The 57,671-nt window shown below is 72.2% G+C and carries 47 protein-coding genes (1 of these 47 only partly in view); 20 read left to right on the forward strand and 27 right to left on the reverse strand.

Features of this window, described 5'->3' with window-relative positions; all coding sequences use genetic code 11:
• Positions 1 to 81 precede the first annotated feature (81 nt).
• Positions 82 to 498 carry an SgcJ/EcaC family oxidoreductase gene (locus ACIBFB_RS09855; RefSeq protein WP_397228253.1) on the reverse strand — a complete coding sequence of 139 codons (417 nt, stop codon included), beginning with the start codon at positions 496 to 498 and terminating at the stop codon, positions 82 to 84.
• 198 nt (positions 499 to 696) lie between these two features.
• On the opposite strand from ACIBFB_RS09855, the gene ACIBFB_RS09860 reads away from it, so the two are divergent.
• Positions 697 to 1,614 (forward strand): alpha/beta hydrolase, encoded by a 918-nt coding sequence (locus ACIBFB_RS09860; RefSeq protein WP_397228255.1) that lies wholly within the window; start codon positions 697 to 699, stop codon positions 1,612 to 1,614.
• Between the two features lie 82 nt (positions 1,615 to 1,696).
• Here ACIBFB_RS09860 and ACIBFB_RS09865 read toward each other — a convergent pair whose 3' ends face one another.
• Entirely contained in the window at positions 1,697 to 2,440 is a 744-nt protein-coding gene (locus tag ACIBFB_RS09865) for an SDR family oxidoreductase (RefSeq protein ID WP_397228257.1), read from the reverse strand.
• A gap of 81 nt (positions 2,441 to 2,521) precedes the next feature.
• Here ACIBFB_RS09865 and ACIBFB_RS09870 point away from each other — a divergent pair, with 81 nt between their 5' ends.
• Positions 2,522 to 2,995, forward strand: coding sequence for an RrF2 family transcriptional regulator (locus tag ACIBFB_RS09870; protein ID WP_397228259.1), 474 nt, complete (start codon positions 2,522 to 2,524; stop codon positions 2,993 to 2,995).
• Positions 2,996 to 3,068: 73 nt separating this feature from the next.
• Here ACIBFB_RS09870 and ACIBFB_RS09875 read toward each other — a convergent pair whose 3' ends face one another.
• Positions 3,069 to 3,692 (reverse strand): TetR/AcrR family transcriptional regulator, encoded by a 624-nt coding sequence (locus ACIBFB_RS09875; RefSeq protein WP_397228261.1) that lies wholly within the window; start codon positions 3,690 to 3,692, stop codon positions 3,069 to 3,071.
• 69 nt (positions 3,693 to 3,761) lie between these two features.
• Between ACIBFB_RS09875 and ACIBFB_RS09880 the strand changes: the two genes are divergently transcribed.
• Positions 3,762 to 4,169: a RidA family protein gene (locus ACIBFB_RS09880; protein WP_397228263.1), complete on the forward strand. Its 408-nt coding sequence runs from the start codon at positions 3,762 to 3,764 to the stop codon at positions 4,167 to 4,169.
• 13 nt (positions 4,170 to 4,182) lie between these two features.
• On the opposite strand, the gene ACIBFB_RS09885 is transcribed toward ACIBFB_RS09880, so the two are convergent.
• Positions 4,183 to 4,908, reverse strand: a complete 726-nt coding sequence (locus tag ACIBFB_RS09885; protein WP_397228265.1) for a (2Fe-2S)-binding protein — start codon at positions 4,906 to 4,908, stop codon at positions 4,183 to 4,185.
• 96 nt (positions 4,909 to 5,004) lie between these two features.
• Between ACIBFB_RS09885 and ACIBFB_RS09890 the strand changes: the two genes are divergently transcribed.
• The 3 genes from ACIBFB_RS09890 to ACIBFB_RS09900 are packed head-to-tail and all read left to right on the forward strand — an operon-like array spanning position 5,005 to position 8,134.
• Complete coding sequence (locus ACIBFB_RS09890; protein ID WP_397228267.1) at positions 5,005 to 6,411, forward strand: sensor histidine kinase; 1,407 nt, start codon at positions 5,005 to 5,007, stop codon at positions 6,409 to 6,411.
• Positions 6,399 to 7,109 carry a response regulator gene (locus ACIBFB_RS09895; RefSeq protein ID WP_397228465.1) on the forward strand — a complete coding sequence of 237 codons (711 nt, stop codon included), beginning with the start codon at positions 6,399 to 6,401 and terminating at the stop codon, positions 7,107 to 7,109. Before ACIBFB_RS09890 ends, ACIBFB_RS09895 begins: the two co-directional genes overlap by 13 nt.
• Before the next feature lie 47 nt (positions 7,110 to 7,156).
• Entirely contained in the window at positions 7,157 to 8,134 is a 978-nt protein-coding gene (locus tag ACIBFB_RS09900; RefSeq protein ID WP_397228269.1) for a DUF4097 family beta strand repeat-containing protein, read from the forward strand.
• Between the two features lies 1 nt (position 8,135).
• Here ACIBFB_RS09900 and ACIBFB_RS09905 read toward each other — a convergent pair whose 3' ends face one another.
• The 3 genes from ACIBFB_RS09905 to ACIBFB_RS09915 all read right to left on the reverse strand — a co-directional run bounded on the left by ACIBFB_RS09905 (position 8,136) and on the right by ACIBFB_RS09915 (position 9,526).
• A complete protein-coding gene (locus tag ACIBFB_RS09905) occupies positions 8,136 to 8,516 on the reverse strand; it encodes a hypothetical protein (protein WP_397228271.1) in 381 nt (126 codons plus the stop codon).
• A 222-nt stretch (positions 8,517 to 8,738) separates the two neighbouring features.
• On the reverse strand, positions 8,739 to 9,326 hold the full coding sequence (locus ACIBFB_RS09910; protein WP_397228273.1) for a Uma2 family endonuclease: 588 nt from the start codon (positions 9,324 to 9,326) through the stop codon (positions 8,739 to 8,741).
• An 11-nt stretch (positions 9,327 to 9,337) separates the two neighbouring features.
• Positions 9,338 to 9,526, reverse strand: a complete 189-nt coding sequence (locus ACIBFB_RS09915; protein WP_397228275.1) for a hypothetical protein — start codon at positions 9,524 to 9,526, stop codon at positions 9,338 to 9,340.
• 148 nt (positions 9,527 to 9,674) lie between these two features.
• On the opposite strand from ACIBFB_RS09915, the gene ACIBFB_RS09920 reads away from it, so the two are divergent.
• On the forward strand, positions 9,675 to 10,682 hold the full coding sequence (locus tag ACIBFB_RS09920; RefSeq protein ID WP_397228277.1) for a Gfo/Idh/MocA family protein: 1,008 nt from the start codon (positions 9,675 to 9,677) through the stop codon (positions 10,680 to 10,682).
• A gap of 7 nt (positions 10,683 to 10,689) precedes the next feature.
• Here ACIBFB_RS09920 and ACIBFB_RS09925 read toward each other — a convergent pair whose 3' ends face one another.
• From ACIBFB_RS09925 to ACIBFB_RS09935, 3 genes are all read right to left on the reverse strand, one after another.
• Complete coding sequence (locus ACIBFB_RS09925) at positions 10,690 to 11,571, reverse strand: GNAT family N-acetyltransferase (RefSeq protein WP_397228279.1); 882 nt, start codon at positions 11,569 to 11,571, stop codon at positions 10,690 to 10,692.
• A gap of 97 nt (positions 11,572 to 11,668) precedes the next feature.
• Entirely contained in the window at positions 11,669 to 12,625 is a 957-nt protein-coding gene (locus ACIBFB_RS09930; RefSeq protein ID WP_397228281.1) for a helix-turn-helix transcriptional regulator, read from the reverse strand.
• A 130-nt stretch (positions 12,626 to 12,755) separates the two neighbouring features.
• Positions 12,756 to 13,160 carry a RidA family protein gene (locus tag ACIBFB_RS09935; RefSeq protein ID WP_397228283.1) on the reverse strand — a complete coding sequence of 135 codons (405 nt, stop codon included), beginning with the start codon at positions 13,158 to 13,160 and terminating at the stop codon, positions 12,756 to 12,758.
• Between the two features lie 274 nt (positions 13,161 to 13,434).
• Between ACIBFB_RS09935 and ACIBFB_RS09940 the strand changes: the two genes are divergently transcribed.
• The 4 genes from ACIBFB_RS09940 to ACIBFB_RS09955 all read left to right on the forward strand — a co-directional run bounded on the left by ACIBFB_RS09940 (position 13,435) and on the right by ACIBFB_RS09955 (position 16,141).
• The gene (locus tag ACIBFB_RS09940) at positions 13,435 to 14,460 is read left to right on the forward strand and encodes an ATP-binding cassette domain-containing protein (protein WP_397228285.1); all 1,026 of its coding nucleotides are present in this window, start codon (positions 13,435 to 13,437) and stop codon (positions 14,458 to 14,460) included.
• A complete protein-coding gene (locus ACIBFB_RS09945; RefSeq protein ID WP_397228287.1) occupies positions 14,457 to 15,296 on the forward strand; it encodes an ABC transporter permease in 840 nt (279 codons plus the stop codon). Before ACIBFB_RS09940 ends, ACIBFB_RS09945 begins: the two co-directional genes overlap by 4 nt.
• 68 nt (positions 15,297 to 15,364) lie before the next feature.
• A complete protein-coding gene (locus tag ACIBFB_RS09950) occupies positions 15,365 to 15,565 on the forward strand; it encodes a helix-turn-helix domain-containing protein (RefSeq protein WP_397228289.1) in 201 nt (66 codons plus the stop codon).
• A 9-nt stretch (positions 15,566 to 15,574) separates the two neighbouring features.
• Complete coding sequence (locus ACIBFB_RS09955; RefSeq protein ID WP_397228291.1) at positions 15,575 to 16,141, forward strand: Clp protease N-terminal domain-containing protein; 567 nt, start codon at positions 15,575 to 15,577, stop codon at positions 16,139 to 16,141.
• 31 nt (positions 16,142 to 16,172) lie between these two features.
• Here the strand turns inward: ACIBFB_RS09955 and ddaH are convergent, their stop codons facing one another.
• Positions 16,173 to 16,952, reverse strand: a complete 780-nt coding sequence (gene ddaH / locus ACIBFB_RS09960; protein ID WP_397228293.1) for a dimethylargininase — start codon at positions 16,950 to 16,952, stop codon at positions 16,173 to 16,175.
• Between the two features lie 129 nt (positions 16,953 to 17,081).
• Between ddaH and ACIBFB_RS09965 the strand changes: the two genes are divergently transcribed.
• The 3 genes from ACIBFB_RS09965 (at position 17,082) to ACIBFB_RS09975 (ending at position 20,475) form a co-directional block, all read left to right on the forward strand.
• Entirely contained in the window at positions 17,082 to 18,197 is a 1,116-nt protein-coding gene (locus tag ACIBFB_RS09965; protein ID WP_397228295.1) for an NAD(P)/FAD-dependent oxidoreductase, read from the forward strand.
• Between the two features lie 116 nt (positions 18,198 to 18,313).
• On the forward strand, positions 18,314 to 19,168 hold the full coding sequence (locus tag ACIBFB_RS09970; protein ID WP_397228297.1) for a siderophore-interacting protein: 855 nt from the start codon (positions 18,314 to 18,316) through the stop codon (positions 19,166 to 19,168).
• A 95-nt stretch (positions 19,169 to 19,263) separates the two neighbouring features.
• A complete protein-coding gene (locus tag ACIBFB_RS09975) occupies positions 19,264 to 20,475 on the forward strand; it encodes a cation:proton antiporter (RefSeq protein WP_397228299.1) in 1,212 nt (403 codons plus the stop codon).
• Positions 20,476 to 20,640: 165 nt separating this feature from the next.
• On the opposite strand, the gene ACIBFB_RS09980 is transcribed toward ACIBFB_RS09975, so the two are convergent.
• A complete protein-coding gene (locus tag ACIBFB_RS09980; protein WP_397228301.1) occupies positions 20,641 to 21,081 on the reverse strand; it encodes a MarR family winged helix-turn-helix transcriptional regulator in 441 nt (146 codons plus the stop codon).
• Positions 21,082 to 21,160: 79 nt separating this feature from the next.
• Here ACIBFB_RS09980 and ACIBFB_RS09985 point away from each other — a divergent pair, with 79 nt between their 5' ends.
• From ACIBFB_RS09985 to ACIBFB_RS09995, 3 genes are all read left to right on the forward strand, one after another.
• Positions 21,161 to 21,940 carry an oxidoreductase gene (locus ACIBFB_RS09985; protein ID WP_397228303.1) on the forward strand — a complete coding sequence of 260 codons (780 nt, stop codon included), beginning with the start codon at positions 21,161 to 21,163 and terminating at the stop codon, positions 21,938 to 21,940.
• A 51-nt stretch (positions 21,941 to 21,991) separates the two neighbouring features.
• On the forward strand, positions 21,992 to 22,471 hold the full coding sequence (locus ACIBFB_RS09990; RefSeq protein ID WP_397228305.1) for an SRPBCC family protein: 480 nt from the start codon (positions 21,992 to 21,994) through the stop codon (positions 22,469 to 22,471).
• 89 nt (positions 22,472 to 22,560) lie between these two features.
• Positions 22,561 to 23,451, forward strand: coding sequence for an MBL fold metallo-hydrolase (locus ACIBFB_RS09995; RefSeq protein WP_397228307.1), 891 nt, complete (start codon positions 22,561 to 22,563; stop codon positions 23,449 to 23,451).
• On the opposite strand, the gene ACIBFB_RS10000 is transcribed toward ACIBFB_RS09995, so the two are convergent.
• Entirely contained in the window at positions 23,402 to 24,787 is a 1,386-nt protein-coding gene (locus tag ACIBFB_RS10000; RefSeq protein ID WP_397228309.1) for a serine hydrolase domain-containing protein, read from the reverse strand. The genes ACIBFB_RS09995 and ACIBFB_RS10000 overlap by 50 nt on opposite strands.
• Before the next feature lie 474 nt (positions 24,788 to 25,261).
• On the opposite strand from ACIBFB_RS10000, the gene ACIBFB_RS10005 reads away from it, so the two are divergent.
• Together ACIBFB_RS10005 and ACIBFB_RS10010 are read left to right on the forward strand one after the other, a co-directional pair.
• Entirely contained in the window at positions 25,262 to 27,205 is a 1,944-nt protein-coding gene (locus ACIBFB_RS10005) for an ABC transporter ATP-binding protein (RefSeq protein WP_397228311.1), read from the forward strand.
• Between the two features lie 52 nt (positions 27,206 to 27,257).
• Complete coding sequence (locus ACIBFB_RS10010) at positions 27,258 to 27,533, forward strand: YiaA/YiaB family inner membrane protein (RefSeq protein WP_397228313.1); 276 nt, start codon at positions 27,258 to 27,260, stop codon at positions 27,531 to 27,533.
• A gap of 56 nt (positions 27,534 to 27,589) precedes the next feature.
• On the opposite strand, the gene bioB is transcribed toward ACIBFB_RS10010, so the two are convergent.
• The 11 genes from bioB to eccD form a co-directional block, all read right to left on the reverse strand.
• Positions 27,590 to 28,651, reverse strand: coding sequence for a biotin synthase BioB (bioB, locus tag ACIBFB_RS10015; RefSeq protein ID WP_397228315.1), 1,062 nt, complete (start codon positions 28,649 to 28,651; stop codon positions 27,590 to 27,592).
• 182 nt (positions 28,652 to 28,833) lie between these two features.
• A complete protein-coding gene (locus ACIBFB_RS10020; RefSeq protein WP_397228317.1) occupies positions 28,834 to 32,142 on the reverse strand; it encodes a right-handed parallel beta-helix repeat-containing protein in 3,309 nt (1,102 codons plus the stop codon).
• Between the two features lie 99 nt (positions 32,143 to 32,241).
• The gene (locus ACIBFB_RS10025; protein WP_397228319.1) at positions 32,242 to 33,822 is read right to left on the reverse strand and encodes a hypothetical protein; all 1,581 of its coding nucleotides are present in this window, start codon (positions 33,820 to 33,822) and stop codon (positions 32,242 to 32,244) included.
• A gap of 49 nt (positions 33,823 to 33,871) precedes the next feature.
• Positions 33,872 to 34,237: a hypothetical protein gene (locus ACIBFB_RS10030; protein ID WP_397228321.1), complete on the reverse strand. Its 366-nt coding sequence runs from the start codon at positions 34,235 to 34,237 to the stop codon at positions 33,872 to 33,874.
• A gap of 52 nt (positions 34,238 to 34,289) precedes the next feature.
• Complete coding sequence (locus ACIBFB_RS10035; RefSeq protein WP_397228467.1) at positions 34,290 to 34,622, reverse strand: YbaB/EbfC family nucleoid-associated protein; 333 nt, start codon at positions 34,620 to 34,622, stop codon at positions 34,290 to 34,292.
• Positions 34,513 to 37,356, reverse strand: a complete 2,844-nt coding sequence (locus tag ACIBFB_RS10040; protein ID WP_397228323.1) for a hypothetical protein — start codon at positions 37,354 to 37,356, stop codon at positions 34,513 to 34,515. Before ACIBFB_RS10040 ends, ACIBFB_RS10035 begins: the two co-directional genes overlap by 110 nt.
• Before the next feature lie 61 nt (positions 37,357 to 37,417).
• The gene (locus ACIBFB_RS10045; protein WP_397228325.1) at positions 37,418 to 39,901 is read right to left on the reverse strand and encodes a hypothetical protein; all 2,484 of its coding nucleotides are present in this window, start codon (positions 39,899 to 39,901) and stop codon (positions 37,418 to 37,420) included.
• A 155-nt stretch (positions 39,902 to 40,056) separates the two neighbouring features.
• Positions 40,057 to 40,353, reverse strand: a complete 297-nt coding sequence (locus tag ACIBFB_RS10050; protein ID WP_397228327.1) for a WXG100 family type VII secretion target — start codon at positions 40,351 to 40,353, stop codon at positions 40,057 to 40,059.
• Positions 40,354 to 40,387: 34 nt separating this feature from the next.
• Positions 40,388 to 40,717 carry a hypothetical protein gene (locus ACIBFB_RS10055; RefSeq protein WP_397228329.1) on the reverse strand — a complete coding sequence of 110 codons (330 nt, stop codon included), beginning with the start codon at positions 40,715 to 40,717 and terminating at the stop codon, positions 40,388 to 40,390.
• Positions 40,718 to 40,784: 67 nt separating this feature from the next.
• On the reverse strand, positions 40,785 to 42,230 hold the full coding sequence (eccB, locus tag ACIBFB_RS10060; protein ID WP_397228331.1) for a type VII secretion protein EccB: 1,446 nt from the start codon (positions 42,228 to 42,230) through the stop codon (positions 40,785 to 40,787).
• 1 nt (position 42,231) lies between these two features.
• Positions 42,232 to 43,632 carry a type VII secretion integral membrane protein EccD gene (eccD, locus tag ACIBFB_RS10065; RefSeq protein WP_397228333.1) on the reverse strand — a complete coding sequence of 467 codons (1,401 nt, stop codon included), beginning with the start codon at positions 43,630 to 43,632 and terminating at the stop codon, positions 42,232 to 42,234.
• A 216-nt stretch (positions 43,633 to 43,848) separates the two neighbouring features.
• Here eccD and eccCa point away from each other — a divergent pair, with 216 nt between their 5' ends.
• Complete coding sequence (gene eccCa / locus ACIBFB_RS10070) at positions 43,849 to 47,823, forward strand: type VII secretion protein EccCa (protein ID WP_397228335.1); 3,975 nt, start codon at positions 43,849 to 43,851, stop codon at positions 47,821 to 47,823.
• A gap of 65 nt (positions 47,824 to 47,888) precedes the next feature.
• On the opposite strand, the gene ACIBFB_RS10075 is transcribed toward eccCa, so the two are convergent.
• From ACIBFB_RS10075 to ACIBFB_RS10085, 3 genes are all read right to left on the reverse strand, one after another.
• Complete coding sequence (locus ACIBFB_RS10075; protein ID WP_397228337.1) at positions 47,889 to 49,163, reverse strand: S8 family serine peptidase; 1,275 nt, start codon at positions 49,161 to 49,163, stop codon at positions 47,889 to 47,891.
• 49 nt (positions 49,164 to 49,212) lie between these two features.
• Entirely contained in the window at positions 49,213 to 49,992 is a 780-nt protein-coding gene (locus tag ACIBFB_RS10080) for a hypothetical protein (protein WP_397228339.1), read from the reverse strand.
• 87 nt (positions 49,993 to 50,079) lie between these two features.
• Positions 50,080 to 57,671: the 3' end of an ADP-ribosyltransferase gene (locus ACIBFB_RS10085; RefSeq protein ID WP_397228341.1), read on the reverse strand. The gene runs 22,528 nt beyond the window's last position; the window shows 7,592 of its 30,120 coding nt (coding positions 22,529-30,120); the start codon falls outside the window, past its right edge; the stop codon is at positions 50,080 to 50,082.

Raw genomic sequence — 57,671 nt, forward strand, 5'->3', positions numbered from 1 at the left:
CCCCGGGCCCGGCGCCCGGCGGGGGGGGGGGCGGGGGCGGGGGGGGGGGGCGGGGGGGGGGGGCCCCCCCCCGCCCGGGGGTCACGCGTGGACCTGGGTGTTCTGGGCCGCGGTCAGGGTCCAGCGGCCGTCCTCCTCGGACATGACGTACAGGGGCGTGCCCTCGGGTTCGTCGGGGGCGGGGTCGCCGTCGCGGGTGAGGTAGCGCTGGCGGACCTTGACCGCGGCGACGTCGGGGCGGATGAACTGGACGTGTTCCACCTCGTAGCGGGGGAGCAGGTCCCGCATGGCGCCAGGGAGCACCTTGCGGGTGAACTCGGCGATCTCCTGGCGGCCGAACAGCCGCCTGCCGTGTGCCGTGGTCCAGATGGCGTCCTCGCGGAAGAGGGCGACGAAGGCGTCCACGTCCTCCTCGCGCTGTGCGCGTTCGACCTCGGCGACCACCGCCGCGATCGCCTCGGTCTCCGGCCGCAGGTCCTGGTCGTGTGTGTCGTTCATGGAACACATCCTGATACCTCAACCAATATTGATGTCAAGGCCGGGGCTCACTTTCCTCCCCGGGTCCGGCGCGCAGCGCTCTGGCGGTGAGGTCGGCCGGGCGCGCCCGCGTCGTCTCGCGCGGCGGGCCGCCCCGTGGTCTCGCCGCCGCGGGTCGGCGATAGCGTGGGTCGGGACCCGGGTGATGAGGAGGGGCGCGTGCGATTCGCGCTGGACGCACTGTTCGCCGACGTGTCCGCGGAGCAGGTCGATGAGGCCCGTGGCTTCTACGAGTCGAGGACGGCGGGCCGCGGGCCCGGCACGCTGGAGGAGCTCAGGGAGGCACGAGCGAAGAGGCCCGCGCCGCGTGCCGCCGATCCGCCTGCCGTCGAGGAGACGGTCCGAGCCGCGCGGAGGCGCGTGCCCGTCAGGGTCTTCACTCCTGTCGACGGCCCTCCACGGGGCGTCTACCTGGACATCCACGGCGGCGGCTTCTACATGGACTCCGCGGCGCGAGGAGACGAACGCAACCGGGAGCTCGCGGACACCCTGCGCCTCGCGGTCGTCAGCGTCGACTACCGACTGGCCCCTGAGCACCCCTGGCCAGCGGCTCCCGACGACTGTGAGGCGGCGGCGCTCTGGCTCGTCGAAGAAGCCGATGCCCGTTTCGGAACGTCCCGACTCGCGATCGGCGGGAGTTCCGCGGGAGCCACACTCGCCTTGGCGACACTGCTCCGGCTGAGGGACAGGGGCGCCGTCGGCCGCTTCACCGGTGCCGCGCTCCAGTTCGGCGCCTACGACCTGAGCGCACGGACCCCGGCCGGTCGCCGCATCGCGGACGAGTACTTCATCCAGGCGTACGCCGGCCATGTGGAGGACCGCACCCTTCCCGACATCTCTCCCGCCTACGGCGCCCTGCACGGGCTTCCTCCGACGCTGCTGATCGTCGGAGGCACGGACGTGCTGCTGGAGGACAACCTGGCGATGGCGGGTCGGTTGTCGGCGGCCGGCAACGACGTCGAACTCCGGGTCTACCCCGAATCACCCCATGGCTTCACGGGCCACCCCACGGCCGTGGCCAGGGCGGCGCTCAGCGGCGTCGACTCCTGGCTGCGGGACCGGATGAGGCGGTCGTAGGGACGGGCCGCGGTCCTGGAGGTGGTTCACAGGGGACGCGGCCTCGCGCGCCGCCGGTCCCCTGCGCCCCGGCGGCGCGGAACTACGCCTGATCGGCGAGCCAGGCCTCGAAGGTGGTCGGCGCGATGCGGGCGTCCTCGCCGGGAAGCAGGACGTTTCCGGCCATCTCCGTTCCGAACAGCCCCGACCACGTCGGAACGAGCGTGACCTCGCGGCCGCGCGCCCGGTGGGTGCGCCGTGCCATGTCGACCAGGTCCTGGGGAGCGGGTCCGGCCAGGTCGGGGTGGCGCTCCCGGGGTTGGCCCGCGGCGACCTCGGCCAGGACGTCGGCCACGTCGGCGGGGGCGACCGGCTGTACGAGCAGCGGGGGCAGCGCGGCGACGCCGTCCTGCTCGGTCCAGCCGGCGACCATGGCGGCGAAGTCGTGGAACTGGGTGGCCGGGACGATCGTCCACGGCACCGCGCCCCCGGCCACCAGGCGCTCCTGTTCGCGCTTGGCCGCGTAGTGCGGATTGCCCTCGACCCGGTGGATGCCCACGATCGACAGCAGTACGTGGTGGCGCACGCCCGCCCGCTCCTCCGCGGCGAGCAGGTTGCGCGTGACGGCGCCCAGGTAGTCCACGGCCCGCGACCGGTCGTTGAGCGTGGTGTTGGTGGCGTCGACGACCGCGTCGACGCCGACGAGGGTCCGGTCGAGGCCGTCCTCGGCGAGTAGGTCCACACCGAGGGAGCGGCTCAGGCCCACGACCTCGTGGCCGTCCCGCTTCAGGGCGGTGGCGGTGAGCGAGCCGATGTGGCCCGTTGCTCCGGCGACGGCGATCCGCATGGTGATCACTCCTCCTGTTGGCTGCCCCGAAGATTATCTCGGATAAAAAAGATCCGCAATATCTTCAATATGCTGGAGGGCATGAAGCTGCCTGTGAGTACCGAGTGGGTGTTGCACTGCGCCGCGTCGCTGGCGCAGCTCGAACCGGGGGAGACCGCGTCCGCGACCCGCCTCGCCGAGTTCTTCGACGTCCCCGCCGCCTACCTCGCCAAACAGCTCCAGGCGCTGGTGCGGGCGGGTGTGCTGGCCGCGACCACGGGACCGCGCGGCGGCTTCCAGCTCGCCGGGCCCGCCGCGGAGATCAGCCTGCTCCAGATCGTCGAGGCGGTCGACGGCGCCTCCTCGCCCTACGTGTGCCGTGAGATCCGCCAGCGGGGGCGCGGGGCGCTGCCGCCCGAGGACTGCCAGGACCGGTGCGTCCTGGCGCGGAGGATGGACGAGGCGCACGATGCCTGGCGCTCGAGCCTGGAGGGGGTGTCGCTCGCCGACATCCTCGGCGACATCCCCCAGGCCGCGCACGCCCGCACGCGCGCGCGTCTGCTCGGGCGGCGCTGACCTCCGGCGGCGCGCCGGAGCGACCGGCCGTGCGGGGGACGCGCGCCCGACGCGGTCGCGGGAGAGCGGCACGCTACGCGCCGGGGGCCTCCAGCCGTCTCCAGCCGCTCCCGACCGACCGGCGGCACCGGTCGGGGTCGTCGCCCGTGCTGACGTAGAGCGCGGTCAGCAGGGTGACGCCGTTGGCGAGGGTGTGGCGCGGCAGGGGACCGTTGGCGACCAGCGAGGCCAGCCCGTGCGCGACGGTCCAACTCTGGACCGCCAGTTCGCGCGGTGTGGTTCCCGCGCGGAACCGTCCGGCGCCGCGGCCCCGGTCGGCGGCGCGGTCCAGGTACTCCAGGGTCGCGTTCGCGGCCCGCAGGTCGGCCAGGTCGAAGCTCGCGTCGAACATGACCCGGTACAGGTCGGGGTGGTCCAGGGCGTTGCCGAGGTAGACGGCGACCAGGGCGGTCAGGTCCTCGACGGGGTCGTCTGTGGTGGCCAGCGTCGCGTACCTGGCGGCGAGGCGGGTGAAGCCCTCCTGGCGCAGCGCCTCCCACATGCCGTCCATGCCGCCGAAGTGGGTGTAGACGGCCATGGTCGACACGCCGGTCCCCGCCACCAGCGACCGCAGGGTGATGGGCTCGCGGGTGCGGAGCATGTGCGCGGCCCGCTCGATGAGCAGGGTGCGGACCGCGGGGTCCTTCGTTCTCGCCATGGCTCCAGGATACATAGCATAGCGATGCTATATTTATGGCGAAGCCCGACACGAGGACAAGGAGTCAGCATGATCGCCCTGATGGACCCCGAAGGACTGCCCAAGGTCGACCTCTACCGGCAGGTGTCCGTCGCCACCGGATCGAAGCTGGTGTTCGTCGCCGGGCAGATCGCCCGCGACGCCGACGGCAACAAGGTCGGCGAGGGAGACTTCGCCGCCCAGGTCGAGCAGTGCTACCTCAACCTCGGCACCGCCCTGGCCGAGGCCGGCTCCACCTTCGACGACGTGGCGAAACTGACCCTGTACGTGGTCGACTGGACCGACGACAAGATGCCCCTGTTCGTGGAGGGCGCCGCCCGGGCCGCGCGGAAGCTGGGCGTCAGCGTGCAGGCGCCGCTGACCGGAGTGGGCGTCACCGCGCTGGCCGAGCCCGACGTCATGGTCGAGATCGAGGCCACCGCGGTCATCGACGGCTGACCGGGCAGCCCGGTCAGGGGCGCAGCGCGCAGTCGCCGCACATCCCGTGGCCGGGCAGCCGGTAGTACAGGCAGCACGTCGTGCGCCGGAACACCGCCAGCCCCTGGTCGTCCACGCCCGTGTAGCCGCCGGTCCCGGCCAGCGCGGGGCGCTCCAGGAGCGTGCACGCCAACGCCTCGGCGGCCGGGCGCACGCCGGGTCGGTCCGCGCCCAGGGCCCGGACCGACCCGGCCAGGGCGGCGGCCGTGTTGCCGCGCAGCAGCCCCGGCGCCACCGTCCCGATCCGGCGCAGCACGCCCGCCACGCGCTCCATGACGCCGGTGACGACGGTCTCCTCCACCCAGTCCGCCACCGCCTCCTCCGGGGCGGTGGCGGCGTACTCCTGGGCCGTGCGCAGGACGACCGGGCCCTCGCGCCCGGGGTCGTAGTGGAACCGCGCGGCGTCCAGCAGCGCGCCGTGGCACAGGCCCGCGGCCACCACCGGAGACAGCAGGCGTGTGGCCAGACCCTGGTGGAAGATGGAGGCCGCCACGCGCCACTCCACGTCCTCGGGGTCCTGGTGGGACATCGCCGCGAGCTGGGCCCGGACCCGGTCGACCTCCCGCGCGATCGGCGTCCGGGCCGCGCCGCCCCCGTCCAGGGCGTCCCACCCCCGCGCGGGCGGCTCCTCCTCCAGTCGGAACAGCATGTTGATCCGTCCCACGTCGGCCAGGACCGGCCGCACCCGAACGCGTGCCACGCCTTCCCCTTCCCTTGACGGTGGTGCTGGTACCACCATGACTCCACGTGCTGATCGCCTCGCCGCGCGGGTCCCGGGAAAACTAGGTTGGTTCCCGTGACCGGCCACGACATCCCCACCGGCGCCGCCGACGGCGGGCCCCTGCCCTCCGCCCTGGCGAACCTGTCCCGGGTCGCCGAGGCCTACGGCGACACCTGGCGGGTCCGGCTGGTGGCCGTCCTGCACCTGATGACGTCCCTCACGCTGTCCCTGCTCTACCTGCTGCCGGGCCTGCTGCTCGTGATGTCGGCCACCTGGATCGGACTCACCCTCATCCTGCCCTGGGTGCCCGACTTCGTTCCGGCCGGGCGGCACCCCACCGGTGTCTCCCGGATCATCGCGGACGCGCTGTTCCTCCTCGCGCTGCCGGTCTCGGCCACCCTCCTGGCCCGGTTGGCCTGCCGTGTGCAGCGTGACCGTCTGGGCTCGGTGTTCGGGATCGTGGAGACCCAACCGCCCGACCCCCTGGACCCGGGCGGCCGCCTGGGACGGGGGTGGCGGTTCCTGTTCGGGCGCGACGCCTGGACGCACGTGGCGCGCAGCGTCGTCGCCGGCGTGCACGCCCTGCTGTCGGGCGCCCTGGCCGTGGCCCTGGTGGTGTGCGGCGGAGCCGGTGCGATGGGCGCGCTCCTGGGAGTGATGTACGCGCTGGTCCTCGGCGATCCGGGCGCGGTGGCCGGACTGCTGGTCGTGATCGTCGTCGGGCCGCTCGCGGCCCTGCTCGGACTGCGCCTGGCCCCCTACCTCGTGGCGACCGAGGTCATGCTCCACCGCGGCCTGCACTTCGACGCGCCCGAGGTCCGTGTCCGGCGCCGTCTGCTGCACGTCCAGGACAGCCGTCTGCGCATGGTCGACGCGGCCGAGGCCGAGCGGCGCCGCATCGAACGGGACCTGCACGACGGCGCCCAGCAGCGGCTGCTCGCGCTGTCCATGACGCTGACCCGCGCCCGTACGCAGTGGGCGCGCGACCCCGACCGCGCCCTGGCACTGGTCGCCGAGGCGCAGCGGGAGTCCAAGGAGGTCATGGAGGACCTGCGGCAGGTGGCCCGGGGTCTGCACCCGCGTGTGCTCACCGACCACGGTCTGCCCTCGGCGCTTCCGGTGGCGGCCGGCCGTTCACCGGTCCCGGTCGAGGTCGACGTGGAGTTGGACGGGCGGCCCTCCGCCCGGGCCGAGGGAGTGGCCTACCACGTCGTGTGCGAGGCGCTGACGAACGTCGCCAAGCACTCCTCGGCCACCCGGGCCACGGTCTCCGCCCGCCGCGTGGGGCGCCCGACCGCCCGAGGCGGCGGCCTGGTGCGGATCACCGTCTCCGACGACGGCTCCGGCGGCGCCGACCCCGAGGCCGGGACCGGTCTGTACGGGCTGTGGGACCGGGTGGACGCCGTCGACGGAACCCTGACCGTCCACAGCCCGACCGGTCAGGGAACCACCCTGACCGCCGACATCCCCTGGGAGGCGTGAACGTGCACGGCACGTCCAGTACGGGCGGGTCCCCGACGGGCCCGCGGGTCATCATCGCCGAGGACTCGGTGCTGCTGCGCAGCGGCATGGTCCGGCTGCTGGAGGACGCGGGGGTGGAGGTGGTCGACCAGGTGGGCGACGCCGACGCCCTGCTGGCCTCGGTGGACGCCCATCCCGACGTCGACCTGTGCCTGGTGGACATCCGTATGCCGCCCACCTACTCCGAGGAGGGCATCGAGGCGGGTGTGCGCATCCGCCGCACCCACCCGGAGGTGGCCGTCCTGCTGCTGTCGCAGCACGTGGTCAGCCGGTACGCGGCCGACCTGCTGGGCGGCGGCGCCGCCAAGGTCGGCTACCTGCTCAAGGACCGGGTCGCCGACATCGAGGAGTTCCTGACCGTGCTGCGGCGGGTGGCCGACGGGGGAGCGGCGATCGACCCCGAGGTGGTCTCCCAACTGCTCAGCCGTCGCCGCGACAGCGCCCTGGAGCGGCTCACCCCCCGGGAGACCGAAGTGCTGGAGGTCATGGCGGAGGGGCTCAACAACGCGGGGATCGCGGCGCGGCTGACCGTGACCGAGCGCGCGGTCGAGAAGCACATCCGCTCGATCTTCACCAAGCTCGACCTGGGCCAGGACGACCATGACCACCGCAGGGTCCAGGCGGTTCTGCGGTACCTGCGCGGCGCCGAACGGGCCTGACGCGGGCGACGAGGGGAGGGCCGCGGCCCTCCGGGAAGGGAATCGACGTGACTTTCAAGGCGCGGGGCCTGTACGCCTCGTCGAGCAAGGAGCCCGGCGGGTTCCGCGCGGGCCCGTGGATGCTGTTGGGCGCCGTGCTCGTGGTGGTGCTGATCGGCGTCACCGTGGTGTCGGTGCTGGGCAACGTGACCGTGGACCGCGACCGGCGCAGCGACACCGTCGGGGCGGCGGCGTTCCTGCGGATCGACAACGACACCGAGGGCGACGTGACCGTCAGCGCGGGGCCGGGGGACGAGGTGGTCCTGGAGCGGACGACGCGCTCGGGGCCGTTCCGGGAGCCGGAGGACGACGTCGAGCAGGAGGACGGCGGCACCTTCGTCGAGGCCGAGTGCGAGGGACTGTGGTTCCTGGGCGGCGACTGCGCGGTGGACTACGACGTGACCGTGCCCGAGGGGACCGAGGTGGCGGTCAGCACCGTCAGCGGCCGGATCCGGGTGGAGAACGTCGACGGCCGGCTGGACCTGTCGAGCACCAGCGGCGACGTGGTGGTGAGCGGCAATGTCGGCGACGTGGCGGCCTCCTCGACCTCCGGTGGCGTGGAGTTGTCCGGGGTGGAGGGATCGGTCGAGGCCGAGACCACCTCGGGAGGCGTCCTGGCCTCCGGGGCGGGGGAGTCGCTGAGCGCGCAGTCGGTCTCCGGGGCCGTCGACGTGTCGGGTTTCACCGCGCGGTCGGTGGAGGCGGCCTCCACCAGCGGCACGGTCGTCGTGGGCGGGGGCTTCGCCTCGGCGGAGGTGTCGACCACCTCGGGATCGGTCGAGGTCGCCACCGAGGACGCGTTCGACCGGTTGTCGGTGGACTCGACCAGCGGCGCGGTCCGGGTGCGCGTCCCGGACGGCGTCTACGCGGTGACCGGGGAGTCGACGTCGGGAGGGCGGGACATCGGTGTGGACACCTCCTCCGACGCCGAGGCGCGCATCGACGTCAACACGGTCAGCGGGTCGGTGAGCGTCCAGGCGGGGTGAGTCAGCGTTCGAAGCGCAGCGCCGCCCAGTCCGAGTCGATCCGGACCTGGGCGGTGCCGCGCCATCCGGCCTCGTGCAGCGGCTCCCACCCCTGGTCCGCGGTCAGGTCGGTGATGATGGTGCCGCCGCGTTGGGGAAAGCACATCCACAGCCGGGTGCGCGGCCCGGCCAGGTCGAGCGCCTCGGGGCCCTCGCGCCGGACGGTGCCGCGGTCCAGCGCGAACAGGTGGATGTCGTCGTAGTCGGCGCCCTCGACGGGACCCAGGTCGATGTGGACGTCCTGCGGCGGCTCCAGCAGGCGCAGGTAGCGTTCGGGCGCGTTGAGGACGAGCAGCCGGTCCCCGGGCAGCACCCCCAGCCTCTGGGCGAGCGTGTCCGACATTCCCCCTCCGTTCGGTCTCCCGCGCGAGCGGCCCCGCGACCCTCCCGTCACCGTACGGTTCCGGCGCGCCGATTCCGAGCGGCATCCCCCGGTCGACCGCGACATGACCGGGTTTTTAGGATTCCTGTAGGGCGGGCGGTGCGACGCGCTGGGGTGCGGTCGGGTCCGGGCAGGGCGTCGCCCCCGCGTCGGCTGGACGCGGGGACGGTGGGATGTCCGGTGTCAGCGGGCGAACTGCTTGAGTTCGTCAGTGTCCAGGGTGACCCCGGTGCCGGGGACGGCAACCTGTTCGCCGTAGGGGTGGGCGTTGCATTCCAGGTACTCACCGCCCAGGGGGCGGGAGTAGACGACCACGGCGTTCATCGTGCGGTCGACGCACACGTACGCCGGGATGCCGCTTTCTGCGTAGGCTGCGGGCTTTTCCACGCGGTCGCGGGCCTTGGTGTCCGAATCCCACGAGGTCACCTCGACGACGGCGAGAACACCGTCGGGGTCGGGATAGTCCTTGTGGCCTTTGAAGTTTCCTCGAGGTACCAGGACCCCGTCGGGCAGGGCCTGCCCCTTGCGGTAGGTCTCGACCTTCAGTCCCTGGCCTTGGAGTAGGTCGCAGTCAGCGCGCTGGATCAGGCACTGGCGGAACATCCACGCCATGATCTGGCTGTGGTCGCTGTCGGTCACCCGGTGAAGCCAGACCCTTCCGTGGATGAACTCGAGGATGGTGCCGTCGTCTTCGTATGCCTGTGCGGCCAGCCGTGCGAAGAGGTCGGGGTCTATAGAGGGTGGCGGGGGACGGTGTTCGGCGACGGTCATGGGTTCCCCTCCTAGGCGGCTTTGGCGGTGAGGGGTTGGACGGTGATGCCGACGCGGATGCGGCCTTCCGCGTGGGCGTCCAAGAGGAATTCGAGGACGCGCGCGGTGGACAGTCCGACCTGTTCGGAGAGGGCGCTCGCGCGTGTCCGGGCCTGGCGGCCGACGAAGGGGCTCTTCGAACTGCGGGTGCTGGCGGGCACGGCGGCTCCCCGGGGTTGCTGTGGAGCCATGGTAGGCATGCCCGTGCTCGTGGGCAAAGCTGACCTCGTGTGTGCATTGCAGGAAGTACTGGCAACGAGCGGCGTCCCCGGGTCGACCGCGGCACGGCCCGGTTCCTAGGATTCCGGTATGGCAGACGGTGCAACGCGCTGGGGCGTGATCGGAACCGGTGGGATCGCCCACTCCTTCCTCGAGGCGCTGCGGGCCACGCCGACGGCGCGGGTCACGGCGGTGGCCTCGCGTTCGGCGGAGCGGGCCGGGGAGTTCGCGGCGATGTGGGGGATCCCCCGGAGCCACGGGAGCTACGAGGAGCTGGCCCGCGACGCGGACGTGGACGTGGTGTACGTGGCCACCCCGCATCCGTGGCACCATCCGCACACGCTGATGTGTCTGAACGCGGGCAAGCACGTGCTGGTGGAGAAGCCGATGGCGCTCAACGCCCTGCAGGTGGCGGAGATGGCAGCGGCGGCGCGGGACCACGGCCGCTTCCTGATGGAGGCGATGTGGACGCGCTACCTGCCCGCCTACCGGTGGGCGCGGGAGCTGGTGGCCGACGGCGCGGTCGGGCCGCTGCGCTCGCTGTCGGCGGAGTTCGGGATCAACGTGCCCTTCGACCCCGACCACCGGCTGTTCAACGCCGACCTGGGCGGTGGCGCGCTGCTCGACCTGGGCGTGTACCCGCTGGCGTTGGCCGGTGACTTCCTGGGGGAGCTCACGGTGGTGGGGGCGACCCGGCGGTTGTCGCCCGACCGGATGGTGGACACGCACACGACCGTCCTGGTCCAGGGGCGCGACGGGGCGTCGGGGACGCTGGGCTGCGCGTCCCGGTCGACGCTGCCCAACCGCGCGGTGCTGGTGGGCGCCGAGGGATGGCTGGAGATGGAGCGCGCGTGGGCGCCGACCGAGGTGGTGCTGCACCGCGACGGCCGCGAGCCGGAGGCCTTCCACCGGCCCTACCGCGGCAACGGGTACGTGCACGAGGCCGAGGAGGTGGCGCGGTGTGTGGCCGAGGGCCTGTCCGAGAGCCCGGACATGCCGTGGTCGGAGAGCCTGCGCCTGGCCCGGGTCATGGACCTGGTCCGGGACGTCGGCGTCCTGGCGCACGACACGGCCGACGGCGCACCGGCCGGGCGGTGAGGGCGGCTCAGAGCAGCCCCGAGGCGCCCGCTCCGGTGGGGGTGGCGGACTCCGGTGTGCGCGGCTGGGAGTGGTGGACCCGCGGGTGGCGGCGGACGCGTGCGCGGACGTGACGGGCGGCGGCGATGCGGGCGAGCACGTGGACGTTGGTGCGCGCCACGACCAGGACGGCGTCCCGGGGTCCGACCGCGTCGTCGAAGTAGCCGTCGATGCCGGTGTCGCCGCAGCGCGGCCGGACCCCGTAGATGTCGCCGTCGAACATGCGGTAGGCGTCGCGGACGACCAGGGTGTCGGGGTGCAGGCGCGGGCCGTCGCCCAGCCAGTCGGCGGCCTCCCCGGCCAGGCGCCGGACCAGGCCGGGCAGGGGGCGGTCCCGGTCGGGGAAGACGCGGTGCGCCCCGATCCCCTTGCGCCAGCCCGCGTAGACGGCCGGGTGGCGGGTGCGCAGGACCACGTAGGTGTTGGACAGGGGGTGGGCGAGCACCTCGCGGGTGAGGAAGTGGGTCATCAGCGCCGTGGACAGGCCGAACCGGCGGTGGGCGGGGACCACGCCGGCGGCGTCCAGGTACAGGGAGCGGCGTGCGGCCAGCCGGAGCCGGTGGTAGCCGCCCCAGCCGACGGGAGCGCCGTCGGGGCCCAGGACGAGGGCCAGGGTGGTGATCTGGTCGAAGAAGCCGGCCTGGACGCGGGTGCGCCAGTAGCCGGAGTGGTCGGCGCCGAAGGCGCGTTCGGCCAGTCCGCGCAGGGTGGCGTGGAGGCGGTCGCGGCTGTGGGCGCAGAGCGCGTCGGGACGGTCCCAGCGGGCGACGCGGTAGCCGGGGCTCAGGTCGTGGACGGTCGGCGGGCAGCTGAGGTCCCGGAGTTCGGGGCACGGGAGTTGGACGGACACGCACAGCCTGCTTTCGCTACTCTTCGGATTCAAGCGATTCCCTAACGTAGTGGACCGGTGTGCGCGCGTGGGGTCATTTCGCCGAGTCCGGCGCGGATCAGCGGCTGGCGGCGCGGTGGAGACGCGTGGCCAGGCGGGCCATGTGCTCGCGTAGCTCGTCGGGTTCCTCGACCTCCATGTCGATGTCGAGCATGCCCAGATAGCAGGCCATCTGCAGGTAGGAGTGCCCGGCGCACACCAGGACGCAGCTGGCCTGGTCCACCGGCTCGATGGTGCCGAACCACTCGCCCGCGCGGCGTCGGGCCTCCTCGGCGGACACGGACAGGCGGATCCGCGCCTGGTGCGGCCACATGTGCAGGTCCATCCGCTCGGCCAGATAGGCGGCCACGCCCTGTTCCGGGGGGTCGCGGGGAGGGACGCGCGGCCCGGTGGGCGTCAGCGGCCGCATCCGGTCGACGCGGAAGGTGCGCCAGTCGTCGCGGTCGTTGTCCCAGGCCACCAGGTACCAGCGGCGCCCCCGCGCGACGAGGCGCAGCGGTTCGACGATGCGGCGGGAGGGGCTTCCGTCATGGCGTTCGTAGTCGAATCTGAGCCGTTCGCTGTCACGGCAGGCGGAGGCGATCAGGGCGAGGGTGTCGGCGTCGACGGTGGGCCCGCCGGAGGGCATGGGGACGGTGAAGGAGCCCAGGGCGTCGACCCTGCGGCGCAGGCGGGAGGGCAACACCTGGAGGAGTTTGGCCAGGGCACGGACGGAGGTCTCCTCGATGCCCGACACCCCGCCCTGGGCGGCGGTGCGCAGTCCCACGGCGACGGCCACGGCCTCGTCGTCGTCCAGCAGCAGGGGCGGAAGCGCGGCGCCCGCGCCGAGTTGGTAGCCGCCGCCGGTGCCCATGGTCGCCTGGATGGGGTAGCCGAGTTCGCGCAGGCGGTCCACGTCGCGGCGGATCGTGCGCGGGCTGACGTCGAGCCGGTCGGCGAGGTCGGCGCCAGGCCACTCCCTGCGCGTCTGGAGCAGGGACAGCAGGCGCAGCAGGCGGGTCGAGGTCGCTTGCATCGCGGTTCCTCCCGGGCGGGGCGGCGGGGAGGCCCGGCGCGCGGGCCTCCGGCGGATATCCGCAGTCTGCCAGCACTGGAGGACGACTTCTGTCCTCCAGTGGGTCGGTCCCGCCGCCTCGCGCACCGGTTCAGGCGGTGACCGCGACCGCCTCGACCTCGACCAGCTGGTCGTCGTAGCCGAGGGCGGCCACGCCGAGCAGGGTGCTGGGGGCGTCGTGGTCGCCCATGTGGGCCCGGACGACGTTCCACGCAGCGACCAGGTCCTCCTGGCGCGAGGAGGCCACGTACACCGTCGTCTTGACGATGTCGGTCAGGTCCGCGTCGACGCCCTGGAGCGCCGTGCGCAGGTTGCGCATGACCTGTTCGGCCTGGCCCGCGGGGTCGCCCGCGGCGACGGTGGCCCCGTTCTCGTCCAGGGGGCAGGCTCCGGCGGTCCACACCACGCGTGCGGTCGCGGGGGCCGAGGCCGCGTAGGCGTAGTCCACGTGCTCGGTCAGGCTCTCGTTGCGGATCAGGGTGACCGCGCTCACCATTCCACCTCCGTGTCGTCGTTGACTGCCAGGACAACGGAGGGCGTGGCGGAGTGGTTCCGCGGTCGGGATGCGGACGCGGTCGGGGGTGAGCCGCTCGGAGACGGCGTCGGCCACGGGTTCCTTTGATCTGACTACTGATTGTGAGAGGAGTGCTACCTCGTGTAGCTTTGCCGAAGACTTGCATCCCCCTTGACACGCACGGAGAACGGCCCGGTCACCGGATTTCCCGACCTGGCGGCCAGGTCACGCCCGTCTTGGCCCCATGAGGAGTGCATTGGAACCCGAAACGCCCCCCACGGCCTCGATGGGAGTGACGGCCGCGTTGCGCCAGGCGGCCGCGCCCGCTTCCCCGCCCGAGGTACCAGCGATCCGGGCCGAGGGGCTCGTCAAGACCTTCCCCGGCGTCGAGGCCGTCCGGGGGTTGGACCTGCTCGTGCGCCCCGGGGAGATCTTCGGCCTCCTGGGGCCCAACGGCGCGGGCAAGTCCACCACCGTCGCCATGCTCTGCGCGCTGATCCGGCCCACCTGCGGGGGGCTGTGGGTGGCCGGGCACGACGTGCGCACCCGACCGGCCGCCGTCCGCCGCTCGATCGGCGTGGTCTTCCAGGAGACGACCCTGGACGACAGGCTCACCGTCGAGGAGAACCTGCGCGTCCACGCCGTCCTGCACGGGGTGCCGCGCCGCCGGGCCCGGGAGCGCGTCACCGCGATGCTCGCCCTCACCGAACTGGCCGACCGGCGCCGCAGCCTGGTGGGCACGCTGTCGGGCGGGATGAGGCGCCGCCTGGAGATCGTCCGCGGTCTGCTGCACGGGCCCCGGGTGCTGTTCCTGGACGAGCCGACGGTCGGCCTGGACCCGCACAGCCGGGCCGAGGTCTGGCACCACGTGCACCGGATGAGGCGTGAGTCCGGCGTCACCGTGCTGCTGACCACCCACCACCTGGCCGAGGCCGACCACTGCGACCGGCTGGCCATCCTCGACCGGGGGCGCGTGGTCGCGCTGGGCTCGCCCGAGGGCCTGCGGGCACGCATCGGCCGCGACAGCGTCCGGGTGCGCACGGACTCGCCCGACCGCGACGCCCGCGTGCTCGCCGACGCCCTCGACGTGCGCCCCACCGTGGTCGAGGGTCAGGTGGTGGTCCAGACCGGGGACGGCGCGGCGATGCTGCCGCGGATCGTCACCGCCCTGGAGGGCGCGGTCGTCTCCGCGACGGTGTCACAGCCCAGCCTGGACGACGTGTTCGCGCACTACACCGGCCGCAGCATGCGCTCCCCGGCCGCGGAGGGGAGGACCCCGTGATCGCCGTGCGCGAGGTCGGGCCGCGGTTGGCCGCCGAGGCGCGCGCCGTGGGCGCCGTGTGGCAGCGGGAGATGATCACGTTCGGACGCGAGCGGCTGCGGCTGGTGATCAGCCTGCTGCAGCCGCTGCTGATCCTGGTCTCGCTCGGGATCGGGCTGGGGGCGGTGGTCCCGGACGGGGAGTCGGGCGTCGGCTATGCGACCTTCCTGTTCCCGGGGGTGCTGGTGGTGGCGGTCCAGGCCCCCGCGTTCGCGGCGGGCGCCTCGATCCTGTGGGACCGCGAGTCCGGGTTCCTGCGGGAGATGCTGGCGGCTCCCGTGCGCCGGGAGTCCCTGCTGCTGGGCAAGGTGCTGGCGGGGACGGCCACGGCGACGTGCCACGGGGCTGCGCTGCTGGTGTTCGCGGGCGCCGCGGAGGTGCCCTACGACCTGCTCCTGCTGTTGTCGTTCGTGGCCGTGCTGGCGCTCGCGGCGTTCGCGATGACCTCGCTGGGCGCCCTGCTCGCGGTGTCCCTGCCTGGTGCGCAGACGTTCCAGGCCGTCACCGGGCTGCTCCTGGGCCCGCTGGTGTTCCTGTCGGGGGCGTTCTTCCCGCTCAGCGGTCTGCCGCCCTGGTTGGACGCGCTGACCGGGCTCAACCCCCTGACCTACGCCGTGGACGCCGCGCGGCGCGTGCTCACCGCCCACCTGCCCGGACAGGCGCCGACGGGGCTGTTCGCGGGGCTGGAGGTCTGGGGGTCGCGGGTTCCGCTGCCGGTCGAGTTGGCCGCGTTGGCGGGATTCGGGGTGCTGTGCCTGTTCGTGGCGGCGCGCCGGTTCTCCCGGCCCGACCACTGAGGCGGCGCTCGCCCGCTCAGGTGTCAATTTTTATTGACAGTCGATGCGTGTCAACTTATATTGACACTGTGGCTGAGAGAACCGACCCCGTCGACCCGGAGACCGGACTGAGAGCCGTCGCCGCGCTGCGCAAGCTCGCCGACCACCTGGAGGCGCTGCACGTCCGCGACGCCCGCGCCCGGAACTGGTCGTGGCAGACCATCGCCGACGCGCTGGGGGTCACGCGCCAGGCGGTCCACCAGAAGCACGCACGCCGCACCCAGGACTAGGAGGAGACGATGTTCGAGCGTTTCACCAAGGAGGCACGGGAGACCGTCCGCGGCTCCGTCGCGTCGGCGGCCGACCGGGGCGAGGACAGGGTCGGCCCCGGGCAGCTGATGCTCGCCCTCGCGGACCGCGCCGACAGCACCGGAGCGCGGATCCTCGCCGACCACGGCATCACCCGCGACGCCCTGGGGGGAGCCGGGCGCCAGGACGGGCCCGCCGGGCTCACCGACGACGAGATCGCGGCCCTGCGCTCCGTGGGCGTGGACACCGACGCGGTCTTCCGCAGGATCGAGGAGTCCTTCGGCCCGGACGCCCTGCGTCCGGACCCCTCGGCGCGGCGCTCCCGCAAGCGGGGGCGGCTCGGCGGCGCCTTCGACGCCGAGGCCAGGAAGGTCCTGGAGCTGAGCCTGCGTGAGTGCCTGGCCCTCAGGCACAAGGCGATCGGCACGGGCCACATCCTGCTCGCGCTGTTGCGCCAGGGCCTCCCCGAATCCATGGCCGCGGTGGTCGCCGAACACGGTCTGACCTACGAGGAGGCCCGTCGGCACGTCCGGGCCGCGCTCGACGACGCCGCCTGACCCCACGGGTCCGCGGGCCGGGCCGCCGGGCTCACCGTCCGGGCACGAGCACGCTCAGACAGGTGACGCAGCCCTCCATCCTCTCGAACTCCGAGACGTCCACCGGCAGGACCCGCCAGTGGTCGGCGGTCAGTTCGTGGATGGTCGCGTGCGCGGCGGCGCTGACCAGTACGTCCCTTCCGCCCAGGGGAAGGACGTGCGCCCCCGGCTCCTCGGGGGCCCGCCGGATCGGCGGCAGGGCCCCGGCGTCCACGAGCTCGGGCAGGCCGATCAGCGTTCCGTCGGGCAGCGCGGTCACCGCCGACTTCAGGTGCAGCACCGACCCCAGCGCGACCCGGCGGACCTCCCGCCCCAGCGGTTTGAGCAGCCGTGCCAGCTGGCCGGCGCCCTCGGCGTTGGTCCGACCGCCCACACCGACGTACACGGTCTCGCCCACCTGGAGCACGTCGCCGCCGTCCAGCGTGCCGGGGGCCTCCACGCGCGCGACCCGGAGGCCGAGCGACCGGACCGCCGCCTCCACGCCCTCGACCTCGCCCCGGCGCTCCTCGGCGCCGGGGCGGGTCAGCACCGCCAGATCCTCGCAGACCACCACGGCGTCCTCGACGAACACGGAGTCGGGCAGGTCCGGCGCGGGCTCGGCCTCGACCACCCGCCAGCCGGCCGAGGCCAGCGCCTCCTGGTAGATGACGAACTGGCGCATGGCCAGCACGGGATCGACCGGCGAGCGGGGAACGTGGGTGACGATGCCCTGTTCCATGCGGGGGCTGGGCCTGCGGGTGAGCGCCAGACCGGGGCTGGTGTGTCCGTCCACGTGGCCTCCCGGGATGCGGTGACGGGGTGCGGGAGAGCTCAACGTACCGCGCGGTCCGCCCCGGTTCCCGGACGCGGCACGCGGGTCGTCCGTCTTGTCCGCGACCCGCTCGCGCGGCAGGGTGGGCACATGGACGTGATCGTTGTCGGCGGCGGAATCGTGGGGATGAGCGCGGCCTTCCACCTGGCCAGGAAGGGCGTGTCCACCGCGCTGGTGGACGCCTCGCACTCGGGGCAGGCCACCTCGGCCGGGACCGGGGTCGTGTTCCCCTGGCCGTTCCCCTGGGACACGCCGGGCTCGTGGGAGTTCAAGGCGCGGGCGGCCGCGCACTACCCCGCCCTGATGGCCGAGCTGGCCGAGGACGGGCAGGTGACCGGTTACGAGGCGGTCGGCGGGATGTCGGTGGACCGGGAGGGGGGCGACGCCGGGTACGACCTGGTGCGATCCCTGGCCGGACGGCCGGAGTTCGCCACCATGGGGCGGGTGGAACGGCTGTCCCCGGGGGAGGCGACCCGCAGGTTCCCGCTGGTGCCCGAGGACTACGGAGGCGTGTACGTCGAGGGGATGGCGCGGCTGGACGGGCGCCGGGCGCGCACCGCGCTGTTCAACGCGGCCGAGGAGCGGGGGCTGCGGTACCACAAGGGCGACGCGCACCTGGCGTGGAACGGGCACCGCGTGACCGGGGTGCTCGTGGGCGGCGAGCAGCTGGAGGCCGACGTGGTCATCGTCGCCGCGGGGGCGTGGTCGGCGCGGCTGCTGACGATGGCGGGGGTGGAGTTGCCGGTGTTCCCGGTGCGCGGGCAGATGACGCACTTCGCGCTGCCGGGGCGCGACACCCGTGCCTGGCCGGTGGTCCGCTTCGGGGAACGCGAGTACTACGTGTGCGCCTTCGGCCCCGACCGGGTGGTCACGGGCGGGACGGTCGAGCCCGACGCGGGGTTCGACCGCAGGGTGACCGCGAGCGGGCTGCTGCACAACCTGTCCACGGCGGTGGAGGTCCTGCCGGGGTTGGCCGAGGCCTCGGTCGTGGAGACGCGGGTGGGCTTCCGGCCGGGCACGCACGACGGCCGCCAGCTGCTGGGACGGGTCGAACGGCTGCCGGGGGTCGTGGTCGCGACGGGGCTGGGAGCGGAGGGCCTGACGTTCGGGCCCTACCAGGGGTTGGTCGCCGCCCGGTTGGCGATGGGCGAGGACCCGGGATGCGACCTGGCGGAGTTCCGGCCCGATCGCCCCCAGGAAATGTGACGCGAGTCACAGTAATTCATGCCCATTCCCATTTGACATTTCCGCGAAAACGCTTGCTAGAACTTGAGTTCCGCCCTTGAGAATACCGGGCCGAACAGCTATTCTAAGGAGTTTTGGTGAGCCAGAGAACGCCCGTCCGCCACCTTCGTGTCACCGCGTCGCGCCACCTCACCCCGCACATGGTGCGGGTGACCTTCACCGGGGACGATCTGACCTCCGGTTTCCTGGGCGGGCCTGACCAGCAGGTCAGGCTCTACTTCCCCCGCGACGGCCAGGAACGGCCCCGCATGCCCAGGGCCGACGGCGACCTGATGTCGTGGTACGAGGCCTACACCGCCCTGCCGGACGACGAGCGCCCCTGGATGCGCGCCTTCACCGTGCGCGGCCACGACCCCGAGCGGGGGACCCTCGACATCGACTTCGTCGTGCACGGCGACGACGGGCCCGCCACGCGCTGGGCGCGCCGGGTCCGGCCGGGCGCGGTCCTGGGCATGGTCGGCCCCTCTCCCGAGTACGCCCTGCCCTTCGACACCGCCACCCCCGACGGTCTGCTGCTGGCCGGCGACGAGACCGCCCTGCCCGCCATCGGCACTCTGCTGGAGAGCCTGCCGGAGGGGCGGCGCGCCCTCGTCCTGGTCGAGGTCCGCGACGCGGGTGAGGAACTGCCCCTGCCCACCCGCGCCGACGCGGACGTGCGGTGGATCCACCGCGGCCAGGCCGCGCACGGGGACCGCCTGGTGGTGGCCCTGCGCGCCGCCGACCTGCCCCCGGGCAGGGTGGGCGCGTGGATCGCGGGGGAGGCGGGCATGGTGCGTGCCCTGCGCCGCCACCTGGTCGGCGACCGTCGGATGAATAGGAAGGACGTCGACTTCACCGGGTACTGGCGGCGGACCCTGACCCAGGACGACGCCCCCACCGGTGAGGACATGGCCGACGCGCGCGAGAAGGTGGCCCTGCACCAGGAGGTGTGAGGCCGACGCGGCGTCAGGGCGCGGCTCCACCGGTTCGGGGCGCGCGTTCGCCAGGATGGCCTGGTGGGAGTGCGCGCCGCGGAAAGGCGGGACCGGTGGAGCCCGAGACCCTGACGAGTCTGACCCCGATCCTGGTCATCCTGACCGCGGCGGTCGCGGCGCCGCTGGCGGTGGACGTGCTCGCCCGCTGGGTGGTCCTGCCGGGCGTGGTGTTGGAGATCGCCCTGGGCGTCCTCATCGGCCCGTCGGGGCTCGGTGTGGTCGAGGAGACCGCGGTCGTCACGGCCGCCTCCAGCATGGGACTGGCCCTGTTGATGTTCATGGCCGGTTACGAGATCGATGTGACCAGGGTGACGCGAGGGACACTGAGCCGGGCGGGTGCGGCGTGGGCGGTCACCCTCGGCCTGGGGCTGGGGACGGCCTGGCTGATGATCGGGTGGTCGCAGGCGACGCTGATCATCGGTCTCGCGCTGACCACCACGGCATTGGGGACCGTGCTGCCGATCCTGCGCGACTCCGGAGTGCTCGGAACGGGCCTGGGGGCGCGTGTACTCGCCTCGGGGACGGTGGGGGAGTTCGCGCCCATCGTCGTGATCTCGCTGCTGCTCAGCGGCTACCGTCCCCTGACCGGGTCGCTCCTCCTGCTGGCCTTCTTCGCCGTGGCCGCGCTGGCGGTCTGGCGGACGAGCCGGGGGACACCCGCGCGGGTCCAGCGGCTGGTCCGGGTGACGCTGGGCACCAGTGCCCAGATGGCGGTCCGGCTGTGCCTGTTGATCGTGGTGTTCATGCTGTGGGTGTCCACCGAGTTGGGCCTGGACAGCGTGCTGGGGTCCTTCGCCGCGGGGATCGTCGTCCGGATCATGCTGTTCGCCAACCACCCGGGGGAGGTCGAGCAGGTCGAGACGCGCATGACGGCCGTGTCCTACGGCCTGTTCATCCCGATGTTCTTCGTGGTGACCGGGGTCCGGTTCGACCTTGAGGCGCTGGTGGAGGACTGGGGCGCGATGGCGACCGTGCCGCTGTTCGCGCTCCTGTTCCTCCTGGTGCGGGGGCTTCCCGTGTGGCTGCTGTGCCGCAACGGACTGAACCGCCACGAGGGCCTGGCCCTGGGGCTGTTCGCCTCGACGGCGCTGCCGCTGCTGGTGGTGCTGACCACGATCGGGACCCGCGCCGGTGACATGAACTCGGCGCACGCCGCCGCGCTGGTCGGCGCGGGCATGGTCTCGGTACTGCTGTTCCCCCAGGTCGGCCTGGCTCTGGTCGGGCGCGAGCGGGTGCGGAAGGAGTCGCACGCCGCCGACGGGTAGCGGCGACGCGACGCCCAGGTCCGCGAACGCGGCGGTGGGCGCGCCGGGCGCGGCGGCAAGGCTGCTCCATCCCGAGCCCAGGCCGTCTGGTGCCCTCATGCGCTCACGGGTATCCGAGCAGGCCCCTCGCACACCCGTCCGTGTGCGTTCGGCTGTCCGACGCCGTCAGGCCTGGAGGATGTCAGCGCGGGAGAGGGCGCGCTTGAGCAGACCCTGAAGCGCGTCCTGCTCGTCCTGCGTCAGGCCGGCGAACAGGGGTTCCTCGGTCAGGACCTTCAGCAGCCGTTCCCGCAGCCCGGCGCCCTCCGGGGTCAGGACGAGCTGCTTGGCCCGGCGGTCGGTGGGGTGGGGACGGCGCTCGATCAGCCGCAGGGTCTCCAGCTTGTCGATCACGACGGTGGCGTTGGACGGTTCGCAGCTCATCCGCCCGGCCAGCTCGCGCATGGTCATCGGACCGGTCATCTCGCGCAGGGCCGAGGCCTGCGCGACGGTCAGACCGAGCCCGGTCACCCATTCGCGCATGCGCGCGTTGCTCTGCATGTCCAGGTCGTGCACCAGCTTGCCCAGCTCCCATTGCGCTTCCGCCTGCGCCTGCGTCATCGCCATGCCTCCAGACTAGCGGACTGCTTCAACCCATGATAGATATGACTTTAAGCATTAAAGTCATATGCATTGGAGGAACCTCATGATCCTCAACCTCACGGGCAGGACCGCCGTCGTCACCGGCGCCAGCCGGGGCATCGGACTGGCCACCGTCCGGACCCTGATCGACGAGGGCGTCCGCGTCGTGGGCGCCGCGCGCACCATCACGCCCGAACTGAAGGAAACCGGCGCCCACACCGTGTCGGCGGACCTGAGCACCGCGGAAGGCGTCGCCGCCCTCATCGACGGCGCCCTGGCCGAACTGGGCGGCATCGACCTCCTGGTGAACAACGTGGGCGGCGGGGACGAGGCCGTCATGGGCTTCCTCGACGCCGACGACACCCAGTGGACCCGCATGTTCGACATCAACGTGCTCGCCACCGTCCGCGCCACGCGCGCGGCCCTGCCCAGCCTGATCGAGCGCCGCGGGGCGATCGTCAACATCTCCTCCACCGTCGCCCGGATGCCCCTGGGCGTCCCGGCCAGCTACAGCGCCGTCAAGGCGGCGGTCACCGCGCTCGGCAAGTCCCTGTCCGAGGAGTTCGGCCCCCAGGGCGTGCGCGTGAACACCGTCTCCCCCGGCCTGGTCCGCACCACCGTTTACGAGGACCCCAACGGCCCGGTCGCCCAGATGGCCACGGCAGCAGGTGTCAGCCTCGCCGACTTCGTCCAGCAGATCGCGAAGTCCCAGAACATCACGACCGGCCGCATGAGCGAAGCCGAGGAGGTCGCGGCCCTGGTCGCATTCCTGCTGTCCGACGTGGCCGGCAACATCACCGGCGCCGACTACATCATCGACGGCGGCACCATCAAGACGGTCTGAACCAGCTATCGAGCCCGCCTCGGCGGCGCGCGGAATCCAGCACTTCAACCCATGAACATGGAGGTCAGACCCATGGCTCACGTCGTCGTCGCGTCCGCCGAGCGCACTATTGACGCTCCCGCGGACGAGGTTTACCGGTACCTGGCGGACATGCGACTTCACTCCCGGTTCCTGCCGCCCCCCTTTTACGACTTCCGCGTCGAGGAGGGCGGCGTGGGAACGGGCAGCGTCGTCCGGTTCAGGATTGACTTCGCCGGGGGCGTCCGGGAGCTTCGGATGCAGGTCACCGCGCCGGAGCCGGGCCGAACCCTGGTCCAGACCGACACAGGCGGCTCCGGCCTCGTGACGACGTTCACCGTGACCCCGCAAGGCGAGCGAGCGCTGGTGAACATCACCTCCCGTTTCGATGGCGAGACCGGCGTCGCCGGCTTCGTCGAGCGGATCATCGCGCCGCGCAGGTTGCACCGCGTCTACGTCAGGGAACTCGTCCGCCTCGACGCCTATGCCCGCGAGCAGCGCGTCGGTCAGTAGCGGCACGTCGGCCGGAACGGGCCCGCGGCCTCACGGCTTGCGGGACGATCCGCGCCGGTCACCAGTTATCAAGGAATAGGAGTTCAACCATGAAAATGCTCACCTTCAAGACCACGACCCATCAGGCGAAGCCTGCCCGTATCGGCGCGCCGATCAGCGCGGCGGCCATGGAGTCCGTGATCGACGAGCCAGGGCCGGTCGAGGTCAAGACGATCGGCGCGGACTGGGAGGCATCCATCACGGGGCTGCTCAACATCAAGCACCCGAAGGCCGTTGCGGCGGGGATCACCGACCACAAGGAGCCCATCAAGATCTACGCCCACGTCGTGCGGCACCCGACGCAGGGTTTCTTCCTGGTGGACACGGGTGTTTCCCGGCGGCTGGTGGAGGACCCCGTGGGCGTGGGGGTCGGAATGATGCTCAGGAAGTACGGAGGCATCGAGAAGATGCGCCCACAGCGGAGCACCGCGGAGATCATCGAGGCTGAGGGAGTTCCTCTGAACGGGGTCTTCATGACCCACCTCCACCTCGATCACGTTTCCGGGCTCCCGGACGTTCCCAAGGACGTCCCCATCTACACCGGCGCCGATGAGGCGGAGGCATCGCTGTTCCTGAACCTGTTCGCCCAGGGAACGAACAACCACCTCCTGGCCGGACGGCCGCCGCTCGAGGAACTCCAGTTCACGAAGGACCCGGGCGGAAGGCTCGAAGGGGTCAACGACGTGTTCGGCGACGGCTCGTTCTTCGCGATCCTGACCCCGGGCCACACCGCCGGACACGTCTCCTACCTCGCCCGCACCGCAGAAGGCGCCGTGCTCATGACCGGGGACGTCTGCCACACGCGCTGGGGTTGGGACAACGGTGTCGAGCCCGGAACCTACCTGCAGGAGCGCGAACCCAGCATCAAGAGCCTGCTCGCGCTGAAGGCGCTCAGCGACCGCCACCCGAACATGGTCGTGAGGCTGGGCCATCAGGAGTAGGCGGCGCGGACCAGGGCGACGACGCGGGCGCCGACGAGGAGTGCGCATCCCAGGGCGGCGACGGCCAGGAGAGCCATGACGGTCGGGTAGAGGTAGGAGACCTGGATCCAGGCGACGTCGCGCCCCCGGTACAGGAGGCTGACGATCCGGTGGACCACGGCGAACAGCAGGAACGGCAGGGCCAGCGGTAGGAGCCGCACCACGGCGAGGCTGAGCCGCTCCGCTCCGCGCCGCGTCGCGCCCAGCGACGCGAACGGCGCACACCGCGCCAGGTCGCCGCGGCGGTGAGCGCGGCCAGGAGGAGGAAGGCCGCGTCTGCCCACACCAGCGCCGTTCCCGGCACGGGCTCGGGCGGTTCCTCCTCCAGCAGGGCGATCAGCGCGGCGCCGACGGCCTGGGCGTCCCCGTAGGCCATGCCGGTGTTGGCCATGACCGCGACGCCGTGCCCGGTATCGGGGAGGAGCGCCTGGTAGGCGGTCGACGTGAACAGGTCACCGCCGTGTTCGACGATCGGCGCGCCCGACGGGGTCTCGCCCACCGACCAGCCCAGGGCGTAGGAGCCGGACGCGGGTGAGGGGGTGTGCGCCAGGGCTAGGGTCCGGGGTGAGGCGATGCGGGTCCCGTCGGGCCCCCGGCCGCCGTTGTTCTGCGCGACCAACCATGCGGCCATGTCGTCGGCGGTGCCGATCATGCCGCCGGAACCGTTCCCGAAAGCGGGCGGTTCGGGCGCCGCCACCGGGTGCCCGAGGACCTTGAGGTGCCCGTGCCCGCTGGCGGGAAGGTCGCGCTCGGTGTCGACCGTGGTGCTGTCGTGCATCCCGAGCGGGTCGAGGACGGACTCCTGGAGCTGTTCGGCGAACGGCCGGTCGGTGACGACCTCGACGAGCCGGGCCGCGACCTGGAAGTTGGGGTTGTGGTACTCGTGGCGCGCACCGGGATCGGCGGCCAGCCGGCCGGTGCGCATGCTCGCCACGGCCTCGCGCAGGGTGGCAGGTTGGTCGCGCGTGAAGGCGGGGAACGTGGTGTCGGACATCCCTGAGGTCTGGTCGAGGAGTTGGCGCACGGTGATCCGCGCGGCCCGGGGGTCGGCCATGGTGAACTCGGGAAGGTAGGTCACCACGGTCTCGTCGAGGTCCACCTCGCCCGACTCGGCCAGCTGGAGGACGGCCATCGCGGTGAAGGACTTGCTGACCGAGGCCAGGGCCATCGGGGTGTGCGCGGTGACGGGCCGGCCCGAGGGCGTGGTGCCGTAGCCCCGCGCGTGGACGACGCGCGTGCCCTGGGTGACGGCCACGGCGACGCCGGGGACGCCCGACGCCTCCTGGTACTCGCGCACGACCGTGTCGATTGCGGCGGGCGTCGGTGCCTCGGTGCAATCGGCACCCGCCGGAGGCACGGTGGTTGCCGAGAGCACGGCCGCGAGGACCACGGCGGCGCGAAGTGCGGCGCGCGGCGGACGGGGGGAGCGTCGGGGGTTGTCGGACAGTGGGTGTGGGGTGGTCATTCGTGGCAGGTTAGCCACGGCGCGCGACCGTGGCGATGGTGCTGGCCACCGACCTCGGGCTGCGGTCGTCCCCAGGTCCGGACGACCTCATCCGTCCCAGTTCCGGGGGTGACCTATCCCCGCGATTTTCGTACGCCTGTCGGAGCGTGGGCGGATCGGCGATCCCCAGGCGGTCGGGGGTGTGCGCGCGGAGCGGGGCGGGCGCGGGTCGATGCGGGCCGTCCGCAACCGGAAAACCCGGCCGCGCACGGTCACTGGCTGTGGTCATGATCGTCACCCGACCCGACAGCCGTGGAGGAATCCGTAGTGTCAGTGACCCCGTCGACCGACACCGTCGACCCGCACGAACCCGCCGACGACCCCGGCACCGTCGAGGCCGAGCTCGCCCCCGCCCGCTACCTCGCCTACGCGGACGAGGCGGCCAAGGCGAACTGGGTCACGGTCGGGCGCAGGATGCCCGCCCTGGTGGGCCAGGCCCTGCGCCTGGGATGGCGGGCCAACCGCGCCGACCTGGTGGCGACCGCGGTGTGGAACCTGGGCGCGGGCGCGGCCACCGCCTGGGCCCTGGTCATGACCACTGGGGTGTTGGAGCAACTGTTCGCCGCCGTGCCCACCCCGGAGCGGGTACTGGGCGCGCTGCCCTCGCTCGTACTGCTGGCGGTGGCGATGCTCGCGCGCGGGGTGTGCTCCACCCTGGCGGGACGGTCGCAGGCCAGGTTGGAGCCGCAGGTCGTGTTCGCCGCCGAGCGCGACTTCAACCGGCTCACCACCGGCGTCGTGCGCGGCGCGTTCGACTCCACCGCCTTCAACAACCAGGTGTTCCGCGGCTACGCGCGCGGAACCGAGGAGGCGGGCACACTGGTGCGCCACACGATCGACGTGCTGTCCGGTCTGGTCGGCGTCGCGGCCGCGGCCGGTGTGCTCGGGGCCCTGCACCCGGCGCTGGTGCCGTTGCTGCTGCTCGCGTTGGTGCCGCAGTGGTGGGGGTCGGCGGCCGCCGCGCGGCTGCGCTACCGGGCGATGCTCGCCCTGACCGAGGCGCGCCGCCGCAAGTGGCTGCTCCAGCGGATCATGCTGGACCAGCACAACGCCAGCGAGATCCGCTCGTACGACATGGAGGACGTGCTGTGCGCCCAGTACGAACGGCTGGGGGAGCGCGAGGTGGCCGTGCACATGGGCCTGGCCACCCGCACGTCGCTGATCAGGTTGGGCGGCGACACCCTGAGCGGCCTGGTGACGCTGTCGGCGTTCGTCGCGCTCGGGTGGCTGCTGGTCCAGGGCACGGTGCCGATCGCCGCCGGCGGCGCGGCGGTGGTGGCGATCCGCGTCGCCCAGGGGGCGCTCAGCAACGCGCTGGACGGCGTGAGCAGGGTGTACGAGTCGGGGCTGTACTTCGCTGACTTCCTGGACCTGGCCGAGACCGCGGTGGCCCTGACGCCCTCGCCCGCGCTACCGGAGGCCCCGGCCGGGTTCGGGCGGATCAGGGTCGAGGGCGTGACGTTCGCCTACCCCGGCGACGACGAGGAGGCGCCCGCGCCCGCGCTGACCGACGTCGACCTGACGCTGCCGCGCGGAGTGACCGTGGCGCTGGTGGGGGAGAACGGGTCGGGCAAGTCGACCCTGGCCAAGCTGTTGGCGGGCCTGTACACGCCGGACCGGGGCCGGGTGTGCTGGGACGGGGTCGACCTGGCGCGGGTCGACGCGCACAGCCTGCGCCGGCGCATCGCGGTCATGGCCCAGGACCACACGCACTGGCCGATGACGGCGCGCGCGAACGTCGTCATGGGCGGTCCGATGGACCGTGCCCGACTGGACCGCGCCGCCGAAGCCAGCCACGCGGACGCCGTCGTCGAGGGGTTGCCGCACGGGTGGGAGACGATGCTGGACACGTCGTTCGCCCAGGGGGTGGAGCCGTCCGGGGGACAGTGGCAGCGGATCGCGGCGGCGCGGGCGTTCTACCGGGCCGACGCGAACGGCGTCCCGCTGCTGATCGTGGACGAGCCGACCTCGGCCCTGGACGCGCGGGCCGAGCACCGGTTCTTCCGGTCGGTGCACGAGCACGCCGGGCGGACGGGGGCGACGGTCGTGCTCATCACTCACCGGTTGGCGTCGGTGCGTCCGGCCGACGTGATCATCGTGCTGGAGGGCGGCCGGGTCCTGGCGCAGGGCACCCACGAGGAGCTCATGGACGCGTGCGACCACTACCGGGAGCTGTGGCGGATGCAGGCCAGCGCCTACCAGGAGGGATGAGCTGAGTAGGCGTACTCAGGCGCCGCCGCGGCGACCGCGCCACGATGGACCCATGAGCACCCCCAGCACACGCCCCCGGTCCACGTCCCAGTTCTACCTCCAGTCGGTCATCGCCTTCGCGGTGTCCTCCGTCGGAGCGGGCGTCGGCATCGTCTACCTGCCCGTCGACCTGTGGATGCGCGCCTTCCTCGGCATGAGCGTGCTGTTCGTGATCACGTCGACCTTCACCCTGGCCAAGTGCGTGCGCGACCGCCAGGAGGACGCGATCGCGGAGGAGTTGGCCCAGCACTACCAGCAGGCGCCGGTCTGGAGCGGGCAGCCGCAATAGCCGGTGCGGCGTCGCCGGGGAGTCCCGGCGACGCCGCACCCGGGCGCGCCGGTGGCTCAGGCGTTGGGCGGAAGAGCGGTTCCAGCGCCACGCTGGCGCGCCTTGAGCAGGTCGTGGCGCTCGTTCGGCAGCGTCGGCTCGCCGGCGCCCTGGATCTCGAACCCGGCGTCCTCGATCATCTCCCGGTCGGCCCTGCCGGCCTGGCCCTCGCTGGTGAGGTAGTCGCCCAGGAAGATCGAGTTGGCGATGTGCAGCGCCAGAGGCTGGAGGCTGCGCAGGTGGATCTCGCGTCCTCCGGCCAGGCGCACCTCGACGTCGGGGAAGACGAAGCGCGCGGCGGCCACGATGCGCAGGCAGCGCTGGGGGGTGAGCTCCCAGGTGCCCTCCAGCGGGGTGCCCTCGAAGGGCATGAGGAAGTTGACCGGCACCGAGTCCGGCTCCAGGTCGCGCAGGGCCAGGAGGGCGTCGATGAGGTCGTCGTCGCTCTCCTTCATCCCCGCGATCAGGCCCGAGCAGGGGGACAGCCCCGCGTGCTTGGCCTGTTCGACGGTCTCCACCCGGTCGGAGAACTCGTGGGTGGTGCAGATGTCGGCGTAGCGTTCCTCGGAGGTGTTGAGGTTGTGGTTGTAGGCGTCCGCGCCCGCGTCGCGCAGGCGGTCGGCCTGGCCTTCGGAGAGCAGCCCCAGGCAGGCGCACACCTCGACGCCGGGGAACTCGGACTTGATGTCGGAGATGGTGGGGGCCAGGCGGTCGACGTCGCGGTCGGTGGGACCGCGCCCGCTGGCGACGAGGCACACCCGGGTGGCACCGGCCTGGACACCGGCGGAGACCGCCTCACGGGTCTGGTCGGGCTTGAGCCAGGTGTACTTGAGGGTGCCCGCGTCGGAGCCGAGCCGCTGGGAACAGTAGAAGCAGTCCTCCGGGCACAGTCCACTCTTCATGTTCACGAGGTAGTTGAGCTTGACCCGGCGGCCGAAGTACCGCAGGCGGACCCGGAAGGCGGCGGCGACGAGGTCCATCAGGTCGTCGTCGGAGCCGCTCAGGACCTGGCGGAGCTCGTCGCGGGTGGGCGTCTCACGTCGGAGGGCCTTGTCGGCCAGAGAGTGGAAAGTCGTCACGGTGACGATCCTGGAGTGTGGTCCGGACGGAGCGCATCCGCCGAACCCGCCAAAATCACGGCCCAAGTCTTGTGCTCACCGGCTGTTTCCCTGGCCAGGCGGTTGCGCGGTCACCGCGGAGAGCCGCTCCTCGTCGTTCAGGCGCCGCGGCCCCGGGCGCGTCGGTCCGGGGCCGCGACCCGCTACGGGATGTCCTCCACCAGCAGCGTGGTGAAGTCCTCCCGGGTGGGGTTGCCGACGCCGACCAGGCGCCCGGCCTGACGGGTGATCATCCGTTCCAGGACCTGGCGCGCGTAGCGGGCGTTGCCGAAGTTGGCGTCGCGCTCCACCCCGGAGAAGTGCTCCCCGAGCGCGGCCAGCGTGTCGGGGGAGCACGTGTAGCCGGACCCGGACGCCATCCGCTCCACGATCGTGACCAGCTCGCCGTCGCTGTAGGAGGGGAACTCGACCCGGTGGTTGAACCGGGAGGCCAACCCGGGGTTGGAGTCCAGGAACCGCTGCATCTCGCGGGTGTATCCGGCGACGATGACGACCACCTCGTCGCGGTGGTCCTCCATCAGCTTGACCAGCGTGTCGATCGCCTCCTGGCCGAAGTCCGACCCGCTGTTGCCCCGGGGCGCCAGGGTGTAGGCCTCGTCGACGAACAGGACGCCGCCCCTGGCCCGCTCGAACACCTCGGCGGTCATCTGCGCGGTGTGCCCGACGTAGCGCCCGACGAGGTCGGAGCGGGCCGTCTCCACGACCTGTCCGCCGGGAAGGACGCCCAGCGTCTTCAGGAGCCGCCCGTACAGCCGCGCGACCGTCGTCTTACCGGTACCGGGAGGACCGGCGAACACGAGGTGGTGGCTCATGGCCGCCACCGGCAGCCCCAGGGACCTGCGCTGCTCGGACATCACCAGGAGGTTGGCCAGGTCGTTGACGGTGGTCTTGACGTCGCTGAGGCCGATCATCGCGTCCAGTTCCTCGCGCAGGGCCGCCACCTCGTCGACCGAGGTCGCGGGCTCGGCCGCGGCCTCGATCTCCGGGCCGAGGTCGGCGGGCATGAGGCGGGCCATCTCCGAGGGGTCGTCCGGGGCGTCGCCGCCCAGCCGGTAGGCCTGCCGGTCGATCATCGTCTCGAAGACCTTGCGCGCCTCGCGGCCGTTGCCGAACGCCGGGCCCTTGGGGACCTGCTCGAAGTGGGCGCTCAGCACCTCGACCGTGCTCTCGTCCATCACGTAGCCGTGCGCGTCGCACAGGAGGCGGACGATCTGCACGAGTTCGTCGACCGCGTAGTTCTCGAACTCGATCGTCTTGCTGAACCGCGAGGCCAGACCGGGGTTGGCCGTCAGGAAGCGGTCCATGTCCTCGGTGTATCCGGCGACGATGACGACCACCTCGTCGCGGTGGTCCTCCATCAGCTTGACCAGCGTGTCGATCGCCTCCCGCCCGAAGTCGGGGCCGCCGCCACCGCCCTCGGAGCCGGCGGAGAGCGTGTAGGCCTCGTCGACGAACAGGACGCCGCCCTTGGCCCGCTCGAACACCTCGGTGGTCTTGATCGCCGTGCCGCCGACGTACTGCGACACCAGGTCGGCACGCGCCACTTCGACGACGTGCCCGTAACGCAGGACGTCCAGCTCCGCCAGGATCCGGCCGTACAGCCGGGCCACGGTGGTCTTGCCGGTACCGGGGGCTCCGCCGAAGACGAGGTGGCGGCTCATCGGCGGTGTCGGCAGCCCCATCTCCGCGCGCCGCTTGGCCATCTGGTTGCGCTTGACGAGCGTCTTGACCTCGTGCTTGACGTTGCCCAACCCGACCAGGGCGTCGAGCTCGGCGAGCGGCCCCTGGGACTCCTCGGCCTCCTCCGCGCCGGTGTCGGCGGGGGCGGCCACCGACGCGGGCAGCGGGGTCCCGGCCTCCTCGCCGTAGGTGTCGGGTGCGCCGTTGCCGTGGCTGAGCAGCTCCTCGGCCCGGACGCGTTCGCTCCGCACGGTCTGGCGCAGGCCCGCCCGTACGTTGTCCCGCACCGAGCAGTCCTCCACGACGACGTCCTCGCGCGAGTGGATGAGGATGCCGTCGCCGGCGTTGCCGAAGATCTCGCACCGCCGCAGCGAGGCGGTTCCGCCCGCGGCCACCAGCACGCCGTTGCGCTTGCCGTGGTAGACGCGCGAGCGCAGCACGCTCGCCTCGCCCTCGTTCTGGACCGAGAGTCCGTCGCCCGTGCACGAGGAGATGTCGCAGTCGCGCAGGTCCGCCTTGGCTCCGGCGCCGACCGTGACGCCGGTGTCGCGGCTCTCGCTGATCTGGAGTCCGGTGAGCAGCGGACGGGACTCGCCGGTGACGGAGACGGCGGCCTTGCCGGTCCGTTCCAGGGTCACGTCCTCCAGGCGGCCGTGGCCGTTGCCCAGGAACTCCACTCCCTGCCCCCGGGTGTCGGTGACGGCCACACCGCGCAGGAAGGGGGCGCAGTCCTCGATGACCACGCCGGGTCCCTGGCTGCCGGTGATCAGACCGCGGTCGAACTCGACGGTGCTCCCGCCGCGCAGCCGGGTGCCGGTGCCGCCGCGCACGGTGAGCCCGATGAAGGCGGTCGCGGCGCCGTCCTCGGCGCACACGCCGTCGCCCCTGGTCTCGGCCACCTCGCACTCGGTGAACTGCCCCCGGGCACGTCCGGACAGGTGGATGCCCGCCTCCTCGGAGCGCGCCACGGTCAGGCGGGAGACCTGGGGGTCGGAACCGCTGTGCACCGCGATGCCCCGCTTGCCCACGTCCTCGACGACGCAGTCCTCGATCAGCGGGCGCGCGCGGCTGGAGACGGTCACGCCGTCACCCGCGACGTGGTGCACGCGGGTGCCGCGCAGGGTGGTGGCGGCGTCCTCCTCCAGGGCGATCGCGGGCTTCTTGACGTCCGTGATGACGCAGTCCTGGATGACTCCGCCGGCCTGGCCGCTGGCGAAGACCCCGTTGCCGCCCGCCCCGCGCAGGGTGCACGAGTGAACGGTGGGGCGTCCGGTCTCACCGATGACCAGGGCGCTGGTGTCGACGTCCTCGATGACGCAGTCCTCGATGACGGTCGACTCCGGCGAGGTGACCACGACGCCCGCCCCGGCGGAGCAGGTCACCCGGCTCTCGCGCATGGCGAGGGCGCCGTTGCCGCGCACCGACACCGCCGTCCAGGCGGCGCCGTCGACCTCGCAGTCGGCCATCTCCAGCTGCCCGGCGGGGATGTCCACCGCGGGTCTGTCCTTGTCGCGGCCGCGCAGGATGAGGCCGGAGAGCTTGACCGCCTCGGCCCCGGACACCACCGCGCTCTGGGAGTCCGAGCTGATCTCCACGCTGCCGCGCCCGTCGCGGGCCACCAGTGTGACCACCTTGAGCAGGACGAGGTTCTCCGCGTAGCGCCCGGGGGCGATGGTGATGAGCGCTCCGCTCCTGGCCGCCTTGACCGCGTCGGTGATCGTCCGGTGCTGGTCGGTTCCGTCCGGTGCGACGCTGAGGAGTTGCCTGGCCATCGGTGCTTCTTCCATTTCTCGTGTACCGACCTCCAGGCGGTGGCCCGGCGGTGCGGGTGGGGCGGCCGGGGAGTCCGCCCCACCCGGTGGCGGCGTGGGTCAGGAGCAGGTCGCGCGCACGGCCGACGCGGCGACGTGCGAGCTGGCGTGCTCCTGGTCGGCGAGCGGATTCTCGCCGACGTTGGTCAGTTGGACGGTGAACTCCTCCGTCGGCGAGGTGAATCCGGTGACCTGGACCCAGGCCCCGCGCACGTTCGCCTGGGTGATCCCGAAGACGGCGATCGCGTCGCCCTCGGGCCGGGGACCGGAGAAGATCTGGTAGGTCGCCTCGGTCTCCGCGACCCACCGCGGGCTCTCGTCGTCGGGGACGAAGAGGTAGATCTCGCAGGTCGCGTTCGGGTGGCCGGGGGAGAACGCCCAGAACGCGTACTGTCCGTCACCGTAGTCCGCGTTCCCCGAGACGGGGATGGCCTCGTACCCGCCGTCGCAGCCCTCCTGGCCGTAGCCGCCGGGTCGGGTGGCCCAGCTGGACGTTCCCTCGGCGCTGTCCCATCGGCCCACTCGGTCGTAGACGGCGCCGGGGGAGGCCAGGCAGCCGGGGCCGGTGATGGCGGTGAACGGTTCCGGGGGCGCGGCGCCGTTGCTCTGGACGGAGTCCTCCAGGATCGAGCCGCCGCCCTGGTCCGACTCGGGTGCGGTGGTGTCGCCCTCGGCGGTCGCGCCGTCCTCGTCCGCGAGGGTGTTCGCGGCGCCCTCGGTCGCGGGCTCCGACGCGTCGGAGGCGCTCCCGCCCCCTTGCGCGGTCGACCCGGCGCCGGTGTCGGCGGGGGTCCCCTCCGGGGTGTCGGCCGCGGCCGGGGTGTCCTGGGTGTCCGTGCCGCCGTCCGCCTCCTCGTTCCCCGTCGTGTCCTGATCCGACGCCGTACCGGTCCCCGGCTCCTCCGCGGCCTCGCCTGACCGCTCCGGCGCCGTGTCCGACCGCTGGGACGCGACGTCGCCCGCGGAGCCGGCCGGGGTGTCGGCCGCCACGTCGTTCCGTTCACTGCCGCCCGTCTCGGGGAAGGCCGGTGTGCCGGATTCCTGGGGGAGCGCCTCGGGGATGTATCCGGGGTCCTCCCCGCCCGATTCGCTGCCGGTGCCGCCCCCGGTCTCCTGGCCGGGGTCGGATCCGTCCGTGGTCTCGCCCGAGGTGCCCGCGGCCGAGCCGTCGCCGCCGGAGGCCCTCGTGGCGGTGTCGGCCGCCTCGGCGGCCGTGCCCTGGGCCGCGCCGTCGCCGAGGGAGCCCCCGGACGAGAGGGGGATCGACGTCAGCCAGGTTCCGTTCTGCACACCGGTCGAGAAGGCGAACGGAGCGACGACGAGCAGCAGCCCGGCGATGGCGGCCCCGGCCAGGACCGGCTTGCTGGGGCGGTCCAGCGCGGACTCCGCCAGGGCCTGGTCCTCACCCGTGTTCGGGGTGACGGTGCTGTGGAGTTCGGCCCGCCCGGGTGGGGACGTCGCCTCGGCCGCGGGCGCGGCGTCCGGGGTCCGCGCGGTCGCGGGCGCACCGGTCACCCGGCGGGGAGCGGGCGAGGCGGGCGGAGCCTCCGGGACGGCCGCTCCGGCCAGTCCGGCCTGGATGTCCGCGGCCGACACCTGGTCGCCCGGGGTCTGGCCGCGCCGCTCGGGGGTGTCGGTCATCGGTGGTCCTTTCCGGGGAACCGCGCGGAGGCGGTCGGGCGCCGCGGGGTCACCGGCGTCCGCCGGAGTCGGTGTCCGTGCCGGGCACGGCCGCGATCTCCTCGTTCGCGGACTCGGTCCCGCCCAGGTTCCTCGCGGTCTTGAGCAGGTTGTCCGCGGTGTCCGCCGTCGCCTTGACCAGCGCCTTCGTGTAGATGTCGAAGTTCTCCTCCAGCTGGGTGAAGACCTTGTCGTAGTCCTTGGCGAAGTCGTCCCCTTCGAGGGTCTTGTCGCCCCAGGGGGTGCCCAGGGGCACGCGTACCTGCTCGTAGTTGGACATGGTCTCCTGGGTGAACTCGGCGGCCGAGTAGATGTAGGAGCCGTCTCTGGCGAGGTCCTCGGGGGACCCGGAGAAGCGGTCGTTGCCGTTGGACACGGTGGTGACGCCTTTCGGTCGGGGAGAGGGGCGGCGGTGCGCGCCCCGTCGGCTACTGCGGCGGCAGGGGGATGCCCATCCGCTCGAACATGGCGCGGGTGTCCAGCTCGCCGTTCATCGCCTCGTTGACGTCCAGGCCCTCGGGCACGAGCGGCGCGTAGAGCTCGGAGACGCGGTCGGCCATCTTCTTCCGGGCCTGGGTGATGACGTCCATGACGGCGGAGGCCAGTTCGGCGGGGGCCATGTCGCGGTAGTTCTGGTTGTGGAACTTCAGCTCAACCAGTTCCCCCCTCGCGTTCACCTTGGCCCCCACGAGCCTGCTCTTTGCCACGACCTCCTCGGTTGCCGATGCCAGGCTTTCGCTTGCGCGATCGACCTTCGCCAGCGTCTCGTGAAGACGTGCCAACTCCTGTTCCATCTGCTCCGGATTCCACGAAGTCATGGCGTGCCGCTCCCTTCTTCGGGCCGCCCGGTCCGGGCCGTCCCAGTACTGTCTGCCTTGCGTCGGAGGCCGTCCCCCAGACGCGTTCGTCCTCGGACAACCAGGTCGAGCGCTGCCGTTCCCGCTCTCCCTGACCGCCCGCGCCTCCCATGCCGCCCATCATCGGCGGCATCATGGGCGGCGTTCCCTGTTGGGCGGCCGTGCCGCCCGGGCCCTGGCTCGTGGGGCCGCCGGCGCCCGGCGACGCGACGGAGCCGTCGCCCGTCATCTGGCCCCCCTGGAACTGGGAGGACCGGTTGACGGACCGGTCGTCGTCGGTGAGGCCGCCCGGACCGTCCGACTCGGTCGGGCCGCCGTAGTTCAGTCCGACCGGATCCGGGGTGGACAGCGGCGGGATCTCGTAGTCGCCAGGCCCCCGGCCTCCGGTGAATCCGCTGGTGATCGGCTCGCCGGTCTCGGGGTCGATCGGGTAGGACAGGCCCAGGTCGTCGACGTCGTAGGGCTGTCCGGTGACCGGGTTGATGGGCAGGGACGGCCCGTCACCGGGGTCGTAGTCGGTCGGCAGCCCCGGGTCGAACGCCCCCGGACCGCCGTCGCCCGACAGGTCCGGGTACTCGACCGGGCTGATCGGCTCCCCGGTGAGGGGGTCGATGGGCAGTACCTGACCGGTCTCGGGATCGTAGTTGATCGGCAGACCGGTGTCCGGGTCATAGGGCACGCCGGTGTCCGGATCGAGCGGAAAGAGTTCGCCGGTCTCGGGGTCGATCGGCAGACCCGTGTCCGGGTCGAACTCCAGCTGGGTGCCCTGCTCTCCAGGGAGGACGGGCTCGCCCGTGACCGGGTCGATCGGCAGCACCCGACCGGTCTCGGGATCGTAGGAGATCGGCAAACCGGTGTCCGGGTTGAACGGCAGGCCCGTCTCCGGGTCGACCGGGAACGGCTCGCCGGTCTGGGGGTTGAGGGGCAGTCCGGTGTCCGGGTCGAACTCCAGCTCAGTGGTGGGGAAGCCGGTGTTCAGCGGCGGGTCCTGGCGCGAGCGGTCGTTGCCGGTGGAACCGGCGCCCGGCCCGTTCAGGAAGGGCGGCGGGGGCACCAGGCCGCCCGTCGTGCCGTCGCCGCCGGGGAAGTTGGCGTTCAACGGCGGATCGATCGTCGATCCGCCGCCGGAACCGAACGGGTCGGTCAGGCCGTCGCCGCCGGGGAAGTTGGCGTTCAACGGCGGGCCGATCGTCGATCCGCCGCCGGAACCGAACGGGTCGGTCAGGCCGTCGCCGCCGGGGAAGTTGGCGTTCAACGGCGGGCCGATCGTCGATCCGCCGCCGGAACCGAACGGGTTGTCCAAGCCGTCGCCGCCGGGGAAGTTGGCGTTCAACGGCGGGCCGATCGTCGATCCGTCGCCGTTGCCGCCGGGGCCGCCGAACAGGTCGTTCAGGTCGTCGCCGAACGGGTTGTCCAGGCCGTCGCCGCCCGGGAAGTTCTCGTCCAGCGGAGGCGGGGGACCCTCGCCTCCGGAACCGCCCTCGTTGTCGTACAGGTCCTTAAGCCAGTCGGGGACGTCGTTGGGGTCGCCGCCCGGGCCGTCCTCACCGTCCCCGTACAGGTCCTCCAACCAGTCGGGAACGCCGTCGTCGTCCGAGTCCGAGTTCTGGTCTCCGTCGCCTCCGGAACCGCCCGGATCGTTGTAGCCGGGAGGGAGTCCGCCCACGGGATCCCGGATGGGCAGGAGCCGCGTGGCGATGGTCTCGTAGTGGCTGCTCATCGTGTTGTAGAGATCGTTGGCGGCCTCGAAGACCGGCTTGTACGCCTCCTTCCACCGCATCTTCAGCTCGTTGTTGATGTTGGAGTCGGTGACGGAGTCGCCGACGATCCCGCGCACCGGCGGATCGGTGTGATAGAGGATGGTGAACTGCTCGCGTTCGCTGTGGAACTCCTCAGATCCGGCGGCCGTGCCGAAGTACCAGTTGTCGATCGTCCCCTTGATCGTGCCGTTGGGGCTCTGTACAGCGGTCTGGACCGCCCCGAGCAGGGCGCCAGCCTTGGGGATGATCGCGCTGCGAAGGTCGTTGACCCCGTTGTGGAACCGGTCCAGTTGGACGTTCAGGTCCCCCAGACGCTTGGCCAGGTCGTAGATCCTCGCCGCGAACGCGGCGGCGGCACTGCCCCGCATGGCGCCGTCGGGTACGTCGATCCCCTGGTACGCCTTGATCAGTCCGGCGTCCTCGCCGCCGACGTAGTCCTGGAGGAAGTCGTCCAGGGAGGCGACGCGCGTCGAGATGTCCCAGATGGTGGTCTGGTTGTACGACGTCGAGGCTTCCGAACCATGGGCCAGGGCCGCCACCTGGGCCAGGTCCACGAGCCCCTTGAGGAACTTGGCCTCCGCGGAGTCGTCCCCGGTCCAGAGCTGGTCCTGCATCTTGTAGCCCGCGTAGTCCCACCCTCCGTAGTAGTAGTAGGAGGCGGAGGCTGTGGTGCCGCCGCCGTCGTAGTAGCGCCACCACCGGTCGACGTTCTTGAAGTCGAACCCCTTGATGAAGTGGTCGTCCTCCCAGAAGTGGTACCGGCCGAGGTCGAGCCAGAGCGGGTCGAGGACGCTGCTCACCGGGGGCATCTGAGGATGCGACCCCTCGGAGTCCTCGCTGTCGGCGAAGATGTTCATGATCTCGTGCAGTTCCGGCATCCGCTCCTCACTCCTCCTCGGTCGAACGGCCTGTCACGCTGGTTCCGGTGTCCCGTTCGGGCTACTCGTCGTCGCTGTCGCCGCCCTCATCGCCGCCATTGCCCCCGGGGTACGGGTAGCCGCCGCTCCCGCTGCCCGAGGAGCCGACCGAGGTGGGGCCGAGGATTTCCACGACTTGTTGGGCGGTGAGTTCCTGTTCCTCCTCCAGGTCGAGGAACACGGCCGCGTTGTTCGCCAGCCGGTCGGAGATCACGATGAACTCGGATTCCAGATTGGCCACGATCTCGTGGATCTTCGCCACGGACGTGTCGATCTCCGTGGCGAGCGAGTTGGCGATCGGCAGGAAACTGCCGTTCCCGATCAGGATGAAGTGACCTTCCTGTGGCGGCCCCCCGGCGTATTCGGAGAAGCGGGTGACCTCCTCGCTGCACCGCTCGCGGAGGGGAATCAGGAAGTTCTGGTGGAACTGGTTGATCCGTTCGAAGTCGATGGCGGTGCCTTCGCCCGCGCCGTCGCCCTTCTCCTCACTGTTGGGGACGCCGTCCCCGTCGGTGTCCTCGTCGTGGATGTCGGCGATGCCGTCGCCGTCGTCGTCTTCGTCCTCGCTGTTGGGGATGCCGTCGCCGTCGGTGTCGTGGTCCTCGTCCTCGCTGTCGGGGACGCCATCGCCGTCGTCGTCCTTGTCCTTGCTGTCAGGAACGCCGTCACCGTCGCTGTCGGCGTCCTCGTCGTTGTCTCCTTCCTCACCGTCCTCGCCCTCGGTTTCTTCGTCGCCGTCCCCGGCTCCTTCCTCGCTCTCCTCGTCCTCGTCTTCCTCATCGTCCTCGTCCGGTTCCACACCGACCGGCTGGTCGGGGTCCAGGGCCCTCATCCACTGCCCGTCGCCCGACTCGGTTCCCTCACCGCCAGTCCCGTCGCCGCTGGACTCCTCGTCGTCGCCGTACCCGTCGAGACCTGGTTGGTAGGGAGCGAGCGCCTCCATCTCCCGCTCACCACTGGTCTCCGGGTCGCCAGTGCCCTCACCACCGGAACCTCCGCTGCCCGAGCCGTCGCCGCCGGTCTCCTCGTCCCCGGGGTGTTCGCTGCGGTAGAACTCCTCGGAGCCCTCCTCCGGGTCGCCGCTCCCCTCCCCGGTGGACTCGGTCCCCTCGTCTCCGGGACGCCCGCTGCCGGAGTGGTCCTGCGGTCCCTCCTCCGAGCCGCCTTCGTGCTCGCCTCCGGTGTACTCGCCGCGGGGGTGACCGCCGCCGCCCGGGTACCCGCCCTCGGTGTGTTCGCCGCGGGGGTGACCGCCGCCGCCCGGGTACCCGCCCTCGGTGTGCTCACCGCGCTGGTACTCGTCGTCGGCTTCCTCGCCTCCGGTGCCCTCGCTGGCGGAACCCCCGTCTCCGGAGCCGTCGCCGCCGGACTCCTCACCGGCGGGGCCGTCGCCCCCGGAGTGCTCACCGCCCGCTTCCTCGCCCTCGGAGTCCCCGTCGCCGGTGACGTCGCCGCCACCGTCGCCCGAGGCGTCCTCCTCCGGCTCCTCGATCGTGATGACGCCGGTCTCGGGGTCGGTCGTGACCTCCCCGTCTCCGGGATCGACGGTGATCGTGTCGGTCTCCGGATCCACCTCGATCCGCAGGTCGCCGACCTCGATGGTGATGACGCCGGTGTCCGGGTCGACCGAGATCTCGGCCTCCTCACCCGTACCCTCGCCGCCGTCGCCCTCGTTCCCCTCCGTGGACTCCTCGTCGGTCGACTCCGTCCGCGACCCTCCGGTGTCGATGGTGATGAGCCCGGTCTCGGGATCGATCGTGATCTCGGGGGACCCGTCGCCGTCCTCGCCCTGATCGCTGTCCGAGGACTCCGTGGACGGGTCGCTGATCAGGTCGGCCTCGTGGATCTCGGGCTCGGTGCCCGGCTCCGCGGGCTCCACGGGTCGCATCCTCGGTTCGGGGAGGGCGGGCTCGCCCTCCCGCGCGGGGACGGCGATCCGCTCGAGCGGTTCCGCCGGGGTCAGGGCGTCGGCCTCGTAGACGACCTGACCGTCGAGTTCGTCCGCCCGCCGCACCGGCTCCTCGCCGACCAGCACCGAGGAGACATCCCCCTCCTCGGGGGCGCTGACGGACACGGTCTCCACCGCCTCCACCGCGACGGCCGGTTCCACGACCACGGTCTCGGTCGCCCGCACGGGCTCGAGCACGACCCCCTCGGCCGTTCCGGCGGCGTCCTCGACGGTCGGTGTGCCCAGGATGATCCGGCCGGTCCGCTCGTCGACGGTGACATCGGTCCCGGCCGGGTCGATGACCACGTCCCCCGACGCCGGGTCGACGGTGACCGAGTGGGAACCGTGCAGGATCGAGATCAGGCCCGTCGCGGGATCGATGGTGATCGGCCCGGTGGCGGCGGCCACCCGCGCCTGCGCGGCCCCGGACTGTGTCGCCTGGTCGGCGAAGAGGACGGCCTCATGGATCTCGCCCTCGGCGTCGCCCTCGGTCGCCGTGGACGGAAGGGGGCCCAGCAGAGCGGAGGTGAAGTCGAGGGGTTCGTTCTGCTCGGTCACGGAAGCTCCTCAGACGCGAACTGGTCGGGGGGTCGGGTCCGGCACCGCCGGGCGGGGCGGTTCGGGGGTGGTCGGGGTGGGGAACCCGGGCGAGCGGTACGAGGGGAGTGGCCGCCCGCCCGGGGGTGCGTGCCGGGAGTGCTGTGGCGGGTGCGCTACATGAGCGACGCCCACTCGACCGCCTCGCGGCTGTCGGTCCCGGAGTAGTTGTTGCGGATCTGGTTCAGTGCCATCTCGGCCCGGCCCAGCAGGGTCCGCATGTCGGCGACGTTCAGCCGCCACTGCTTGACCTTGGCGTCGTAGGCCTCGGCGGTGGCGCCTTCGAGGTCCGCCCTGACGGTCTGCATCTGCATGTCCAGGGTCTCGATCGCGTTGGCGACCGTGTCGGTCTGGACCCGGAGCTGCTGCGTCGCCTCGTCGACGTAGGCGTAACTGACGTCGAAACCGTCCATGTGCGTGTGGCCTTTCTTCCGTGGGGGGCGAGGGTCAGCCGGCCTGGTTCGGGTTGAGGTCGCTCATCCAGCGGGAACCCTCGACGAGGTTCGAGTCCTCGGCGTTGTGCATGGCATTGACGGTGCCGCCGAAGGTGCCGATCATCTGGTTCATGTCGTTGGTGATGAGCCGCAGCTCCTCCAACCAGCCGACCAGCGCCTCGCTGTACTTGTTGGCGGCGGCGCCGTGCCAGGACGCACGCAGCGTGTCTCGCGTGCCGTCCACGTTGGTGTAGACGGTGTTGCAGGTCGTGTGGGCCTCCGTCATCGCCTCCTGGGCGATTCCGTTGGCCTGCTCTGTACTCCGTGTCCTACCTTCGGACATGCGGTCTTCTCCTTCCTCGCTGGATCACAGGTCCGGCGCGGAGCCGGATCCTCGGTCTGGGCGGTGGTCATGGGCACCCCGGGTTCTCGGCGCGCTCGGACGGCCCCAGGGGCAGGGCGGCGACGTCGGGGTGGAGCAGCGGCCCGGTGGGCAGCAGCCTGAGCAGCGACGTGGGCACCTCGGTCGCCGATCCGGTGCCCACACCGAGGCTGGCCAGGACGTCGTCGTCCGGCACGGGGAACTTGGCCCCCGCGTCGGAGACGACGTAGTGGGTGGAACTGCCCGTGTCGCCGCCGACGGGCCGGGCCCGCGCCACGGCCCCGCCTCCGGACGGAATGCCGATCAGGTCGGGGGTCGGGCATCCGGGGGCGATCGCGGGGACCTCCTGGACCGGGAGGGCGCTGACGGAACCGGACTCGTCCAGGGTCGCCGACAGCGATCCGCCGTCGCCGAGCCGCAGGCAGGGCAGGCGGCCGTCGACGGACCGGAGCTCGGGCGGCGTCGCGGGCAGTCGTGTGTCCTCGCTGGTCGCGTCCTCGCCGCCCGCCGCCAGGTTGGCGTGCGCCTCGGCCGCCGCGAGCGTGACCGTCTCGGGGGCGGCGCCCGGGTAGGCGGCCGCCCCGTTCTCCGGATCGGCGAGGAGGAGCAGCGCCTCGGTAAGGGTCAGGGGCGCGAGCCCCTCACCGGTCAACAGGTAGTTCTGGTCCGGCTGGTCGGGGGTGGACACGGCGAACACCTGGCCCACCCGGCGCTGGGCTCCCGCGAGGGCGGGACCCGGCGTTCCGGCTCCCGGCACGACCGGCGCGGTGAGGTCGGGGCCCGTGGGCACGGTGTCCAGGAACGCCGCCGTCACGGGGTAGGCGGGGCTCGTCCCGTAGCCGAGGGCCTGGACGGCGCCGCCCTCCTCGTCCAGCCGCAGCCGGGTGCCGCGCCAGAGCAGATGGCGGCCGCCGTCGGGCCCCGACAGAAGGACCGCCTCCCCGTCGCCCGGGGGTGTGGGATCCGGCGCCGCGCCGATCGTCAGCGCCGTGCGCGCGCGCCCGTCGTCCTCGGGCAGTGCGCACACCCTCCAGACGGCCGATGCGAGCGCCTCCTCGCCGGGCAGGGAGTCGGGGGCGCCGGGGATTCCGACCGGGCCGCCCACCGGTACGCCCTCGAGGGAGCCCGCGTTCACCAGGGAGGCGTTCGCCTGTTGGCCCTGGATCAGGCGGGCGGACGCGTAGTTGGCGACCGGTCGCAGCGTGCCGTCCGAGTAGACGTAGGCGGCGCCGCTGTCGCGTTCGATGACGAGCGTGCCCTCCTGGCGCCAGGTGGTGGCCCCGCCGGGGAAGATCAGCCCGAAGACGAGGAACCCGACGCACAGCAGCGCGGCGATGGCCAGGCCGATGAAGGTGCTGGTGCGGGTGCGGCGCATGGGCGCGTCGACCGCGTCGGGGTCGGCCTCCAGCATCGCCGTTCCCAGGCGCCCCACGGTGAAGTTGTGCGCCATGACACGGTCGCGACGTGACTGCATCTCACCCGCCGATCCCGCGCAGGGCGGCGAAGACGTCGAAGCCCGCCAGGACGAGGGAGAAGATCGCCACGCACAGCAGGGACTGGACGATCTCGGCCGCGCGGCCCCAGTGCGGCAGCTGGCGGCGTCCGGGCACGGTCCACGACACGATGGCCAGGACCGTGGTGACGGCGAACAGCGTGATCAGGGCCAACGAGCGGGGGAAGGGATCGGCCGTCCACGCGAACAGGACCGTCAACGCGGTCAACCCGATCCAGGGCGGAGCCACCAGGAAGGCGCGCTGCCAGGCGCTCGCGACGCCGCGGGTCTGCAGCAGCAGCACCAGGGCCACGATGACGCACAGCGTCACCGGCACCCAGCCCGGCGACGCCGCCAGGACGACCAGGCACACGGTGAGCACCGCGCCGGTCGCGGCGTACAGGCCGGTCTGGAACCGGTCGGCCAGGTGGGTGCGGTCGAGGACGGCCCGTGCGGGGTAGGGGTCGATGCCCTCCTGGAGCTGGTCGGGGTTGGAGGGCAGCGGGGGCAGACGCAGCCCGGAGAGCCGGAAGGCCAGCTGCGGCGCGAAGGTTCCGACCAGGAGGGCGATCAGGGCGACCATTCCGGCGACGGCCGGGACCGAGGCGCCGGGCACGAACATCAGTGCGATGCCCCCCAGGACGGTCAGGACCTCGACGGCGAACAGTCCCGTGAAGAAGGGTACGGATCCCGCCACGGCCGCAAGGCCGAGCACCGTCGCCCCGGCGGCGGTCATGGACCCGCTGAGGATCCGCGCGCCGAGCAGGCTCAACCCGGGTTCGCCGACGGGAACGGCGGCGCCGGCCAGGGCCATGGACAGGGCGGCCAGGGCGGCGAGCGCGGTGGCGGCGGGCAGGTCGCCCATGGCCCGGGAGGCGGCCGCGGCCGACAGCAGCATGAGGACGGCGGACGAGGCGGCGGTCAGCGCGGTCAGCGTGCCGAAGCCGCCGATCGCCATGACCGCGAGTCCGGTGAGCAGGACCGCCAGGCCCAGTCCCTGGAGGAGGACGCGGGAGTACTCGGGGCGCCAGCGGTCGGGGCGTTCGGCCATGCCGGTGGCGACCCCGTCGGTGAGGTCGTCGAAGTGGATGGGCGGGAGCTGGTCGCGGCGCGGACGCAGGTAGAGGGTCTCACCGTGGCAGAGGCCGAGGGACCGGAGGGTCTCGTCCTCCTCGAACGGTTCGTCGCCGAGCTGCTGGAGGACCCAGCCGTCGTGCTCCAGTCCGCTCTCGTCGAGGTCCTCGCCGTTGTCTCCTTCGGCGTAGAGCACGAAGGTCGGCACCAGCTCGGACAGCGGCACCTCGGACGGCGCGGCGATCTCGAAGGACCTGCTGGGGGCGCGGATCACGAGTCGGCACAGATCCGCGGCGGCAGGGTCGGTCATGCGGTTTCCCACCCCTCGGGGGTGATGTGTTCCCACGTGTGACGGGCCATGACGTCACGTCACACGACTTTGGAACTGTGTTGGTTGTCAGTTCTGTATGTGTGATCTCGTGTGACAACAATAGCGTTTGCTTGGCATCATGTGAACGGACCGCCTCGAACCCGAGACGAATTCGGGGTGGACATCTCTTTCGCCCGGTTAGGGAGGCCCAGCTTCGTGGGTACGATCCTCGTCCGCCGACCACCGCGCCGCCCGGGTCCCGACCTGCCGAGCGGCGAGATCACGCTCCAGGAGCCGCCGGAGCTGTCCGAGCCGCAGTCGAGCATGTCGTCGGTCTTCATGTACCTGCCGATGGCGCTCACCTCGATGGCGATGATGATGCTGTTCATCCGTCCCGGCGGCTCCGGCGGCGGCGTCGGCGGGGCGATGCCCTACGTCGCGGGCGGCATGATGCTCACCGGCGCCGTGGCGATGCTCGGCGGCCAGTACCTGCGCACGATGCTGGAGCGCAGACGCGCCCTCAACGACGACCGGCGCGACTACCTGCGCTACCTCAAGCAGATGCGCGCCCGGCTGCGCGACGTGGTCACCGAACAGCGCGACGCCATGCTCTGGCGGGCTCCGCAACCCGACGCCCTGTGGTCGATCGTGCGGACCTCGCGGCTGTGGGAGCGGCGCGCGGACGACGAGGACTTCGCCGAGGTGCGCGTCGGCGTGGGCGAGCAGGCGATGGCCATGACCATCTCGCCGGTCTCGTCCAAACCGGTGGAGGACCTCGAACCCCTCAGCGCGCACGCCCTGCGGCGGTTCATCCGTGCGTACGGCACCGTCGAGGACCAGCCCGTCCAGGTCTACCTGCGCGGCTACGCCCGGCTCTCGCTGCGCGGCGACGAGGCGAGCTGCCGTGCCCTGGTCCGCGCGCTCATCGGTCAACTGGCGGTCTTCCACGCCCACGACGAACTGCGCGTGGCTGTGTGCGCGTCCGCGGAGACCCGCGAGGCGTGGTCGTGGACGAAGTGGCTGCCGCACACCCAGCACCCCACCGAACGCGACGGGGCCGGACCCGCCCGCCTGTTCACCGACAACGCGATCGAACTGGAGCGGCTGCTCGGCGAGGAACTGGCCGACCGCCCGCGCTTCGACCCCTCCGGCGTGCCCAACCGCGAGGAGCCCTACACCGTCATCGTGGTCGACGGAGGCGATGTGCCCGCCGGGTCGCGGCTGCTCGGCGGAGGCTACCGCAACGCCGTCGTCATCGACGTGGTCGATCCCATGCCGCCCGACGACGACCCGTACACCCTGTCCCTGCGGGTGGATGCGGACGAGCTCGTCATGCTCTCGCAGGACCACAGCGGGCGCGCCGTCGAGACCTCCCTCGGCCGCCCCGACGTCCTCAGCCTGACCCGCGCCACCAGCCTGGCCCGTCTGCTCGCCCCCTACCGGATCGGCATGCAGGTCGAGGTCACCGAGCCGCTGACCACCGACTTCGAGCTGACCAGCCTGGTGGGCATCGCCAACCTGCACGACCACGACGCCGAGCGCATGTGGAGCGAGCTGCACCCCAAGAACCGGCTCCGGGTGCCCATCGGCATCAGCGCGGAGGGCGCCCCGCTGGAGCTGGACCTGAAGGAGTCGGCGCTGGGCGGCATGGGACCGCACGGCATGCTCATCGGCGCGACCGGTTCGGGCAAGAGCGAACTGCTGCGCACCCTGGTCCTGGCGCTCGCGCTCACGCACTCGTCCGAGACGCTGAACTTCGTCCTCGTCGACTTCAAGGGCGGTGCGACCTTCATCGGGCTCGACGGCCTGCGGCACACCTCCGCGCTGATCACCAACCTGGCCGACGAGGCCATCCTGGTCGACCGCATGCAGGACGCGCTCAACGGCGAGCTGGTCCGCCGCCAGGAGCAGCTGCGCGCCGCCGGGAACTTCAGCTCCGTCCACGAGTACGAGAAGGCCCGGGAGTCCGACCCCTCCATGGAGCCGATGCCGACCCTGCTGGTCGTCGTCGACGAGTTCAGCGAACTGCTGGCCGCGCACCGGGACTTCATGGACCTGTTCGTCATGATCGGCCGTCTGGGCCGGAGCCTCGGCGTCCACCTGCTGTTGGCCTCCCAACGGCTGGACGAGGGGCGCATGCACCAGTTGGAGGGGCACCTGTCCTACCGGATCGCGCTGCGCACGTTCTCCGCGATCGAGAGCCGCGGCGTCCTCGGCGTCCCCGACGCCCACCAACTGCCGTCGGCGCCCGGCAACGGCTACCTCAAGACCGACACCGAGACCCTCACCCGCTTCAAGGCCGCCTACGTCTCGGGCGCCTACCGGGTTCGACCGCGCACCGCGCACCGGCTGACCGTCGGCAGCGAGGTCGTCCCCTTCATGGACTTCCACGTCCCCCTGCCCGACATCGCACCGCAGGAGCCCGTCGAGGAGGAGCCCCACGAGGAGCCCGACACCCTGCTCGGGACGGCCCTGTCGGCGCTGCACGACCGCGGTCCCACCGCTCGCGAGGTCTGGCTCCCGCCGCTGGACGTGCCGCCCCTGATGGACGAGCTCCAGCGCATGGTGGGTGTCCGGATGCCCGAGGGCGGGCTGGCCTGGACGGACCAGGGGCGGCTGCGCGTCCCGCTCGGCGTCATCGACCGCCCCTTCGAGCACACGCGGCTCCCGCTGGTCGCCGACCTCACCGGCGCGGGCGGCCACGTGGGTGTCGCCGGCGGCCCGCAGAGCGGAAAGAGCACCCTGCTCGCCTCGCTCATCCTCGGCCTGGCGGTGACCAACACCCCTGCCCAGGTGCAGTTCTACGGCATCGACTGCGGCGGCGGCGTCCTCCAGACGCTCAGCTCGCTGCCGCACGTGGGCAGCGTCGCGGCCCGCACGGACGAGCGGCGGATCAACCGCACCGTCATGGAGATGCACGAGCTGGTCACCAGGCGGGAGTCGTTCTTCGCGGAGCACGGCATCGACTCGATGGCGACCTACCGGCGCCGCCGGGCGGCCGGGGAGTTCGCCGACCAGCCCCATGGCGACGTCTTCCTCGTCGTCGACGGCTGGGGCACCATCCGCCAGGACTACGTCGACCTGGTCGCCCCCATCGTCCAGCTCGTACAGCGCGGTCTCAACTACGGCCTGCACGTCGTGGTGGCCTCGCCGCGTTGGGCGGACTTCAACACGGGTGTGCGCGACCTGATGGGCACCCGGTTCGAGCTGCGGCTGGGCGACCCGGTCGACTCCATGGTCCACATGCGCGCCGCCCAGACCGTGCCCCGCACACCGGGCCGCGGGATCACCGAGAGCAAGCACCACTTCCTCACCGGCCTGCCCCGCGCCGACGGGGACGCCGACCCGGTGACCCTCTCGGCGGGCGTGAACGAGCTGACCGAACGGATCCGCGCCGCCTGGGACGGTCCCGAGGCCCCGCCCGTGCGCACGCTGCCCCCCGTCCTGCACGCGGCGGAGATGCCGCCGTCCCAGCTGACCAAGACCGGCGGTCTCAAGATCCCGCTGGGGTTGGAGAGCCGCCGGATGCAGCCGTTCTGGCACGACTTCTCCGCCACCCCGCACCTGCTCGTGGTGGGCGACACCGAGACCGGCAAGACCACCCTGCTCCGGCACATCACCAACGCCATCCGCGAGCACTACGACCCGGCCACCGCCCGCGTGGTCCTGGCCGACCAGCGCCGCCAGCTCTACGACGCCATCCCCGAGGAGATGCGGCTCGGCTACGCGGTCTCGGCCGACAACGTCAAGGAGATGATGGTCGCCGCAGCCCAGGCGATGAAGGCCCGGCTGCCGGGACCGGAGGTCACCCCGGACCGGATCCGCAAGCGCGACTGGTGGACGGGCCCGGAGCTGTTCATCGTCATCGACGACTTCGAGATGGTCTCCGGCGGCAGCGGCCCCAGCCCGCTCACACCGCTGATGCCGATGCTCTCCCAGGGCGCCGAGATCGGTATGCACGTCATCCTCGTGCACGCGGCGGGCGGGTTCTCCCGGGCGAGCACCGACCCCGTGATCCGCTCCCTGATCGACTTCAACACGCCGAGCATCATGCTGTCCGTCCCGCCGTCGGAGGGCATGCTGTTCGGCAACGTCAGGGCGCGGAAGATGCCGCCGGGCCGGGCGCTGTGGATCTCCCGGCGCGACCCGGTCGAGGTTCAGCTGGCCATCGCCGAGGGAGCGGAGGAGTAACGCGCCCCGCACCGGTCCGACGGTCCCGGAGGGCGACGCTCTGGCCCCGGGGCCGTCCGACCGGCTCAGATCATCGGCCGCGGGTCCTCCTCCGGGGTCACCCGCTCGTCCGGGGCGGCCGGGCGCCACCCCCGGGCCCGTCCCAGACGCAGCACCGCGCCGCCCACCCCGCACAGCACGACGACCAGCGCGGAGCCGCCCACCACCGCCATGGTGACCGGCGCCTCCACCGACCCGAGACCGGACGGTCCGGGCACCAGGGCCTCCCCGCCCACCCGTGCCGCCGCCTCCTCCGCGGCCACGGCGGGGTCGGCGGCGAGCGCGCCCAGCGGGTCGATCCGTCCGCTGCCCGCGACCGGGTCCCTCGGCCCCAGGGCGGTGCCGTAGGCGGTCGACATCAGCCGCTCCCGGATCTCGGCCGGGGCCGCGTCCGGTTCCCGGGACATCAGCAGCGCCGCCGCCCCCGCGGCGAACGCGGCGGCCACCCCGTCGCCGCCCGACGTGACGTGGCCCCCGCTGTCCGGCCCCACACTCAGCACACGGTCGCCCGGCGCGGTGACGTCGATCCGCGCCAACGCGCCGCTGGGGAGGATCAGGGGATCGCCCAGCACGACCTCTCCGGCGGCGTCGTGGGCCGCCACGCTCAGCACGGCCGGGTTCTGGGCCGGGTACCCGGGGAACGGGCCGTCGGGGGTGGGCACCGTGGCCGGGGCCACGACGAGCGCGCCCGCCGTGGTCGCCGCGGCCACGGCCTCGTCCAGGGCCCCGGACCCCTGGAAGGCGGCGGTGCCCACCAGGATGACGCGGGCGCCCGCGCCGACGGCCCCGGTGATCCCGGCGGCGATGTCCGCCGGGGAGGCGAGGCCGGTGTCGGCGTCCCCGGTGGGGACCCCGACCACCATCGACTCCGGAGCCACCCCGACCAGGCCGCTGTCCGGGAGAGGGCGCGCCGCGACGACTCCGGCGAGGAAGGTGCCGTACCCCAGGCAGTCGCCGGCGTCGGCGCCCTCGACCGCGCCCGCGAGGGCGGGCACCCCGCCGTCCACGCCGGTGGCCAGGACGGCGACGGACGTCCCGCGTCCCCGGCTCAGCTCGTGGGCGCGGGCCAGGCCGAGGGCCTGCGAGGTCCAGGGCACCCGCGCGACCACGTCCGCGCCGGATGCCGCGCAGGCGTCGTCGGCCCCCTTGAACTGGGTGATCTGCGGCAGTGCCGCGGGCTCGTCCGTCGAGGCCATGGCCGGGGAGGGGGCCAGGCCGAACGCGAGCAGCGCGGCCAGCGCGACGCGGACCGGTCGGGTGGTGTGTGCGGCGCGGCCGGGTGTCGGGCGCTGTCGGTCCATCGGGTTGCTTTCTCGTCCTCGCTCGCGATCCGTGGTGGGGCGGTGTCCGTCAGGTCCAGGCGATCTCCTCCAGGGCCCGCAGACTGGGTGCGGTCGCCTCGGGGGTGTCCGGGGGGACCCGACCGCCGTGGGGGGTGTCGGGTTCGCGGGCGGCCCGGCGCAGGGCCTCCAGCGGGCTCAGGTCCTCACGCCTGCGCTCGACCATCCACCGGATCCAGTGGGACTTGGCGACCGAGCCCCGCGCCTTGGACCGCACCGTGGCCAGGAACGAAGCGGCGTCGTCGGTCTCGGCGGCCCACAGGTACCCGACGAGGTCGCCCTGGACGAGGACCGGCAGGTACCGCACGGCCGACTCGGTGGTCGGGTGGTAGGCGCGCACGTCCAGGGTGAACGGGCTCAGCGGTCCCCAGTCCGGTGCCCGCCCCGGCCCCGCCTCCTCCGCGCGGTCGCGGACCGGCGGGGGAGCGCTCTCGTGCCCGGGGTTGGCGAGCTCGTAGAGGTCGTCGAGGCTCGCCGCGTCCTGTGCGGGGCCGCTGACCGTCCCCGCGACCGGGTCCTCCTGAGCGTCGCGGCAGTGTTCGAGCGCCTGCAGCGCGGTCAGGCCCTGGTCGTGGGCGCGGTGGAGGCGGTCCGACCACACCGCCGCGGCCCGGAGGCGGTCGACGGGCTCGGCGGCGGCCAGAACCATGACGCAGCTCGCCGCCTCCTCCTCCGTGGAGGCCCACAGGTAGGCGATCACCCGGCCGCCCGAGGCTACGGGCTGGTAGCGGATCGGGGTCGACGTGGAATGCGCGTAGTGGCCCGTGCCGTTGCGTGCGGTCTCGGCCATGTGTGGTGTCTCCCATCTGGTTCGCGCGGGAAGGCGGACCTGGCTGTCTTGTGCGGGCTGTGGCGCGCGAGTCATCCGAGATCTCCATCATTCCGTGTCCGCCCGCGCTGTCCACGGTGCGTTCTCCGCCTGGGGACCGTACTGGGCTGGTACCCCGCCCGAGGTCCGTCCCGATCCTGGGAGGGGTCGGTATCCGCTGTCGGCGGTCATGGTCGGGCGCGGTGTCCACCCCGCGGGCGGCTGCCAGCCGTCCGGGACGAACTCGGCCTCGATGAACCACACCAGCTCGACCGGGCCGCCCTCGCCGCGCTGCGCGGGACGCTGGTAGGCGGCGTGGATGACGAAGCTGCTGCCGCGCGGAACGAGGATCTCCCGCTCACTGCGTGCGTGGGACAGCGGCGCGGCGTTCAGTCCCGCGAACCCCGCGGGAACGCGGAACATGATGTACAGGGGGCGGTCGTAGGGGGTGCGTGTCCCGATCGAGGTCGAGATGTAGCTCGGCTCGGTGTGGACGGTTCCCACCAGGCGCGTGATCGTGCCGGGATCGGCCGTGTCGATGCCCAGGTTGTCGGTGAAGCCGCTGTCGACCCCCTTGTGCACGATGAGCGCCGTCGGCAACGGCGAGGACGCGATCGCGGCGTCCACGTTGCGCACCAGGGAGACGAAGTCGTCGCGTCGGTACTCGCCGACGGCGCCGTGGCGCAGCCCGCGGTGGGCCAGCCCGTAGTCGGCCCCGGTGTACTCGGACACCGCGTCCGCCTGCGCCGGGTCCGAGACCGTCGCGAGGTTGCCTTCGGCCCACCGGGCGGCCGCGGCGTCGTCGGCGAACCGCAGCGCGTCGTCCATACCCGTACCGCCGGGCTCGGTCGGTCCCCCGTGCCAGACCGGCGCGGGGCCCAGCTCGTTGCGTACGTCCATGGCGCCGGTCAGGATCTCCCCCTCGCCGTCGTCGCTGGAGTCCTCCTCGGAGTCGTCGTCCGAGTCCAGGCTCGCGTCGGACTCGCCGTCCGTGTCGTCGCCGTCCCACGGCTGGGCCTGTGGGACGAAGGCGGACATGACGGTGACGTCGGTCGCGAGCGGGTTCCGGTCTCCGCCGCGGGTCTCCCCGGCGGGCGCGGGCGGGAGGCCTCCCTCCCCGTCGCGGGGGTCGGAACGCCAGTCGGCGGGCGGCGTCCATCCGTCCGGCACGACCTCGGCCTCGACCACCCAGTGGTCGTTCTCGTACAGCTCGTCGCGGACCGGCCGGACGTCGTGGACGACGAAGGTGGATCCGCGGCGCAGGAGCACGTCGGGGCCGTCGCCGGGCCGCGGGCCGGAGAGATCGGAGGTGTTGAGGGCGGGGTAGCCCTGGGGGACCCGGATGAGGATGACGACGGGGTCGCGGAAGTCGGGTGAGGGTGCGCTGGTGGTGGCGGCGGTGAATCCGGGGTCGGTGTAGGTCCGCCCGATCAGGTCGCGCATGGAGTCGGGGTCCGCGGGGGAGGCGCCCAGGAGGTCGGTGAGGGCGGTGCCCGCGCGCTGGTGCAGGATCAGCGGATCGGGTGCGGGGGAGCGGTCGATCAGGGTGTCGAGGGTGTCCACGGCCTCGCGTGTGCGCTCCGGGGCGTCTTCGGGCCCGGGGCCGTGGCGCAGCGCGTCGTTGACGGCGGTGCCGTCGCCGTTTCCGGCGAAGGTCCGGACGACCGAGGTCTCCTGCGGGCTCATGGCGGGCGGCGGCATGCGCAGCGCCAGGTACATGGCGCCGTGGCCGGGGCCGTCGAGGGCCTGGCCGTCACGCATGCCCTGGGGCTGGACTCCGCTGCCCCAGGACGCGGGCGAAGGCCAGGCCGCGCCCCCGAGTCCGCCGTCCTGGTCCTCGGTGACCTGTCCGTCCGGGGCCCGGGTGTCCTCTCGGGCGGAGGCGGGCGCCCCGGGCGTCTCGGTCGACACCGTCGGTGTGAACTCGGGGAAGGGCCGGTCCAGGAGCCCGTTGGGGTCGTAGGGCGCCTTGGGGTCCAGGAACGGGAACAGCGGTTTGGGATCGAACCCCGTCCCGAGCCCTTCGGGCAGCGGTGCGGGGCTGCCGGGGTGCGACGTCGCGCCGTCCCTCGTGTCGTCCACGTCACCGAGGGGCCAGTCGGTGTCCTGCCCGGGCTCCGGGAGACTGACGCGCAGGACCGTCAGGTCGGTGTGTCCGGGAGCGGCGTGTGCGGCGGGAACGAGGACGTCCGCGTCGATGTGCAGTGTCCCGTCGTCGTCCAGGGTGACCTTGGTGATCCGGTACTCGGTGTTGCGCGGCAGCAGCAGCCTGTGCCGGTCTGGGTTGCCGCCGCCACCCTCGACCCAGAGCCCCTTCGCTCCGGCGGGCAGCCTGAGGTGGAGGCGGAACGGCGCCGCGTTCGAGCCGGTCGGGGTCTGCTCTCCGAGGGTGGTGGACGGGTAGCCGGGTCCTGTCTGGACCGTCCCCACGAGCGCCTGCGGGTCGCCCGGGTCGAACGCGCGCAGGAAGTCGGCCCTGTCCAGATCCTGGTGCACGAGGATGGACTCGGGCAGGCGCGTGTCGTCGAGAGCCTGGTCGATGAGGTCGATCCGGTGGTCGAACTCCTCGACGGTCGGGAAGTGGCCGAACGCATCGACCAGGCGTCCGGCGCGTCCCGCCCTGTCCCGCAACTCGGCGATCCGTACGTCGGGGTCGAAGGAACTCAGGATGTCGTCGACGATGGCCCGCTGCGCCGGAGGAAGGTCCGACCGCGAGGCGTCGTCGATGTCGAACATCGACGGAGGGATCCACTCGCCCCCGGTCATGGTCATCTCGAACAGGGGCCACCCCTCGCCGCGGTCCGCGGACCATTCGCGCAGAAGGTCCGACTTCGCCTCGCGGTTCGCGGCCGACGACATCTCGTCGTAGGGGCGGGGCTCCTTCACGAACTGCAGGACCGCGCCCTGCTGCTCGAATGTCAGGTTCCGGAAGCCGCGGGGGTTCCTCCGGGAGTCGTCGAGGATCCTGTCCCCGTACCTCGCCCCCTCTTCGGCCGAGGCGAAGCGCCGGACCCCGTCCTCACCGACGGAGCCCGGGACGGAGGTGACGGCGGGCGGCTCACTCGGGGCCGGGGCGGCCAGGGTCTCCGGGCCGGTCACGTCGGCGGGAACGAGGACGTCCGCGTCGATGTGGATCATCCCGTCGGCGAGCCTGGTGATGTTCGTGATCATGTACCGCGTGCCGTGCGGCAGGAGCAGTTCCCGCTGTTCCGGGGTGACGCTGTGGCTCCCCAGCCAGAATCCCTTGGCTCCGGCCGGAAGCGTGAGGCGGAGGTGGACCGGTGCGGGGTCGGAGTCGGGGAACGAGATGCCCGACCCGGCTCCGAGGGAGGTGGACAGGTAGCCGGGTTCTGTCTGGACCGTCCCCACGAGCGCCCGGAGGTCGTCCTCGTCGTACCCGTCCATGAAGTCGATGCCCCGGACCAGTCGGTGCGCCACGATGGGTTCGGGTAGCGGGCTGTGGTCGATCACGTGGTCGATGAGCGCCATGCGATCGTAGACGTCCTGGACGCGGGGCCAGTACCCGAACGAGTCGATCAGCCGCCCGGCGTATCCCGCCTGGTTCCTCAACTCCTCGAGCCGTGCCGCGGGATCGGTGGCGTCCATGATGTCCTCGACGAGGTCCATCTGCCAGTCGGGCAGGTGATCCTCCTCGTCGTAGGCCCTTCGGACGTCGTCCAGCGTCGGGGGTTTGAGCCCTGCCAGTTCGTACAGGGGGAAGCCGGGGCCGTCGTCCAGGTACAGGTCCTCCAGGACGTTCTGCCGCCCCTCCTCGTCCGTCGCCCGGAGGATCCGGTTGAACGGCCTGCTGCCGGGCCAGGTGTAGGAGAAGGCCGCACGCTGCTGCTCGGCGGTCAGGTTCTCGTACGCGTAGGGGTTCCTGCCGGTGTCGTCGAGGAACGCCTCGCCGTAGTCCTCTCCTTCCCCGTTCGTCGTGAAGCGCCGGACTCCGTCCTGGCCGAGGGTGCCGGGAAGGCCGTTCGGGTCGGGCTCCGGGTTCGACGCCTCGTTCGAGCCGTGGTCCGCGGCCGGGTCGTTCGGGGCGGACGTACCGTCATGGTCGCGGTCGTCGGAGGAGACGACGACCTCGGCGTGGATGTGGACCGTCATGTCGGGGTCCGTCACGACCATGGTGGGAGCGTACTGGGTGCCGGCCGCGAGGATCAGCTCCCGCTGATCCGGATGCACGCTGTTCCCGCCCATCCAGATCCCCTTGGCTCCGGCCGGCACCGTGAGGTGGAGGTGGAACGGCATGTGATCCCAGTCGGGGACCGTGGCATGCGCGCCGAGGGAGGTGGACATGTAGCCGTGTTCCGTCTGGACCGTGCCCTCAAGCGCCTTCGGGTCCGGTGAGGCGAGCCCGGTCATGTACCTGACCTCGCGGACGGCACGGTGCACCACGATGGATTCGGGCAGGCGACCGCTGTCGAGGGCCTGGTCGATCAGGCGGATGCGGTCTTCCATGTCGGCGACGGTGGGGAATCTCCCGAACGTCTGGGCCAACCTCCCGGCCCGCCCCGCCATGCCCTTCCAGAAGTCGAGTCTCCCCGCGGGGTCCGGGCTTCTCAGGATGTCGAGGACCAGGGCCTCCTGGTCGCTGTCCAGGTCGTCGATCCGGGTGTACGCGTGGCTGATGTCGTCCACCGTCGGGACTCTCAGCCCCGTCAACTCGTACAGGGCCCAGAACTCGCCCGCATCGGCGATCCACGCATCCAGCATCCGTTCCTTGTCCGCCTGGCTCGTCGCCCGCCGGAAGGCGTTGTACGGCTCGCCCCACCGGGTGTACTCGCGGAGCGCGTCCCGCTGCTCGGCGGGCAGGTTGTGGAACGAGTGGGGGTTGCGCTGCGGATCGTCGAGGACCTCGTGGCCGTACCTCTGCCCCTCCTCGTCTGTGGCGAAGTGCCGAACCCCGTCCTCACCGAGGGTGCCCGGGAGGTCGCCGACGTCGATGGATCGGACGCGGACCTCGGCTTCGGAGACCTCCTCGGAGTCCGAGGGGACTTCCTGCGTTGGAGCCACGTCCTGGGCCCCGTCCGGCGACGGTGCCGGGCTCTGGGCGGCGACCGGGGAGTGCCGGTCTTCGGCGGCGTCGTCGGAGTCGCTGGCCCAGCCCCACAGCAGGGGCCGGGGCGAGGGAGGCCCACTGTCGGCGTCGTCGGAACCGGCATCGCTGTCGCTGTCCCGCGGCTGGGGGGTGAAGGCCGACATGACGGTCAGATCGTCGGCGAACGGGTTCCGGAGTTCGCGTGTGAGGTCGGTGAAGGGCAGGTCGAGCAGCCCGTTGGGGTCCACGAGGCGTTTCGGGTCCAGCTCCGGCAGCGTGACCGGCGGCTTGATCAGGCCGAACACGTCCAACGGCCCGTACGGGGACGCGATCGTGTTCCCGGGGGAGTCGGTGCCGTTCCGGGTGTCGTCGACGTCCCCGAGCGGCCAGTCGACGTCGTCGCTGTCGCGCGCCTCGGGCGGCGGCGCCCCCTGACCCGGCTCGCCGCGTGAACCGTCACCGGGGTTGTCCTGGTGCGACCGCGTACCACCAGGGTTGACCTGGAACCCGCGCACGTCATCGAGGTCGCTGTCGGTCGGGCCCGGACCGCCGTCCTCCGGGGCGACGTGAGGGGTGCCGGAGCGGTCGCTGCCCGCGTAGGTCGGGATGGGGAGCAGGACGTCCGCGTCGATGTGGACGACACCGTCGTCGTCGGTCCGGACTCCCGTGATCTGGTAGCTGGTGTCACGCGGCAGAACCAGCTCACGCTGGTCCGGGACGGCGCTGTGGCTGCCCAGCCAGAAGGCGTGCGTTCCCTCGGGCAGGGTCAGGTGGAGGTGGTAGGGCATCGGCCGCCAGCCGGGCAGCTGCGCTCCCGCACCCAGGGACGTCGACAGGAAGGCGGGGTCGGTCTGCAGGGTCCCGACGAGAGCGTCCAGGTTGTCCGGGGTGTACCCGTCCATGAAGGAGATCTCTTGCAGGAGCCGGTGCGTGAGCAGTCGCTCGGGCAGCGGGCTGTCGCCGATCACCCGATCGATGCGGCCGACACGGTCGAGGATGTCCTGCACAGTGGGGAACCGACCGAACGATTCGATCAACGCCCCCGCATCCCCCGCGCGCTCCCTCCAGTCGGCGAAACGCTCCGCGCGGTCCTGGACAGGAGCGCCCATGATGTCGTCGACGACCTCCCGCTGTTCGTCGGTCAGACCATCGCGCGAAGCGTGGGCCCGGGCCACGTCCGCCATGGTCGGCGGGCGCAGCACCGGACCGGCCAGCTCGTACAGCGCCAGGCCCGGGCCGGCGTCCGCGAGGTACTCGTCCAGAACCGCCTGCCGGCTCTCCCGGTCCGGGGCGCGCAGGATCTGGTTGTAGGGGTCGCTTCCGGGGTCGGTGTATCCGTAGACGGCGGCCCGCAGGTCGGTCGGAAGGTTGAAGAACGCGTGGGGGTTGCGGTCCGGGTCGTCGAGGAACTCCTCGCCGTACTCCGCTCCTTCCTCGTCGGTGGCGAAGCGTCGGACCCCGTCCTGGCCCACGGTGCCAGGTAGGTCCTCGGGGTCGAAACCCGAGTCGGAGCCGGAGTCGGACGCCTCGGAACCGGACTCCGGACCTGGGCCGCCCACGGTCGCAAGGGAGGCACCGGAGGCGTCGGCGATCCAGCCGGGCGCCGTCGCGGACCCCAGCAGGTCCTGGAGCGCGGCTTCGGGGGCGGGGGCGGTGAGAATGCGCGTGACCAGCCGCCGCAGCGACGGGGACAGGTCGGGACGGTCCGCATGATCGACGATGTCGTGCAGGGTGGGCCAGGAGTCGCCGTTCATCGCGTACAGGTCCCAGCCGGGGCCGCTGCGGAACGACGCGCCGGAGGGCGGTCCCGCCCCGTCGCTGGCGGAGTGCCCCAGGTGGGGCGGCTGGGGGGTGAAGGCCGGCATGGCGGTGAGGTCGTCCGCCAGCGGGTTCCGGAGTTCGCGTGTGAGGTCGGTGAAGGGCAGGTCGAGCAGCCCGTTGGGGTCGATGAGGCGTTTCGGGTCCAGCTCCGGCAGTGTGAACGGCGGCTTGATCAGGCCGAACACGTCCAATGGCCCGTCCGGGGACGCGGTCGTGGAGGCGGGGGAGTCGGTGCCGTTCCGGGTGTCGTCGACGTCCCCGAGCGGCCAGTCGACGTCGTCGCTGTCGCGCGCCTCGGGCGGCGGCGCCCCCTGACCCGCACCGCCGCGTGAACTGCCACCGGTGCCGCCGCCGGTACCGTGCCCGTTGTCCTGACCGTTGCCGTGGGCGCTGTCGGTGGTGCGGTTGGGGCGGCCGTCCCCTAGGGGGGTGGAGGAGGAAGAGGAGCCGTCGCCGCCTACCTGGTCCGGGACTGGTACCAGGACCTCTGCTTCGATGTGAAGCTTGCCGTCGTTCTGTGTGACTCTGGTGATCCGATACCGGGTGTCGCGTGGCAGAAGCAGTTCCCGCTGTTCAGGGGCGGTGCTGTTTCCGCCCAGCCACAGCCCTCTGGCACCCGCGGGAAGAGTGAAGCGGATATGGACCGGCCAACGTGGCATGCCGATGATCGCGGCTCCGTCTCCGAGAGAGGTGGAGAGGTAACCCGCTTCCGTCTGTACGGTCCCTACGAGCGCCTGTGGGTTGTCCGGGTCGAAGCCGTCCATGAAGTTGGCTCCCCAGAGACCCCGGTGCGCCT

Origin of the sequence: Nocardiopsis sp. NPDC050513, assembly GCF_044457925.1 — a bacterium.
Taxonomy (GTDB): Bacteria; Actinomycetota; Actinomycetes; order Streptosporangiales; family Streptosporangiaceae; genus Nocardiopsis.

Excerpts from the sequence above, each read along its gene's own strand:
- ACIBFB_RS09855 (WP_397228253.1), bottom strand. The coding sequence starts at position 498 with ATGAACGACACACACGACCAGGACCTGCGGCCGGAGACCGAGGCGATC.
- ACIBFB_RS09865 (WP_397228257.1), bottom strand. The coding sequence starts at position 2,440 with ATGCGGATCGCCGTCGCCGGAGCAACGGGCCACATCGGCTCGCTCACC.
- ACIBFB_RS09870 (WP_397228259.1), top strand. The coding sequence starts at position 2,522 with ATGAAGCTGCCTGTGAGTACCGAGTGGGTGTTGCACTGCGCCGCGTCG.
- ACIBFB_RS09875 (WP_397228261.1), bottom strand. The coding sequence starts at position 3,692 with ATGGCGAGAACGAAGGACCCCGCGGTCCGCACCCTGCTCATCGAGCGG.
- ACIBFB_RS09880 (WP_397228263.1), top strand. The coding sequence starts at position 3,762 with ATGATCGCCCTGATGGACCCCGAAGGACTGCCCAAGGTCGACCTCTAC.
- ACIBFB_RS09905 (WP_397228271.1), bottom strand. The coding sequence starts at position 8,516 with ATGTCGGACACGCTCGCCCAGAGGCTGGGGGTGCTGCCCGGGGACCGG.
- ACIBFB_RS09910 (WP_397228273.1), bottom strand. The coding sequence starts at position 9,326 with ATGACCGTCGCCGAACACCGTCCCCCGCCACCCTCTATAGACCCCGAC.
- ACIBFB_RS09920 (WP_397228277.1), top strand. The coding sequence starts at position 9,675 with ATGGCAGACGGTGCAACGCGCTGGGGCGTGATCGGAACCGGTGGGATC.
- ACIBFB_RS09930 (WP_397228281.1), bottom strand. The coding sequence starts at position 12,625 with ATGCAAGCGACCTCGACCCGCCTGCTGCGCCTGCTGTCCCTGCTCCAG.
- ACIBFB_RS09935 (WP_397228283.1), bottom strand. The coding sequence starts at position 13,160 with ATGGTGAGCGCGGTCACCCTGATCCGCAACGAGAGCCTGACCGAGCAC.
- ACIBFB_RS09955 (WP_397228291.1), top strand. The coding sequence starts at position 15,575 with ATGTTCGAGCGTTTCACCAAGGAGGCACGGGAGACCGTCCGCGGCTCC.
- ACIBFB_RS09965 (WP_397228295.1), top strand. The coding sequence starts at position 17,082 with ATGGACGTGATCGTTGTCGGCGGCGGAATCGTGGGGATGAGCGCGGCC.
- ACIBFB_RS09980 (WP_397228301.1), bottom strand. The coding sequence starts at position 21,081 with ATGGCGATGACGCAGGCGCAGGCGGAAGCGCAATGGGAGCTGGGCAAG.
- ACIBFB_RS09985 (WP_397228303.1), top strand. The coding sequence starts at position 21,161 with ATGATCCTCAACCTCACGGGCAGGACCGCCGTCGTCACCGGCGCCAGC.
- ACIBFB_RS09990 (WP_397228305.1), top strand. The coding sequence starts at position 21,992 with ATGAACATGGAGGTCAGACCCATGGCTCACGTCGTCGTCGCGTCCGCC.
- ACIBFB_RS09995 (WP_397228307.1), top strand. The coding sequence starts at position 22,561 with ATGAAAATGCTCACCTTCAAGACCACGACCCATCAGGCGAAGCCTGCC.
- ACIBFB_RS10010 (WP_397228313.1), top strand. The coding sequence starts at position 27,258 with ATGAGCACCCCCAGCACACGCCCCCGGTCCACGTCCCAGTTCTACCTC.
- ACIBFB_RS10020 (WP_397228317.1), bottom strand. The coding sequence starts at position 32,142 with ATGGCCAGGCAACTCCTCAGCGTCGCACCGGACGGAACCGACCAGCAC.
- ACIBFB_RS10025 (WP_397228319.1), bottom strand. The coding sequence starts at position 33,822 with ATGACCGACACCCCCGAGCGGCGCGGCCAGACCCCGGGCGACCAGGTG.
- ACIBFB_RS10040 (WP_397228323.1), bottom strand. The coding sequence starts at position 37,356 with ATGCCGGAACTGCACGAGATCATGAACATCTTCGCCGACAGCGAGGAC.
- ACIBFB_RS10050 (WP_397228327.1), bottom strand. The coding sequence starts at position 40,353 with ATGGACGGTTTCGACGTCAGTTACGCCTACGTCGACGAGGCGACGCAG.
- ACIBFB_RS10055 (WP_397228329.1), bottom strand. The coding sequence starts at position 40,717 with ATGTCCGAAGGTAGGACACGGAGTACAGAGCAGGCCAACGGAATCGCC.
- eccB (WP_397228331.1), bottom strand. The coding sequence starts at position 42,230 with ATGCAGTCACGTCGCGACCGTGTCATGGCGCACAACTTCACCGTGGGG.
- eccD (WP_397228333.1), bottom strand. The coding sequence starts at position 43,632 with ATGACCGACCCTGCCGCCGCGGATCTGTGCCGACTCGTGATCCGCGCC.
- ACIBFB_RS10075 (WP_397228337.1), bottom strand. The coding sequence starts at position 49,163 with ATGGACCGACAGCGCCCGACACCCGGCCGCGCCGCACACACCACCCGA.
- ACIBFB_RS10080 (WP_397228339.1), bottom strand. The coding sequence starts at position 49,992 with ATGGCCGAGACCGCACGCAACGGCACGGGCCACTACGCGCATTCCACG.